Annotated in this window: 64 protein-coding genes and 1 pseudogene (1 of these 65 running past the window's edge); 28 read left to right on the top strand and 37 right to left on the bottom strand. The window is 32.9% G+C overall.

The annotated features are described in order from the left end of the window. Nucleotides 1-152 precede the first annotated feature (152 nt). Genes CIGNP85_RS03500 through hisD form a run of 9 tightly spaced genes read left to right on the top strand, consistent with a single transcriptional unit; the run spans nucleotide 153 to nucleotide 8,219 of the window. The gene (locus CIGNP85_RS03500) at nucleotides 153-1,106 is read left to right on the top strand and encodes an NAD(P)-binding domain-containing protein (RefSeq protein WP_086224218.1); all 954 of its coding nucleotides are present in this window, start codon (nucleotides 153-155) and stop codon (nucleotides 1,104-1,106) included. Between the two features lie 2 nt (nucleotides 1,107-1,108). Beyond that, a complete protein-coding gene (locus CIGNP85_RS03495) occupies nucleotides 1,109-2,641 on the top strand; it encodes a hypothetical protein (protein WP_086244717.1) in 1,533 nt (510 codons plus the stop codon). Then, nucleotides 2,628-3,323 (top strand): tRNA1(Val) (adenine(37)-N6)-methyltransferase, encoded by a 696-nt coding sequence (locus CIGNP85_RS03490; protein ID WP_086287008.1) that lies wholly within the window; start codon nucleotides 2,628-2,630, stop codon nucleotides 3,321-3,323. The genes CIGNP85_RS03495 and CIGNP85_RS03490 overlap by 14 nt, the downstream gene beginning before the upstream one ends. Then, entirely contained in the window at nucleotides 3,323-3,691 is a 369-nt protein-coding gene (locus tag CIGNP85_RS03485; RefSeq protein WP_086287027.1) for a YkgJ family cysteine cluster protein, read from the top strand. The genes CIGNP85_RS03490 and CIGNP85_RS03485 overlap by 1 nt, the downstream gene beginning before the upstream one ends. Next, on the top strand, nucleotides 3,667-4,908 hold the full coding sequence (locus CIGNP85_RS03480) for a tetratricopeptide repeat protein (protein ID WP_086287006.1): 1,242 nt from the start codon (nucleotides 3,667-3,669) through the stop codon (nucleotides 4,906-4,908). Before CIGNP85_RS03485 ends, CIGNP85_RS03480 begins: the two co-directional genes overlap by 25 nt. Next, a complete protein-coding gene (gene trpC / locus CIGNP85_RS03475) occupies nucleotides 4,905-5,678 on the top strand; it encodes an indole-3-glycerol phosphate synthase TrpC (protein ID WP_086287004.1) in 774 nt (257 codons plus the stop codon). Before CIGNP85_RS03480 ends, trpC begins: the two co-directional genes overlap by 4 nt. Beyond that, a complete protein-coding gene (locus CIGNP85_RS03470; protein WP_086227176.1) occupies nucleotides 5,675-6,184 on the top strand; it encodes an HIT family protein in 510 nt (169 codons plus the stop codon). The genes trpC and CIGNP85_RS03470 overlap by 4 nt, the downstream gene beginning before the upstream one ends. Further along, nucleotides 6,159-6,887 (top strand): YaaA family protein, encoded by a 729-nt coding sequence (locus tag CIGNP85_RS03465; protein WP_086287001.1) that lies wholly within the window; start codon nucleotides 6,159-6,161, stop codon nucleotides 6,885-6,887. Before CIGNP85_RS03470 ends, CIGNP85_RS03465 begins: the two co-directional genes overlap by 26 nt. A gap of 51 nt (nucleotides 6,888-6,938) precedes the next feature. Beyond that, on the top strand, nucleotides 6,939-8,219 hold the full coding sequence (gene hisD / locus CIGNP85_RS03460) for a histidinol dehydrogenase (protein ID WP_086286998.1): 1,281 nt from the start codon (nucleotides 6,939-6,941) through the stop codon (nucleotides 8,217-8,219). Nucleotides 8,220-8,223: 4 nt separating this feature from the next. Here hisD and CIGNP85_RS03455 read toward each other — a convergent pair whose 3' ends face one another. From CIGNP85_RS03455 to CIGNP85_RS03445, 3 genes are read right to left on the bottom strand one after another with little or no spacing between them, the layout of a single operon-like run. Beyond that, on the bottom strand, nucleotides 8,224-8,910 hold the full coding sequence (locus CIGNP85_RS03455; RefSeq protein WP_086268461.1) for a class I SAM-dependent methyltransferase: 687 nt from the start codon (nucleotides 8,908-8,910) through the stop codon (nucleotides 8,224-8,226). A gap of 22 nt (nucleotides 8,911-8,932) precedes the next feature. Next, nucleotides 8,933-9,610, bottom strand: coding sequence for a class I SAM-dependent methyltransferase (locus CIGNP85_RS03450; protein WP_086268460.1), 678 nt, complete (start codon nucleotides 9,608-9,610; stop codon nucleotides 8,933-8,935). Beyond that, nucleotides 9,603-10,772 (bottom strand): ATP-grasp domain-containing protein, encoded by a 1,170-nt coding sequence (locus CIGNP85_RS03445; protein ID WP_179187361.1) that lies wholly within the window; start codon nucleotides 10,770-10,772, stop codon nucleotides 9,603-9,605. Before CIGNP85_RS03445 ends, CIGNP85_RS03450 begins: the two co-directional genes overlap by 8 nt. A 121-nt stretch (nucleotides 10,773-10,893) precedes the next feature. On the opposite strand from CIGNP85_RS03445, the gene CIGNP85_RS03440 reads away from it, so the two are divergent. Beyond that, a complete protein-coding gene (locus tag CIGNP85_RS03440) occupies nucleotides 10,894-11,646 on the top strand; it encodes a flagellin (protein WP_086286995.1) in 753 nt (250 codons plus the stop codon). Nucleotides 11,647-11,671: 25 nt separating this feature from the next. On the opposite strand, the gene CIGNP85_RS03435 is transcribed toward CIGNP85_RS03440, so the two are convergent. From CIGNP85_RS03435 to CIGNP85_RS03415, 5 genes are read right to left on the bottom strand one after another with little or no spacing between them, the layout of a single operon-like run. Next, complete coding sequence (locus CIGNP85_RS03435) at nucleotides 11,672-12,415, bottom strand: ABC transporter ATP-binding protein (protein WP_086224663.1); 744 nt, start codon at nucleotides 12,413-12,415, stop codon at nucleotides 11,672-11,674. Beyond that, nucleotides 12,402-13,136 carry an ABC transporter permease gene (locus CIGNP85_RS03430; protein WP_086234375.1) on the bottom strand — a complete coding sequence of 245 codons (735 nt, stop codon included), beginning with the start codon at nucleotides 13,134-13,136 and terminating at the stop codon, nucleotides 12,402-12,404. Before CIGNP85_RS03430 ends, CIGNP85_RS03435 begins: the two co-directional genes overlap by 14 nt. After that, a complete protein-coding gene (locus CIGNP85_RS03425; RefSeq protein ID WP_086286993.1) occupies nucleotides 13,133-14,050 on the bottom strand; it encodes an ABC transporter substrate-binding protein in 918 nt (305 codons plus the stop codon). Before CIGNP85_RS03425 ends, CIGNP85_RS03430 begins: the two co-directional genes overlap by 4 nt. A gap of 12 nt (nucleotides 14,051-14,062) precedes the next feature. Then, nucleotides 14,063-15,118 carry an acyl-CoA dehydrogenase family protein gene (locus tag CIGNP85_RS03420; protein WP_086286990.1) on the bottom strand — a complete coding sequence of 352 codons (1,056 nt, stop codon included), beginning with the start codon at nucleotides 15,116-15,118 and terminating at the stop codon, nucleotides 14,063-14,065. A 9-nt stretch (nucleotides 15,119-15,127) separates the two neighbouring features. Then, complete coding sequence (locus tag CIGNP85_RS03415; RefSeq protein WP_086286988.1) at nucleotides 15,128-15,658, bottom strand: OsmC family protein; 531 nt, start codon at nucleotides 15,656-15,658, stop codon at nucleotides 15,128-15,130. Nucleotides 15,659-15,887: 229 nt separating this feature from the next. Between CIGNP85_RS03415 and CIGNP85_RS03410 the strand changes: the two genes are divergently transcribed. The 8 genes from CIGNP85_RS03410 to CIGNP85_RS03375 all read left to right on the top strand — a co-directional run bounded on the left by CIGNP85_RS03410 (nucleotide 15,888) and on the right by CIGNP85_RS03375 (nucleotide 24,158). After that, nucleotides 15,888-18,089, top strand: a complete 2,202-nt coding sequence (locus CIGNP85_RS03410; RefSeq protein WP_086286987.1) for an endonuclease MutS2 — start codon at nucleotides 15,888-15,890, stop codon at nucleotides 18,087-18,089. Between the two features lie 112 nt (nucleotides 18,090-18,201). Beyond that, entirely contained in the window at nucleotides 18,202-18,387 is a 186-nt protein-coding gene (locus CIGNP85_RS03405; protein ID WP_086286985.1) for a hypothetical protein, read from the top strand. 1 nt (nucleotide 18,388) lies between these two features. Continuing rightward, complete coding sequence (gene dapE / locus CIGNP85_RS03400) at nucleotides 18,389-19,486, top strand: succinyl-diaminopimelate desuccinylase (protein WP_086286983.1); 1,098 nt, start codon at nucleotides 18,389-18,391, stop codon at nucleotides 19,484-19,486. A 65-nt stretch (nucleotides 19,487-19,551) separates the two neighbouring features. After that, nucleotides 19,552-20,112, top strand: a complete 561-nt coding sequence (locus CIGNP85_RS03395; protein WP_086229128.1) for a molybdopterin-guanine dinucleotide biosynthesis protein B — start codon at nucleotides 19,552-19,554, stop codon at nucleotides 20,110-20,112. A 1-nt stretch (nucleotide 20,113) separates the two neighbouring features. Then, nucleotides 20,114-20,947 carry a class 1 fructose-bisphosphatase gene (locus CIGNP85_RS03390; protein ID WP_086286981.1) on the top strand — a complete coding sequence of 278 codons (834 nt, stop codon included), beginning with the start codon at nucleotides 20,114-20,116 and terminating at the stop codon, nucleotides 20,945-20,947. Further along, nucleotides 20,940-21,257: a hypothetical protein gene (locus CIGNP85_RS03385; protein ID WP_086286979.1), complete on the top strand. Its 318-nt coding sequence runs from the start codon at nucleotides 20,940-20,942 to the stop codon at nucleotides 21,255-21,257. Before CIGNP85_RS03390 ends, CIGNP85_RS03385 begins: the two co-directional genes overlap by 8 nt. Before the next feature lie 18 nt (nucleotides 21,258-21,275). Beyond that, nucleotides 21,276-23,168: a methionine--tRNA ligase gene (metG, locus tag CIGNP85_RS03380; RefSeq protein WP_086286977.1), complete on the top strand. Its 1,893-nt coding sequence runs from the start codon at nucleotides 21,276-21,278 to the stop codon at nucleotides 23,166-23,168. Beyond that, a complete protein-coding gene (locus CIGNP85_RS03375) occupies nucleotides 23,169-24,158 on the top strand; it encodes a hypothetical protein (RefSeq protein WP_086286975.1) in 990 nt (329 codons plus the stop codon). Nucleotides 24,159-24,163: 5 nt separating this feature from the next. On the opposite strand, the gene CIGNP85_RS08510 is transcribed toward CIGNP85_RS03375, so the two are convergent. Beyond that, a complete protein-coding gene (locus CIGNP85_RS08510) occupies nucleotides 24,164-24,610 on the bottom strand; it encodes a CZB domain-containing protein (RefSeq protein ID WP_236845588.1) in 447 nt (148 codons plus the stop codon). Nucleotides 24,611-24,640: 30 nt separating this feature from the next. Continuing rightward, a pseudogene (locus CIGNP85_RS08505) lies at nucleotides 24,641-24,946 on the bottom strand (methyl-accepting chemotaxis protein); the annotation flags it as partial. Nucleotides 24,947-25,413: 467 nt separating this feature from the next. On the opposite strand from CIGNP85_RS08505, the gene CIGNP85_RS03365 reads away from it, so the two are divergent. Then, a complete protein-coding gene (locus tag CIGNP85_RS03365) occupies nucleotides 25,414-26,403 on the top strand; it encodes an isopenicillin N synthase family dioxygenase (RefSeq protein WP_086286970.1) in 990 nt (329 codons plus the stop codon). Nucleotides 26,404-26,459: 56 nt separating this feature from the next. On the opposite strand, the gene CIGNP85_RS03360 is transcribed toward CIGNP85_RS03365, so the two are convergent. The 5 genes from CIGNP85_RS03360 to CIGNP85_RS03340 all read right to left on the bottom strand — a co-directional run bounded on the left by CIGNP85_RS03360 (nucleotide 26,460) and on the right by CIGNP85_RS03340 (nucleotide 28,661). Further along, complete coding sequence (locus CIGNP85_RS03360; protein ID WP_179187360.1) at nucleotides 26,460-26,945, bottom strand: hypothetical protein; 486 nt, start codon at nucleotides 26,943-26,945, stop codon at nucleotides 26,460-26,462. Between the two features lie 61 nt (nucleotides 26,946-27,006). Continuing rightward, the gene (locus tag CIGNP85_RS03355; protein WP_086224259.1) at nucleotides 27,007-27,402 is read right to left on the bottom strand and encodes an acyl-CoA thioesterase; all 396 of its coding nucleotides are present in this window, start codon (nucleotides 27,400-27,402) and stop codon (nucleotides 27,007-27,009) included. Nucleotides 27,403-27,486: 84 nt separating this feature from the next. After that, nucleotides 27,487-28,125, bottom strand: a complete 639-nt coding sequence (locus CIGNP85_RS03350; RefSeq protein ID WP_086286968.1) for a lysophospholipid acyltransferase family protein — start codon at nucleotides 28,123-28,125, stop codon at nucleotides 27,487-27,489. Continuing rightward, entirely contained in the window at nucleotides 28,112-28,399 is a 288-nt protein-coding gene (locus tag CIGNP85_RS03345) for a hypothetical protein (RefSeq protein ID WP_086241211.1), read from the bottom strand. Before CIGNP85_RS03345 ends, CIGNP85_RS03350 begins: the two co-directional genes overlap by 14 nt. Then, entirely contained in the window at nucleotides 28,374-28,661 is a 288-nt protein-coding gene (locus CIGNP85_RS03340; RefSeq protein ID WP_086286966.1) for a hypothetical protein, read from the bottom strand. Before CIGNP85_RS03340 ends, CIGNP85_RS03345 begins: the two co-directional genes overlap by 26 nt. Before the next feature lie 259 nt (nucleotides 28,662-28,920). Here CIGNP85_RS03340 and CIGNP85_RS03335 point away from each other — a divergent pair, with 259 nt between their 5' ends. Both CIGNP85_RS03335 and CIGNP85_RS03330 read left to right on the top strand, forming a co-directional pair. Beyond that, a complete protein-coding gene (locus tag CIGNP85_RS03335; RefSeq protein WP_086241213.1) occupies nucleotides 28,921-29,130 on the top strand; it encodes a hypothetical protein in 210 nt (69 codons plus the stop codon). 80 nt (nucleotides 29,131-29,210) lie between these two features. Next, nucleotides 29,211-29,501 carry a 4'-phosphopantetheinyl transferase superfamily protein gene (locus tag CIGNP85_RS03330; RefSeq protein ID WP_179187359.1) on the top strand — a complete coding sequence of 97 codons (291 nt, stop codon included), beginning with the start codon at nucleotides 29,211-29,213 and terminating at the stop codon, nucleotides 29,499-29,501. 38 nt (nucleotides 29,502-29,539) lie between these two features. Here the strand turns inward: CIGNP85_RS03330 and CIGNP85_RS03325 are convergent, their stop codons facing one another. Further along, nucleotides 29,540-30,586 carry a dehypoxanthine futalosine cyclase gene (locus tag CIGNP85_RS03325; protein WP_086286958.1) on the bottom strand — a complete coding sequence of 349 codons (1,047 nt, stop codon included), beginning with the start codon at nucleotides 30,584-30,586 and terminating at the stop codon, nucleotides 29,540-29,542. Nucleotides 30,587-30,799: 213 nt separating this feature from the next. Here CIGNP85_RS03325 and CIGNP85_RS03320 point away from each other — a divergent pair, with 213 nt between their 5' ends. Continuing rightward, nucleotides 30,800-31,996: an MFS transporter gene (locus CIGNP85_RS03320; protein ID WP_086269695.1), complete on the top strand. Its 1,197-nt coding sequence runs from the start codon at nucleotides 30,800-30,802 to the stop codon at nucleotides 31,994-31,996. Here the strand turns inward: CIGNP85_RS03320 and CIGNP85_RS03315 are convergent. Both CIGNP85_RS03315 and CIGNP85_RS03310 read right to left on the bottom strand, forming a co-directional pair. Next, on the bottom strand, nucleotides 31,981-32,778 hold the full coding sequence (locus CIGNP85_RS03315; protein ID WP_086286956.1) for a CheR family methyltransferase: 798 nt from the start codon (nucleotides 32,776-32,778) through the stop codon (nucleotides 31,981-31,983). The genes CIGNP85_RS03320 and CIGNP85_RS03315 overlap by 16 nt on opposite strands. Further along, nucleotides 32,775-33,338: a CheB methylesterase domain-containing protein gene (locus tag CIGNP85_RS03310; protein WP_086224290.1), complete on the bottom strand. Its 564-nt coding sequence runs from the start codon at nucleotides 33,336-33,338 to the stop codon at nucleotides 32,775-32,777. The genes CIGNP85_RS03315 and CIGNP85_RS03310 overlap by 4 nt, the downstream gene beginning before the upstream one ends. A 114-nt stretch (nucleotides 33,339-33,452) precedes the next feature. Between CIGNP85_RS03310 and CIGNP85_RS03305 the strand changes: the two genes are divergently transcribed. From CIGNP85_RS03305 to CIGNP85_RS03280, 6 genes are all read left to right on the top strand, one after another. Further along, the gene (locus CIGNP85_RS03305) at nucleotides 33,453-35,291 is read left to right on the top strand and encodes a flagellar assembly protein A (RefSeq protein WP_086286953.1); all 1,839 of its coding nucleotides are present in this window, start codon (nucleotides 33,453-33,455) and stop codon (nucleotides 35,289-35,291) included. After that, complete coding sequence (ruvA, locus tag CIGNP85_RS03300; protein WP_086238846.1) at nucleotides 35,288-35,839, top strand: Holliday junction branch migration protein RuvA; 552 nt, start codon at nucleotides 35,288-35,290, stop codon at nucleotides 35,837-35,839. Before CIGNP85_RS03305 ends, ruvA begins: the two co-directional genes overlap by 4 nt. A gap of 9 nt (nucleotides 35,840-35,848) precedes the next feature. Further along, nucleotides 35,849-36,886, top strand: a complete 1,038-nt coding sequence (locus CIGNP85_RS03295) for a D-alanine--D-alanine ligase (protein WP_086224294.1) — start codon at nucleotides 35,849-35,851, stop codon at nucleotides 36,884-36,886. A 99-nt stretch (nucleotides 36,887-36,985) separates the two neighbouring features. Beyond that, nucleotides 36,986-37,204, top strand: coding sequence for a prevent-host-death protein (locus CIGNP85_RS03290; RefSeq protein WP_086224296.1), 219 nt, complete (start codon nucleotides 36,986-36,988; stop codon nucleotides 37,202-37,204). A 1-nt stretch (nucleotide 37,205) separates the two neighbouring features. Beyond that, on the top strand, nucleotides 37,206-37,937 hold the full coding sequence (locus CIGNP85_RS03285) for an alpha/beta fold hydrolase (RefSeq protein WP_086224297.1): 732 nt from the start codon (nucleotides 37,206-37,208) through the stop codon (nucleotides 37,935-37,937). Then, nucleotides 37,937-39,358 carry a Mur ligase family protein gene (locus CIGNP85_RS03280; RefSeq protein WP_086286951.1) on the top strand — a complete coding sequence of 474 codons (1,422 nt, stop codon included), beginning with the start codon at nucleotides 37,937-37,939 and terminating at the stop codon, nucleotides 39,356-39,358. The genes CIGNP85_RS03285 and CIGNP85_RS03280 overlap by 1 nt, the downstream gene beginning before the upstream one ends. A gap of 7 nt (nucleotides 39,359-39,365) precedes the next feature. On the opposite strand, the gene CIGNP85_RS03275 is transcribed toward CIGNP85_RS03280, so the two are convergent. The 19 genes from CIGNP85_RS03275 to hisS form a co-directional block, all read right to left on the bottom strand. After that, entirely contained in the window at nucleotides 39,366-40,028 is a 663-nt protein-coding gene (locus tag CIGNP85_RS03275) for a pilus assembly FimT family protein (RefSeq protein ID WP_086286949.1), read from the bottom strand. After that, entirely contained in the window at nucleotides 40,016-41,200 is a 1,185-nt protein-coding gene (locus CIGNP85_RS03270; RefSeq protein ID WP_179187358.1) for a hypothetical protein, read from the bottom strand. Before CIGNP85_RS03270 ends, CIGNP85_RS03275 begins: the two co-directional genes overlap by 13 nt. After that, nucleotides 41,184-42,323 carry an MFS transporter gene (locus tag CIGNP85_RS03265; RefSeq protein WP_236845565.1) on the bottom strand — a complete coding sequence of 380 codons (1,140 nt, stop codon included), beginning with the start codon at nucleotides 42,321-42,323 and terminating at the stop codon, nucleotides 41,184-41,186. Before CIGNP85_RS03265 ends, CIGNP85_RS03270 begins: the two co-directional genes overlap by 17 nt. Nucleotides 42,324-42,329: 6 nt before the next feature. Beyond that, a complete protein-coding gene (locus tag CIGNP85_RS03260) occupies nucleotides 42,330-42,773 on the bottom strand; it encodes a phosphoribosyltransferase (protein ID WP_086286947.1) in 444 nt (147 codons plus the stop codon). A gap of 4 nt (nucleotides 42,774-42,777) precedes the next feature. Then, the gene (locus CIGNP85_RS03255) at nucleotides 42,778-44,100 is read right to left on the bottom strand and encodes an NCS2 family permease (RefSeq protein WP_086286945.1); all 1,323 of its coding nucleotides are present in this window, start codon (nucleotides 44,098-44,100) and stop codon (nucleotides 42,778-42,780) included. Nucleotides 44,101-44,108: 8 nt separating this feature from the next. Next, on the bottom strand, nucleotides 44,109-45,197 hold the full coding sequence (mqnE, locus tag CIGNP85_RS03250; RefSeq protein WP_236845587.1) for an aminofutalosine synthase MqnE: 1,089 nt from the start codon (nucleotides 45,195-45,197) through the stop codon (nucleotides 44,109-44,111). Between the two features lie 67 nt (nucleotides 45,198-45,264). After that, a complete protein-coding gene (locus CIGNP85_RS03245; RefSeq protein WP_086286941.1) occupies nucleotides 45,265-47,100 on the bottom strand; it encodes a peptidoglycan D,D-transpeptidase FtsI family protein in 1,836 nt (611 codons plus the stop codon). Beyond that, nucleotides 47,100-47,390: a flagellar hook-basal body complex protein FliE gene (fliE, locus tag CIGNP85_RS03240; RefSeq protein ID WP_086224311.1), complete on the bottom strand. Its 291-nt coding sequence runs from the start codon at nucleotides 47,388-47,390 to the stop codon at nucleotides 47,100-47,102. The genes CIGNP85_RS03245 and fliE overlap by 1 nt, the downstream gene beginning before the upstream one ends. Before the next feature lie 4 nt (nucleotides 47,391-47,394). Further along, nucleotides 47,395-47,889, bottom strand: a complete 495-nt coding sequence (flgC, locus tag CIGNP85_RS03235) for a flagellar basal body rod protein FlgC (RefSeq protein WP_086227907.1) — start codon at nucleotides 47,887-47,889, stop codon at nucleotides 47,395-47,397. Between the two features lie 10 nt (nucleotides 47,890-47,899). Next, nucleotides 47,900-48,340, bottom strand: coding sequence for a flagellar basal body rod protein FlgB (gene flgB / locus CIGNP85_RS03230; protein WP_086224315.1), 441 nt, complete (start codon nucleotides 48,338-48,340; stop codon nucleotides 47,900-47,902). A 41-nt stretch (nucleotides 48,341-48,381) separates the two neighbouring features. Then, nucleotides 48,382-49,044 (bottom strand): leucyl/phenylalanyl-tRNA--protein transferase, encoded by a 663-nt coding sequence (gene aat / locus CIGNP85_RS03225; RefSeq protein WP_086241223.1) that lies wholly within the window; start codon nucleotides 49,042-49,044, stop codon nucleotides 48,382-48,384. A gap of 12 nt (nucleotides 49,045-49,056) precedes the next feature. Next, nucleotides 49,057-51,135: an AAA family ATPase gene (locus tag CIGNP85_RS03220; protein WP_086286938.1), complete on the bottom strand. Its 2,079-nt coding sequence runs from the start codon at nucleotides 51,133-51,135 to the stop codon at nucleotides 49,057-49,059. After that, nucleotides 51,135-51,434: an ATP-dependent Clp protease adaptor ClpS gene (locus CIGNP85_RS03215; RefSeq protein WP_086229099.1), complete on the bottom strand. Its 300-nt coding sequence runs from the start codon at nucleotides 51,432-51,434 to the stop codon at nucleotides 51,135-51,137. Before CIGNP85_RS03215 ends, CIGNP85_RS03220 begins: the two co-directional genes overlap by 1 nt. Continuing rightward, entirely contained in the window at nucleotides 51,424-52,035 is a 612-nt protein-coding gene (locus CIGNP85_RS03210) for a thioredoxin (RefSeq protein WP_086286936.1), read from the bottom strand. The genes CIGNP85_RS03215 and CIGNP85_RS03210 overlap by 11 nt, the downstream gene beginning before the upstream one ends. A gap of 10 nt (nucleotides 52,036-52,045) precedes the next feature. Then, on the bottom strand, nucleotides 52,046-52,501 hold the full coding sequence (gene smpB / locus CIGNP85_RS03205; RefSeq protein ID WP_086235265.1) for an SsrA-binding protein SmpB: 456 nt from the start codon (nucleotides 52,499-52,501) through the stop codon (nucleotides 52,046-52,048). A gap of 91 nt (nucleotides 52,502-52,592) precedes the next feature. Then, nucleotides 52,593-53,765, bottom strand: a complete 1,173-nt coding sequence (locus tag CIGNP85_RS03200; RefSeq protein WP_086286933.1) for a pyridoxal phosphate-dependent aminotransferase — start codon at nucleotides 53,763-53,765, stop codon at nucleotides 52,593-52,595. A gap of 2 nt (nucleotides 53,766-53,767) precedes the next feature. Beyond that, complete coding sequence (gene cysE / locus CIGNP85_RS03195; protein WP_086227134.1) at nucleotides 53,768-54,439, bottom strand: serine O-acetyltransferase; 672 nt, start codon at nucleotides 54,437-54,439, stop codon at nucleotides 53,768-53,770. Nucleotides 54,440-54,441: 2 nt separating this feature from the next. Beyond that, nucleotides 54,442-56,283: a biosynthetic arginine decarboxylase gene (gene speA, locus CIGNP85_RS03190; RefSeq protein WP_086229096.1), complete on the bottom strand. Its 1,842-nt coding sequence runs from the start codon at nucleotides 56,281-56,283 to the stop codon at nucleotides 54,442-54,444. Further along, a protein-coding gene (gene hisS, locus CIGNP85_RS03185) for a histidine--tRNA ligase (RefSeq protein WP_086286932.1) crosses the window boundary here: on the bottom strand, nucleotides 56,280-56,950 show its 3' portion. The gene runs 559 nt beyond the window's last position; only the last 671 of its 1,230 coding nucleotides appear in the window; its start codon lies off the right edge, out of view; the stop codon is at nucleotides 56,280-56,282. The genes speA and hisS overlap by 4 nt, the downstream gene beginning before the upstream one ends.

Below are 56,950 nucleotides of genomic sequence, written 5' to 3'. Positions count from 1 at the left end.
ATGTTTAATCTTTAAATTGTATTGTATTTATTTAATTAAAATATATTTTGAATTTATCTAATAATTTACTTTTAAAAATCAATAGTAATTTAAGTTGAATTTAGATATATTTAATATTTTATGTTTTAAAAATATAATAAATGGAGAAAAATATGGAAAATTTATATGATGTGGTAGTTATTGGTGGCGGTCCTTTTGGTATCGCTTCAGTAGTTGAGGCTAAAAAAGCAGGATTTAAAAATGTTCTTCTTTTAGAAAAAGGCGATAATCACTCTCAAACAATTCGCAAATTCTACAAAGATGGTAAGCGTGTAGATAAGGTTTATAAAGGTTTAGAGAGCGAGACAAGAGGCTGCGTAGAGTTCTTTGATGGAACAAAAGAAAGCACATTAAATTATTTTGATAAGCTACTTGATGATGGCGATATTGAAGCAGTTTTTAATGCTGAGGTTGAAAGTGTAAAAAAAGATGGCGATCTGCTAATTGTAACTACAGCAAAAGGCGTATTTAAAGCTAAAAATGTAATGGTAGGAATCGGTAGAATGGGTAAACCAAATAAGCCAGAATATAAAATTCCACCTTCATTAATCCAAGTTGTAAATTATAATTTAAATAATTGTAATTGCGGTGAAAAAATCATTGTAGTAGGTGGCGGAAACTCAGCAGCTGAATATGCTGTAGATTTAAGCGGTTGCAATGATGTAACGCTAAATTATAGAAGATCTACATTTACTAGATTAAATGATATAAATCTAGCTGCTGTAGAAGATAGCGCAAGAGATGGCAAGCTAACTTTAAAATTAGGTGTAGATATTACAGGTATAGAAAATGATAATGGTAAAGTATCAGTAAGCTATAGCGATGGAAGTGTAGTTATATATGATAGAATTATATATGCAATTGGCGGTTCAACTCCGGTTGATTTTTTACAAAAATGTGGCATAGAGCTTGATAGCGATACTAAGCCAATCGTAGATGAAAACTTACAAACTAATGTAAAAGGCCTATATGTAGGTGGTGATATCGCTAGTAAAAATGGAGCCAGCATTGTATCAGCACTAAATGATGCACATAAAATTATTAATTATATAATAAATAAGGCGTAATAGTGAGTAAAATTTGGTATTTTCTAGTTGGCGCATTGCTAGTTGGCTGCGGAGATGATAAGCAAGTTAGCTTTGATGATTTAAGCCCTAGCGAACAAAATAGATATGTCTTAAAATCTGAATATGAGGCACTTGGGGATTATTTTTCGTGGCTTGAGGTGCGTGGTAATAATATCCAAAGTGATGTCCTAGAGATACCAAATGAGCCAAATTTGCTCAAACATAACCTAGAGATTGCAATTCGTGATAATAGGGTTTTATTAAGTGATAATGCTCAGTTGATGCGGCAAAATTTAGAGCTAGCAAAAGAGGTTGAAAGCCAAAAAATAGCTCTAATAAATGCTGATAAAAATGCTCAAAATAACTATAATGAAGCCTTGCAATCTGCGCAAGCTCAGCACCAAGAAAATATCAACGAATTAACAAAAAGAATAAATGAATTACAGGCTCAAAGTATAGAGAGTATCAAAAAATATGAAGAGAAAATTGTAAATTTAGAAAGTAATGTTGATGAGTTAAACTCTAAACTTCAAAAGTCTAAAATCGTAGCTGATGAGATGGTAAAAAATAGCGCTATGAAAGAGAAGCTAGAAAATCAAAATCTTCAAAATAGTAATCAAAAATTAAGTGATGAAATAGCAGCACTTAAGGCACAAAATTTAAAAGCCAATAGTGAGGCTAATAGTAATTTAAGTGCAAAAGAAAAGGAGATAAATACGCTAAAAAAAGAGATAACTAGCAAAAATGAGGAGATAAATCAACTTATGCATTCTCAAACTCTAGCGCTTATTGATCTTCAAAACCAAAATGCTAAAAATGTAAGCGAACTCCAAGCGCAAATCGATAGGCAAAGGAGTGAATATTTTAATGAATTAAATAGTAAAAACTCAGAGATAAAAAAACTAAATTTAACTATAAAAAATATAAATGATAATAAAGAAAAAGAGCTAAAAGAGCTCAAAAAAGATCTACAAAATAGCTATAAAACGACTCAAACTGCAAGCGATAAAAAGATAAAAGAGCAGTATGAAAAGAGTCTAAAAGATCAAAATATGACAATTGCTAGCTTAAATGCAAAACTAGTAAATCAAGAGATTAATTATAAAAAAGAGTTAAAAAATAAAGAAAAAGAGTATAAAGATTCAATAATTGATTTAAGAAAAAAGATTGAATTTAACATAAGAGACGCCAATAAAAGCGCACAAAAAATAGATGAACTAGAGAAAAAAACAGCCAGTAAGGATAAAGAGATAGAACGCTTAAAATCGCAAATTTTAAGCCTAAAAAGCGATATGAATAACACTAAAAAGCTGGCAAATTATGAGCTATTAAACTCAAAAATTACAGACTTAGAGATTAAAAATAGTGAGTTAAACTCACAAATTGCAACTATTATAAAAAAAGCTAAAGATACTATTGAAATGAATAAAAAAGAGCATAGTAAAGAGATAGAAAATCAAAAAAAATATTATGAAGAGCTAATAAAAAATATCAAAACCCAAGAGATAAATAGAGATAATAATGAGTCAGCTTGAGCTTTATCAGCTTGAAAATGGGTATAGATATAATAGCGATACTCTCTTTTTGTATGATTTTATCACAGATAGGATTAGGGGTGAGATTTTAGATGTTGGATGCGGATGTGGGATTTTAGGGCTTTTGGTTGCTCGTGATAGCAGTGTAATCTTAAAAGGTATAGATATAAACCCTATAAATGTACAAATTAGCCAGTATAATGCTAGTGTAAATGGTATTACTGCAGAGTTTATCACAGGAGATTTTAGCGAGTTTAAAAGTGAGATTAAATTTGATTTTATCATATCTAATCCGCCATTTTATCACTTTGGAGTAACAAAAAGCCAAAATAAACATATAGCAAACTCAAGATATAATGACTCTTTAAGTCTTGAGCAATTTTTAGCTGGGGCTAATAGAAATCTAAAACCAAAAGGTGTGCTATATTTTTGCTATGATGCAAAGCAAATTGGATGGATTTTAGTATTATTGGTTAAATTTAAACTAAATTTAACAAAGCTTAGATTTGTCCATTCTAAAAGAGGTCAAAACGCTAAACTAGCACTATTTGAGGCTAAAAAGAGTAGTAAATCTTTATGTGAGATTTTGCCACCTTTGGTGGTTTTTGATGGGGATGAATTTAGCATAGAGACAAAAGAGATTTTTAAAAAAGCAAATACTATAAGTAAGGTTTATAAGTGATAAGGCAAGATGGGTTTAATTATGAGTTTGACTCTAGCAAATGCGATGAGTGCGGTGGTAAATGCTGCACTGGCGAGAGTGGGTATATATGGATTAGTGAAGATGAGATTAGAAGTTTGGGTGAGTGTTTAGGCTATAAGCCAGAGCTTATTAAAGAGATATTTTTAGAAAAATTTGATAATAAGTATAGTATTAAAGAAAAACCATATCAAAATGGCTGGGCGTGTATATTTTTTGATGAGAAAAATAAAAATTGCTCTATATATGAGTATAGACCTAAGCAGTGTAGAACCTTCCCATTTTGGGAGCATTTTAAAAAAAATTATAAAGAGTTGGAGATGGAATGTATTGGCGTAAGGCAGTTATAGCTTTAGCTTTTTTCTTGTGTGGTTGTGGAGTAGGTCAGCCACATTTTAGCACTATTTATGATGTAGAAGATAATAGCGATTTAGAGATTATCAACGCCTATTTGATGGTAGAAGATGGCGAGGTCGCTAAGGCTAGTGATTTATTCTATCAATTATATCAAAAGAGTCAAAATGAGGTCTTTTTAAAAGAGTCTGCTAAACTAGCTTTAAGTGCAAAATCAAATTCGTTATATAAATTAATGGATGAGCTAAAGGGCGATGATGCTCAAACGCTAAGGCTAAAAATCGGTTATGCTTTGTCAATTTATGAACTCAAAGAGGCTAAGCAGCTTGCTAAAAAGTTAATCAAAAAAGATAAAAGTAGCCAAAATTATATTTTATTAGCTAATATCTATGCTTTTGAAGATGATAAAAAGCGTGCTATGGAGCTATATAAAAAAGCCTATGAGATAGACCAAAGCGAAGATAATATGATACGTATAGTTAGCATTTTTAACGATTTCTTAGGCGATAGTGTTGGGGCTACTAAGATTGCAAATGAGTGGATAAATCAAAATGGTTGTGGTCAAAGAACTTGCTATGTCTTGCTAGATTTATACTCAAATTTAGCCGATTTTGATAATATGGTAAAAATTTATGAAAAGTTATATTTAGAAAATGAAGCTAGTCAGTATCTTGTTAATGCGCTTGAGATTTTGCTATATAAAGAGGATTTTAAAGAGGCCAAAAGAGTGCTTAAAAAGTATGAATTTAACGATGATTTGCTTTCGCAAATTTATGCTCAGCTAGGAGAATATAAAGAGGCCTATGCCTTAGCAGAGCAACTCTATGAGTTAACTGATAACAAAGATTATAAAGCCAAAATGGCGATATATAAGTATGAATTTAGCAAAACTAAAAATATAGAACAGATTATAAAGCTTTTTGAAGAGTCTGTTTATGAACTAGATAATTCAGTATATTATAATTATTATGGATATATATTAATCGATCATGATATTAACATCTCTAAAGGTCTTGAACTAGCATTAAAGGCTTATGAGCTAAATCCTAAGTCGCCATATATAATAGACTCAATAGCTTGGGGATATTATAAGCTTAAAAAGTGCGATATGGCTATTGATTGGATCGAAAAAATCGGCGCAGAGTATTTGAAGCAAGATGAATTCAAATCTCATTATAATAAGATTACAAAGTGTATAAAAGGTAAAAAATGATATTAAATCAGATTATTGATAGAACCAAATTTGATCTTGAGAAGCAAAAACAGAAGCTACCATTTAATATATTACAAAAAGCCCTAAGCCACTCACATAGCCCACTTGATCCGCTTAAAAGCCTTAAAGATGGGATAAATATCATAGCTGAAGTTAAAAAGGCAAGTCCTAGCAAGGGAGTTATAAGGGATAATTTTGATCCACTGCAAATAGCTTTGGAGTATGAAAGAGCCGGAGCGTGGGCGATAAGTATTTTATGTGAGCCACACTATTTTTTAGGTAGTATTGAGTATTTGGGATTGGTGCGTAGATTTGTGAATTTGCCTTTGCTTAGAAAGGATTTTATCATAGATAGATATCAGATTGCTCAAGCTAGAATTTATGGTGCGGATATGATTTTGTTGATTGCGAAGGCTTTAGATACAAAGAGCTTAATAGAGTTATCAAATTACGCTAATGAGCTAAATTTAACCGTATTAATGGAAATTCACGATGAAGAAGATTTAGAAAAAGCTTTACAAACTAATGCTAAACTTATAGGGATAAATCATAGAAATTTAAAAACCTTTGATATGGATATGGAGCTTAGCTTAAAGCTAAAAGAGCTTATACCATCAGATAGAGTGGTGGTAGCTGAGAGTGGATTATACTCATATAATCAGATTTTGAGCTTAAATCAAAATGGCATTAGGGGGTTTTTAATAGGTGAGCATTTTATGCGTCAAGATGATATATACCAAGCGGTAATGGATATAAGGGGTGTTAAATGATAGATGAGTTTGCGCCGTGGAGAGCGGAGTATTTTTCTAGACCAAAGGATTGCGAATGTGTCTTTTGTAAGATTGCTAATGAGAATAGAGATAGTGAGAATTTTATGCTATTTAGGGCTAAAAATTGCTTTGGTTTGATGAATAGATATCCATATACCTTGGGCGAATTTATGGTAATTCCATATGAGCATATAGATAATATTGAGAGCTTAGATACTCAAATTTGGTTAGAGATGAGTCAAATAGTCCAAATCGGTGTAGATGTGTTAAAGAGAGTTTTAAATGCTAATGGAGTCAATATCGGTATGAATTTAGGTGCAGCAGCTGGCGCTGGGATAGCTGAGCATATACACTATCATCTTGTCCCAAGATGGCAAAGAGATACAAATTTCATTACAACTATAGGATATACTAGAGTTCATGGAGTTCCGTTTATGGAGCAATTTAAGAGCTTAAAAGATGAATTTCAAAGGCTAAGTTGTGAAAATACTATTTTCGCCAAGTGAGAGCAAAAAGCCAACGCCAAATCCGCTTAAATCGGCTTTGATGGCTATAAATTGTGATAGAGATGAAATTTTAAATAGATATTATGAAATTTTAAATAGCAAAGATGAGAGAGCTTTAAGCGAGATTTTTGGGATTAAAGAGTCTAAAGAGATTGATAAAATAGCGAGTTTATCAGTCCAAAATCTCTATCACAAGGCTGTGCTTTTGTATGATGGTGTGGCGTATGATGCTTTGGATTATCCAAGTTTAGATGAAAAATCAGCTAGATATATTGATGAGAATTTATTGATATTTTCTAATCTTTATGGGGTGTTAAGGGCTGGGGATTATGTTAGATTTTATAAGCTTAAGCAAGGTCAAATGATAGGCGATATAGATAGTGTAAAGTATTATAAAACTAGGCTTAATACCGCTTTAGATGAGTTATTGGGTGGCGATGAGGTATTGGATCTTAGGGCTGGATATTATGATAAATTCTACTCTATTAAATCCCCATATACAACTATGAAATTCCTAAAAAATGGTAGAGCTATCAGCCACTTTGCTAAGCATTATCGGGGGATTATTTTGCGTTATTTGGCGTTAAATGGGGCTAAGAGTTTTGATGAGTTGATGGAGATTAAATTTCCAAATTTAAGTCTATTAAATATTATAAAGACAAAATTAAAATTCGAGTTAATTTTTGAAATTAATGGTGATTAAGATTAAGTTGTTTAAAATAGAGTATAATTTTGTAAATTCAAGGAGATATTTATGAAAATTTTATATAGCAATCAAGCAAATTTTAAAGATGAGTTTAACTCATTAGTCAATCGCTCAAATATGGATATACAAAGTGTAATGCCAATTGTAAATGGTATTATAAATGAGATTAAAGCCCATGGCGATGAGGCATTAAAAACCCAAATAGCTAAATTTGATAAATGGGAAGTAAAAGATAATCTAGCTATAAGCACTGATGAGATGAAAAGTGCTTATGAAGCTTTAGATAGTGAGCTTAAAAACGCCTTAGAAGTAGCATATAAAAGGATAAAATCTTACCACGAAAAACAGGTAGAAAAGTCATGGATAGACTTTGAGCCTAGCGGTGCGCTCTTAGGTCAAAAGGTAACGCCAGTAGATAGAGCAGGGCTATATATCCCAGGTGGCAAAGCCGCATATCCTAGCTCATTGATTATGAATGCAGTCCCAGCTATAGTAGCAGGGGTGAAGGATATAGTGGTTTGTACTCCTGCTGTTGGTGGTGTGGTTAATTCTTTATTGCTTGGTGCTATGCATCTTTTAGGTATTAAAAACGCCTATAAAGTAGGTGGCGCTAGTGCTATAGCGGCTATGGCGTATGGGACTAAGAGTATTAAAAAAGTTGATGTAATTACTGGCCCTGGTAATATCTTTGTCGCAACGGCTAAAAAGATGGTTTATGGCGATGTAAATATAGATATGATAGCAGGTCCAAGTGAAATAGGTGTGATAGCTGATGAGAGTGCTAATCCTACTCACATAGCTATCGATCTATTAAGCCAAGCTGAGCACGATGAGATAGCTAGTAGCTTTTTAATTACTTTTAGTGATGAGTTTGCTACTAAGGTTAATAGTGAAATTCAAAGATTATTGCCAAATTTAAAAAGATATGAGATAGCCAAAGCAAGTATAGATAATAAAGCCGCTATAATCGTCGCTCGTGATATGGATGAGTGTGTGGAATTGATGAATGAGTTGGCTGTGGAGCATTTAGAGATAGCGTGTGATAATGCATATGAGTATCTACCACGCATCAAGCACGCTGGGGCGATATTTTTAGGCCACTATACCCCTGAAGCGATAGGAGACTATCTAGCTGGGCCAAATCACACGCTACCAACAGGCGGTAGCGCTAGATTTTTCTCACCTTTAAGTGTGAGTAATTTCATCAAAAAAAGCTCTATAATCTCTATGAATAAAAGAGCAATTGATGAGCTTAGCAAGGCTTGTATGGCTCTAGCTGATGCTGAAGGGCTAGAGGCTCATAAGCTTTCTGTGGAGTTTAGGGTTTAAATTTTTAGCTATCATGCGTGGCTTGAATATTGATATAGTCATGCTTGATAGCTCCACCATCTAGCCAATAGTGGTTTTTTTCTATAGATATTATTTTTAAACCAGCCTTTCTCATAAGCTCTGTAATCATATCTAAATCATAAAATGTAAAAATCAACCCCCTATGAGTTGGCTCTGTAATCTCATAAATATTCTCACTTAAAGGCTTTGCGTCGATTTTTAGGCTATCATCTTTGCTGATGAAATTTATAAGCATTTTGCCATTTGGATTTAGATGAGATTTGAGTGAGTTTAAAAGATTTAAAACTATATTTGGTGTATATAAATATACTATCTCCCAAAGAAGTATCGCATCAACTCTAATATCTTTTAAAATTTCATTAATATCTCTATTTTTGTTACTATATAGCTCTAGTGTGGCGCCACGGCTATTTATGATCGGCTCTAATCTACTTTTGGCTAGATCAAGTGGCTTTTGATTTAGGTCAATGCCTATTAATCTAGTAGCACCAGCCTTGCTAAAACACTCTAAGTGCCTACCATTAGCACAGCCAAAATCAAGCACACTTTTAAATTTATTCTTAAAAGCAAATCTCACAACAAACTCACTAGGATAAATTCTATCTCCGCTTAATACTAAATCCTCCCAAAAATCAAAATGCTCTTTATAATCATTTACGCTATTTTTCATTAAATTCCTTTTAAATTTCCTTTTAAATTTTTTTGGCTTCTATGATATGCCATGAGTTTATAATCTTGCCATTATCAGTAGTAAATCTCTCGCTATCTATGCTTATAATCTCTAAATTCGCACCCCTATAAATCTCTTTTATATCATCTAAATTTGGGATATAATATAGCATTCCTTTGTGGCTATCACGCTCAATTATAAATGTATCTTTAGCTATCTCTTTGCCATCGCCATATAGTGAGTCATCTTGCGCTCTCCAATTAGCTATCACCTTGCCATTTGGCTTTAATACTTTAGCAAATTGCTTAAAAATATCGCTTATGGCGTAATAGGCATTAGTAAGGGTTATCCCCCAGCAAACCACGCAATCTAACTCATCTTTTATTAGCTCGTTTAATTTTTTGTTTTGATTATTTTGATATAACTCGCATTTGATATTATATTTTTGACATCTTTGCTGAGCTATATCTAGCACTGAACGGTTATAATCTACGCCAATTATATGCTCTAGTCCAGCCCTAGCTATCATCTCTAAGTGCCTTCCATCACCGCAGCCAAAATCCAATATACTATTAAAATCCCTTCTATTAGCATAGATATAGCGAGTCAAATACTCATTTGGATATAGTAGCATTGAGTTAGATATATGTTGCTCCCATAATTTATATGAGCGCTCTTGAGCTTTTATTATCTCATCCATCTATTTTCCTTTTAAAATTTGATATTAATTTTTGCGTGTTTATAAGTGATTGCTCCTTTGAGTTGGTTTGTATTATCGCATAGCCTCTATCCATTATGGTAGAGCCATCTATAACTTTTGGTAGTGTCGAATTAATTTCGCACCTATAATCTATAATCCCTAAGCTATCTTTAAGCAAGTCAAAATCAGCCGCTATCCAGTCGCCTTCAAAATCAAAATAGCGTATTATTGTATTTTTTCTAAATTTTGGCTTGAAGTTATATGGTAGATTTAGGCTCTTATTTATCCACTCTTTTGTAGGATTTATCCCAGTTGTAATCTCTATAAATTTACTTAGATAATGCCCGCTTGGGCGAGTAGATAGCTCTATGATAAATGCTCTATTATCTTTGGTTATTATATCAGCGTGTAATAAACAATTATCTATATTTAATTTGGTTATTATATTTTGGATATAGCTACTTATAGATGGAATTTCATCTATGCTAATATACCCTATAGCCTGTCTATATGGGAGTGGGGTTAATAGCTTTTGTCTTAATAAAATATGATGAAATGCGCCATTGATAATAACAGCGTCAATCCCATACTCTAAGCCATCTATAAACTCTTCGATTAAAAAATCCATTTTAGTAAATTTAATATTTTTAGCGATATTTTTAAGCTCATCAAGATTAGAAATAACTATCGTATCTTTGCTACCACTGCCAAATCTTGGCTTGATTATTAGTGGAAATTTAATCTTATTGCGGTTTAAATTTGGATCAAATATATCAAATTTTATATCTCTTAAAGAGCCTAATCCCTCATTATCTGCTAAAGCAGTAGCAAATTTGAGCTTATCAGTACAAATATCTGCCATTTTATAACTAAAACCATTTAGATTATAATAGTCATTTAAAGCACCAATAGTATTAAGACATCTGCCAATTGGTACAGGTAAAATTACTACTGGTATTAATCCATCACGCTCTAAAATTGCTATTATTTTATTTGGATTTGAGATATCCTCGTTATATGATATATCAGCTTCTTTAAGTCCTGGAGCTGTAGGATTAATATCAAAGGCAACAACTCTTAGTCCAAGTTTTTTAGCATAAGCTATAGCAATTAAGCTTTCACTACTAGCACCAATAAGCAAAGCCACAGGGATTTTATCCACGAATTTCCTTTAAATTTTTGTGGCGAAATTATATCTTAAACTTATTAAATTTACCCCTAAATTAGGTGAAAATTAAGCTAAATTTAGTTAAAATTTAAAATAATAAAGTAAGGAGTATCAAATGAAGATAAATGACTATTCAAATAGTATGCAAAATTACTATTTAAACAATGCTCAAAATAGTGCTAATAAAGCCTTGGATAATATCTCAGCAAATCGTGCTATTAGCGGTAGTGATAGTGCTAATATGGTTATCGCTAATACACTTTTAAGCAATGCGAATGCCATCTCTCAAGGCGTTAACAATGCAAATGACGCAATTGGTGTTTTACAAATTGCTGATGGAGCATTACAAAATTTAACAAATAGTGCTGATAGATTAAATGAACTATCAATTCGTTCAAATAGTCTAGCTATGGATAGTAACTCAAGAGCTGCTATTACAAAAGAGGCTCAAGCGCTTAAGACATCTATGCAAGATATGCTAAATTCAACTAGCTTTAATGGTCAAAATATATTTGGTTCGACTATGAACTTTCAAACTGGTAGTTCTGCAACTACAATATCGCTAAATAGTCCAAATATTAGCTCAATTGATATTAGCTCTCAAGATAGCATAGCTGCTTTTAAGGATAGCGTTAATGCTATGAGAGCTGATATCGGTAGCACTCAGCAAGGGCTTTTAAGCAATATCAACTCTTCTATCACAGCATCAAATTCAGCCAAAGCTAGTGAATCACAGCTACAAAATAACGATGTAGTAAAAAATTTAAGCGATCTAAATAGATCAAATTTACAGCTCAATAGCACAACATTAGCTGCTGCTCACAATATGACTTTACTAGCTCAACAAGTATCAACACTTCTAAGATAGATAAAGATAGCCAAATTTGGCTATCTTATATCATATATTCTATATTTTCTATTTCGCCATTAATTAGCTTATATATTACAGATTTTAGCTCAAAATATTTTGGAGTATTTGGAGTAAATTTAGGATTTTGTAGCTCTTTAATTATCTTTCCAGCATGCAAAATCACAATTTTATCACCTAAAAGTATAGCCTCATCAATATCGTGAGTTACAAATATCACTTGCTTATTTTTAGTTAATTCTTTAAGCTCGGTTTGTAAATTTGCTCTAACAACTGGGTCTAAAGCACTAAAAGGCTCATCTAAAAATAGCACCTTTGGATCAAGAGCTAAAGCTCTAGCAATCGCAACTCTTTGGCATTGGCCGCCACTTAGGCTATTTGGATATAAATTCATCTTATCTTTTAACCCTACTAGGCTTAGATATTTTTTGGCTATGTCATCTATTAGTTTTTTATTCTTTAAGCCAGAACACTTTAGAGCAAATTTGATATTATCAAGCGCAGTAAGCCATGGCATTAAGCAGTAGTGTTGCATTATTATCTGACGCTCTTTGGAGTTTGGAATTTGAGATTTAAAGCTCTCGTTATCAAATTTAATCTCACCACTATCAAAGCTTTCAAGAGAGCTTAAAATTTTCAATATTGTGCTTTTGCCGCTTCCGCTAGAGCCTAAAAGTACGCAAAACTCACCATTATTAATCTTTAAATTTATATCATCTAAAACGCAAATATCGCCAAATGATTTTCTAAGATTTTTAATTTCTATCATAGCCATATCTCCTTGATACTACTTTTTCTATATATCCAAATATAGTATTAATTATCATACCAATGATACCTATAGTAATAATTGTAGCTATTAATATATCTATTCTTAATTGATTTCTACTATCGATAATCATATATCCAAGTCCAGTTTGAGCCCCTAACATTTCTCCTACGACTAGATTTATCCAAGCAAGAGCTGCGGCTAATTTAAGGCTAGATATAAGAGATAAAAAACTAGATGGTATGATAACTCCAGTGAAAATTTGCAATTTAGAAGCACCAAAATTTTTAGCTACTACTATTAGTTGGCTAGGTAGATCTTTTATGGCTTTTGTAGATAATAATACCATAGGGAAAAATACTGAATATGCTATAATAAATATAGTTGGTAAATCTCCAATTCCAAATATTATTAAGATAATTGGCACCCATGCAATTGGCGAGATAGGACGCAAAATATTAAATAGCGGATCAAAGGCGCTAGCAAATTTTGGATTAAACCCAAATATAAAACCAATTATAACCCCAAAAATAACGCCCAAAATAAGCCCAATACCATATCTATATAGCGAATCTATAATTCCAATTTGTAAGCTATTATTATCTATTATTAGCCTAAATGCGTCTAAAACTTGCATAGGCGATGGAATTAGCTCAGAGCTAAATATATGCCATATTAATATAGCAAAAGCTAAAACTATACTTTGATAAATATATTTCATACTTGCTCCACTAAATAACTATCTATATCTAAATTTTTTAGCCCATCATTTGCTAAATTTTGAGATATCAAAAACTCTTTTAGGTTTATTAGATCTTCTTTATTTATCTTTAAATCGCTATATGATACGATTTTTTCACCGATTATTTTATTTATGATATCTGCATCTTGAGCTAAAATTTTTGATCCTATAGTAGCAGCTTCACTATGGTTTTTTTCTATAAAATTTGCTGCTAATTTAAATGCTTTAGTTAGCTGATTTGCTATTTTGGAATTTGCTAACTCGCTAGAATAATTAAGCAAACAGCATATATGATTTGGCACTACATCTTTGCTTAAAATTAGATTAACAGCACCTCTTTTTACGGCTAATTGTCCAAAAGGCTCAGCAACGATATATCCATCAATTCTATTTGTTAACAAGGCAAAAGGCATCTCAGTAGGTGCCATATCTACTAAATTTACTTTTATATTATTCTTGCTTAAAAGCTTGTGTAAGATATAGTAGTGGCTAGAAAATCTAGATGGAATTGCTATATTTTTGCCTTCTAATTCATTGATTGTCTTAATGCTGTTATTTACCACCAAAGATGAGCCGTTTTTGTGTGCGGCCATAATGGCTTTGATATCTACGCCACTACCTTTTAGCATAAGCCCAAGCGGAGCTAATAGAAACGCCCCATCAACTGCTTTAGCCCTTAGAGCCTCGCTCAAATCCGCCCAATTAGCAAATTTAATAGGAACAATATCAAACTCATCACTACTAAAGATATCTTTAGCGATTATAATCAAATGATCGCAAATCGGCAGATATCCTATCTTAATACCTTTTTTAAATTTAGAATTTGCCACACTCTTAGTCGCACTAAGAGCCAAAAAACCAGCTAAAAATCCAAGTGCATATCTTCTATTCATATCTTATCCTTTTTATAATTTTTCTCGCCATGATTTTATGCAGCCACGCCCAGCATCTACTTGAGCTATCTCTTTTAAAAGGTGCTTTATGCTAGGAGTTACTATAAGGACGAAATTACCCTCTCTTTGGAGTCTTGCTACATGAGACTTCTCAAAATACCCCTTAGCACCACAAAACAACACCGCAGCGCTCGTGACCTTTTGAGTTAGTAGTGAGCCATTTAACCTAGCTTTTAAAACCCTAATTGGCTCTATATTTTTGATATTTTCTGATATAAGCTTAATCTCATTTAAAAGACTGTTAAATTCGCCCCTTAACTCATCTAAATTTATATTTAGATATGAGTTTATATCAGCGTGAGTTTTGTTTGATTTTTCTATCTCATCTAAGGCTGCTTTTATGATTCCAGCTGCTATACCTGTTTGTAAGAGTATAAATCCAGGAGTTATTTTGATTAGATACTCATAGATATTAGTGTCTAAAATATCGCTACTAGCTAAAAAATAATCTTTTATAGCCACGCTTTTTGTAGCTGAGCCCTCAAGTGCGGCGTATTTGATATTTGATTTTAAAGTAGCATTTTTGCCAACTCTTATTACGCCCATTACAGGCTTATCATCTTCATCTAAGGCTATAGCGCCAAATACGCTATCTTCAGTGATATTTGATACCCATGGTAGATTGCCATTTATGATATATCCGCCTTCTACTTTTGTAGCTTTGAGATGATTTTTCTCAATCCCAGCAAAGGCCTTCATAGGATTTGATAGTGCCGTTCCACCTAGAATTTCACCGCTATATAGTTTTGGTAATAGCTCGTTTTTTAGCTCTTGATTATCGCTATTTATTAAGTAGTAGATAATCGCAAATTGGCACCACATGCAAAATCCACTAGTTCCACAAATATTTGAAATTTTCGCTATATTTTCTATAGCTTTGTATATATCGCTTCTAGTTTTTAAAACAGCGAAATCACCATTTTGAGCTATCTGTTTTAATAACTCTTTTGGGTAAATTCCATCTTTATCTATAGAGTGTGCTAATTCTGCTAATTTTTGTAGTGCCATTTTTTATCCTTATTTAACTTCTAAATTTACATTTCTAAGCAAAGTATTTGCTACTGGTGAGTATTTTAAAGCGTGGGCTATTAGGGCGTCTTGTTTAGCCTTATCAGCGTTGCTTTCTAATACCACATTTACCCTTACATCTGTAAAACCAAGTGGCTTTTGGCTTAAATCGCCAGTTCCCCAAACTGCAGTTATATTAAGGTCTCCCTCAAGCTCAACTTCAAGTTTGGTAATAACTATATTTTGAGCGATTGCGTTTGCGTGGATTCCTACTGCTATACAACTTCCAAGAGCAGCCAAAACAGCTTCGCTAGGATTTGGTGCGGTATCTTCTCCAAGTAGTGTTGGTGGCTCATCTACTATGTATGCAGGTAGATTTCTTATGTAGTTTGCGTGGCGAAACTTACCCTCTGCGACTGTGCGACATTTAAGTGTCTTGATAACATCTGGATTCTCTTTTCCAGCTTTGATTAGAGCCTCTAGACCAGCTTTGTCAATTGGATCTAGTCTAGTACATGAATTTATAGCACAATTTGCCATTTTTATCTCCTTATTAAAATATAGTAAAAAGATATATTAATCTTTTAATATGAGAATTATATCAATAAGATAGCTATTTGTCAATATAAAGTAATTTAATATATTTTTAAATTTATTAAATTTAGATTTAAATTTGATAAGTTAAATTTAATTCAAACTCCCATAAAATGGATAGATTTAAGCCAAAATTAGTATAATTGAGGTTTAAATTATTTTTTTGCGAGATTTTATGGAAGAGCTGTTTGAGAAGTTGGATTTAAGCGAGTATTTGAGTGCGTATAATGAATTTTTAGCTAGGCCTAAACCGCTTTTTATAAGTGGAGATAGCAGGGCAAATTATGAAAAAATAGAAGAAATTTCATCTCTAAATTTAAAAAGCCCAAAAGAGATATCAAATTTAGATGATGCCTTGATGAGAGTATCTAAACAAGCTGTTTTACATATCAGCGAGATATATGAATTTAGCAAGATTATAGAGTATTTTAACTACCTAAAATCGCAAAATTTCGGTGATAAAATGCGTGGATATCTAGATAAGATTGAAATTCCATCTAGTATTGATAAAATTTGTGAGTATTTTGATGAAAATGGAGAGTTTAAAGAGAGCATTGATGAGCGTTTAATATCTATAAACGAAGCTTATAAAAACAAAAAAAAGCAGATAGATGAGAGCTTAAAAAAGCTCATTTATACCAAGCATTTAAGCCCATATCTAGTCGATACTCAAATTCACTATATCAACTCAAATGAAGCTCTTTTGGTGCGTGGCGGATTTAATCACGCTTTAAAAGGCACAGTGATAGCTAGAAGTAGCGGTGGATACTTCTATGTTTTGCCTGATATTGTCAGTAAATTAAAGAGTGAACAGAGCGATCTAATTGATAAAAAAGAGGAGATTTTGTTTGAGCATGCTAAGATAATTAGCGCTATTTTTCATAAAAATTTACTATTTTTGAAATTTATAAATTCAGCTTTTGATTATATAGATAGTTTGATTGCTAGGGTGAGTTTTGCTAAGAGCAGGGATTATAACTTTGTTTTAGCTAATTCTAGCAAAGATATAATTTTGAGCGAATTTGCCCATCCAGCACTTAAAAATCCAAAGCGTATTAGCGTTGATTTTCGTGGTAAAATTCTCTTAATCACTGGGGTAAATGCCGGTGGTAAAAGTATGCTATTAAAGAGTATATTGAGTGCGGCATTACTAGCTAAATATCTACTTCCTATGAGCATAAATAGTGCTAAATCTAGCATTGGTAGCTTTAAGGAGTTTGAGGCTATAATAGAAGATCCGCAAAATTCCAAAAATGATATATCCACTTTTGCTGGTAGAATGCTAGGATTTTCTAAAATTTTAGGCAAAAAGCAGATTTTAATCGGTGTAGATGAGATAGAGCTAGGAACGGACTTTGAAGAGGCAGCTAGTCTATATAGCGTATTGCTAACTTCAATGATGAGTAGCGATATCAAAATGGTTATAACCACTCACCATAAACGACTTGCTATGCTACTAGCTAAAAATAGCGAAGTTGAGCTGATAGCCGCACTATATGATGAGCAAAACTCACGCCCTAAATATGAGTTTTTAAAAGGCATTATAGGTAAATCTTACGCCTTTGAGACTGCTAGTAGATATGGAATTCCAGCTAATCTTGTAGCAAGTGCTAAGAGCGCTTATGGCGATGATAAAGAGAATTTAAATGAGATGATATCTAAGGCTTTGAATTTAGAATTAGAGCTAAAATTAAAGCTTAAAAGCGTAGAGGAAAAAGAGCTAAAATTAGACGAGCTATTAAAGGATTTAAAAGAGGCTAAAATCAGAGCCGATGAGACGCTAAGAGCGAGATTAAGCTCATTAGAAGCTGAATTTTACAAAGCTATAAATGAGGCTAAAAGAGGGATAAATCTCAAAGATACAAAAGAGAAACAAAGAAGCCTAAATAACGCAAATTTCATAGCAAAATCTATCCAAAAGCCTACGATTTTAAGTGAGCCAATAGAGCTAAAAGTAGGCGATAGAGTTAAATATGATAAGATTAAAGGCGTGATCTTAAGCCTTAGTAAAAATGATGCTATTATAGATAGCAATGGAGTTAATTTAAGAGTGCCAATATCGCTTTTAAAGGCTACTAATCAAAGCCCATTAAATAACCAAAAAAGCGTAAATATAAGCCTATCTCGCCCAAACTCTGCTAGCGTGATGATAGATCTTCATGGGCTTAGGAGCGATGAGGCGATTGAAAAATTAGATAAATTTATCTCTGATGCCTTGATAGCGGGATTTGATGAGGTTTTAATAAAGCATGGTATCGGCACAGGCAAGCTAGCGTATGCCGTAAAAGAGTTTTTAAAATCCCATCCAAGCGTCAAAGCCTTCAAAGATGGGGCGCCAAGCGAGGGTGGATTTGGTAGTAAAGTGGTGAAATTATGATAGATAGAATTGGAGGATTTTGGAGCTGTTTTATTAAGGGGGCTTTAATGAATATTTTAAATCCATATATAATTGGCTTTTGGCTCTCTGTTAGCGGTGTGGTGATGATAGTGTGATTATTGGATTTACTGGATTAGTTATTAGTATAGTGAGTTGGGTGGTGTTTTTGTCTTTTATAGTTAGTCGCTCACGCAAATTTATAGGGGCAAAAACTCAAATGGCATTTGCATATATCTCGGCGATTTTAATGGCGGGATTTGCTATTATGCTGATATTTAATACATTTTTAAAGGGTTAAAATGGAAGTTATAGAGCTTTTAAAAGAGCTATTGAAATTTAGAAGTATCACACCAGATGATGATGGTGCTATGAATTACATCACGCTACTTATGAGCGAGTTTGATACTAAGCTTTTGGATATTAATGGGGTTAAGAATTTAATCCTTAGTAAAAAATTTGGCGATGGGGTGAATTTATGCTTTGCTGGGCATATCGATGTAGTCCCGCCGGGAGATGGATGGAGCAGTGATCCATTTGAGCCAGAGCAAAAAGATGGATATATCTATGCTAGAGGCACTCAAGATATGAAAAGTGGAGTAGCAGCGATACTACAAGCGTGTAAGGATGCTAGGGAATTTGATGGGAGTTTAACTATTATTTTGACAAGCGATGAAGAGGGTGATGGGATTTATGGAACTAAAGAGGCGTTAAAGTATCTACAAGATAATAACTCTTTACCTGATTTTGCTATTGTGGCCGAGCCTACATCTACTAATAAAATTGGTGATATGATAAAGATAGGTCGCCGTGGCTCTATCAATGGTGTTATCAAAGTTAAGGGCGTCCAAGGTCATGCGGCTTATCCATCTAAATGTATCAATCCAATCCATCAAGCAAGTGCCGTGTTGGCTAATTTTGCTGGATATGATATGGATGCTGGAAGTAGATATTTTGACCCTTCAAAGATAGTAATCACTGATATTAGAGGCGGTATGGAAGTTTGTAATGTAACGCCAAGTGAGCTTAAAATAATGTTTAATATCAGAAATTCAGACCTAACAAGCTATGAAGATGTTAAGCAATATTGCGAGCATATATTTAATGGGCTTGATTATGAGCTAACTCTTAAGGAGGGTTCAAAGCCATTTTTAACAGATGCAAATTCTAAAATTGTTACGAATTTGATAGATAGCATTAATAGAATTTGCGGGGTTAGGCCTGAGCTTAGCACGACTGGTGGGACAAGTGATGCTAGGTATTTTGCGGCTTTTGGGGTGCCTGTGGTGGAATTTGGTGTGGTAAATGATAGAATTCACGCTGTTGATGAGAGAGTAAGCATAGATGAAGTAGAGAAGCTTTATGAGGTTTTTAGCGATTTGATACGCTATTTTAAATAAATTTATAATTTCATTTTTTAAGATTTTTTTGGCTAAAATTATGAGAAATTCAAAAAGGATATATCATTAAAAGATTGGCTGTAGCTTTTAGCGGAGCTAGTGGAAGTGGCAAGACAACGCTCATATCTAAGGTGGCAAAAGAGCTTATATCTCGTGGATTTAAGGTTGTGATAACAAAGCACGATCCAGGTGATAAGGCAAAATTTGATTATCCTGGCAAGGATAGCTATATATATAGTAGTATCGGCGTAGATGTCGCAGTATTAAGCCCAAATAGAACATCAATTTTTTTACAAAGTGGGCTATTTGGTGGTAAAGATAGGATAAGCTCACAATCACACAGAGATAAAAATGAGAAATTTGAGCCAAATTTGGATAATTTTGATAGTGAGCTAGAGATTTTAGCGGCTCATTTTGGTGAGTTTGATTATTTGATAATTGAGGGCTTAAAGAGCTTAAAACTTCCTAGAATTACTATATTTAGAGATGAGGTTATAGATGATTTTATCCCATTTAGTGATGCTTTTGCTAGTAATGTTGAGTTTGATGCTTGTGGGGATAAATTTGGTCTTGAAGATATAGATGGAATTATAAAATGGATAGATAAAAACGCAAAAAAGGTGTAAAATGAAAGAGATTATAAAAGCAGTTGAAGAGATCGCTATAGAGATTAGCGAACTACTAAAATATGGTGATTTTAGCTATGCTCAAAGCTCAAATTCCACAGGTGATACTCAATTAAAGCTTGATATTTTAAGTGATGAGATAATAGAAAATAGATTGAAAAAACTTAGCAATATCAAGGCTATAATTAGTGAAGAAAAAGAGTCTATTTTAGAGATAAACTCAAATGCAGATTATATCATAGCTTATGATCCACTTGATGGTAGTAGCTTGGTGGATGTGAATTTCGCTGTTGGATCGATATTTGGGATTTATAAAGGCTCTTTGGATGCTAGGAGTTTAGTAGGGGCGATTTATGTAGTTTATGGCCCAAGGCTTGAGATGGTAGTGTGCGATGATAGCGTGAGATTATTTAGGTTAAATAGAGATAATGAGTTTAAATTCATTAAAAATTTAGAGCTAAAAGATAAAGGCAAGATAAATGCCACAGGTGGCACACAAAAAGGCTGGAGCGACTCTCATAGAGCTATGATAAAATCGCTATTTGATGATGGCTATAGGCTTAGATATAGTGGCGCTATGGTAAGCGATCTTCATCAAGTTTTACTAAAAGGCGGTGGGTTATTTAGCTATCCAGCCACGCTTGATGCACCAAATGGCAAGCTTAGGGTTGCTTTTGAGGTTTTACCATTTGCCTATATATATGAAAAGGCCGGTGGTGCCACAACTGATGGGGTAAATGATAGCTTATTAGATATCAAAATTGAAAAGACTCACCAAACTACGCCTTGTTATTTTGGGTCTAAATTTGAGATTGATAGAGTCAAAAATGGCTGAAATTACCGAATTTAGCGCTATTGATGAGCTAGAATCCAAAAAGATAGCGCTAAAAAATTGTATCGCTCAAAACTCATCTGGAGATAGCTGTTCAAAGTGCCAACGAGTCTTTGGCTGTGATAGGATTAAGGAGTTTGTAATTTTACAATTTGATATTGCCACAGCTATGCTCAAAGATTGCCAAAAGGCAAATAATCTAAGTAGTTGTATGAATTGTGATAGAATTTTTGAGTGCGATATAAGGGAAAATTATGTCAAATCCACATATGAAAAGATGAATGAAGGCCGTGGCGGTCAATTTGATTTTTAATAAATTTAAAGGAAAATGATGAAAAAATTTATAACCACACCAATATATTATGTCAATGATATTCCGCATATTGGACACGCTTATACTACAATAATCTGCGATACCTTGGCTAGATTTTATCGCTTAAGGGGCGATGATGTTTTTTTTCTTACAGGTACAGATGAGCATGGCCAAAAGATAGAAGAGGCAGCTAAGGCTAGAGGCAAAAGCCCAAAAGAGTACGCAGATGAGATAAGTGCGAAATTCAAAGCCTTATGGGATGAGTTTGGTATAAGCTATGATCACTTCATACGCACAACTGATGAGTATCATAAGGTAACTAGCCAAAATGTCTTTACTAAAATGCTTAAAAATGGAGATATCTATAAGGGCGAGTATGAGGGTAGCTATTGTGTGAGTTGTGAGAGCTTTTTTGCTGCTAATCAGCTAATAGATGATGAATGCTGTCCTGATTGTGGTAAAAAGACTAGGTTGGTAAAAGAGGAGAGTTACTTTTTTGCTCTATCAAAATACCAAGATAGATTGTTAAAATGGTATGAAAATGACAAATGCGTCCTACCAAAAGGCAAGAAAAATGAGGTTATAAGCTTTGTAAAAGGCGGTCTAAAAGATCTATCTATCACTAGAACCAGCTTTGAGTGGGGGATTAAACTACCAAAAGAGCTAAATGAGCCAAAACATGTGATGTATGTATGGCTAGATGCGCTAGTTAATTATCTCTCAGCCTTAGGATACACCAGAGATGAAGAGAGAATGGAGTATTGGAATAACACCTTACATATAGTTGGTAAGGATATTTTGCGTTTTCATGCGGTCTATTGGCCGGCATTTTTGATGAGTCTTGATTTGCCTTTACCTGTAAGCGTAGCAGCGCATGGATGGTGGACTAGAGATGGGGTTAAGATGAGCAAGAGCCTTGGCAATGTGGTAAATCCAAAAGAGGTGGCCGATGCTTATGGATTAGAGGCGTTTAGATATTTTCTATTAAGAGAGGTGCCATTTGGTCAAGATGGGGATTTTTCACAAAGAGCCTTGATAGATCGTATAAATAGTGAATTGAGCAATGATTTAGGAAATTTACTAAGTAGAATAGTGGGTATGAGTTCAAAATACTCAGCTAATATAATTAATTCAAATAATGTAAAAGAGTTTTATTCTAGTGAGCTTGAAGCTTCAAAAATACATATAGACCAAGCACTTGCTAGTTTAGAAGATATCGCTCCAAATAGATATTTAGAGGAGCTTTGGAAGGTTTTAAATATAGCAAATGCCACTATCGCTAAATATGAGCCTTGGAATTTGGTAAAGAATAATAAATTTGATGAAGCAAATGCCTTGGTGGCATTGGTGGCAAATCTTTTGGCTAGGGTTGCTATTTTATTAAGTCCAGCTATGCCACAAACTGCTCAAAAAATAGCCGATACTTTGGAATTTGAAGTTAATACAAATAGCTATAATGAGCTAATAATAAACTCAAATTTAATCAACTTCAAAGCCAACGCCACAACTCCTCTATTTGCCAAGATAGAACACGAGCTGATGGCACCAGCACCGGTGGCTAAGATTGATGAGATTAAATCAAAAGATGAAGAGATCAAAATTGATGATTTTAAAAAGTGTGTTATAAAGGTAGGAACTATCTTAGAATGCGATAATATCGAAGGTAGCGATAAATTACTTAAATTTAAAATTGATTTAGGCGAAGAGAAGCCAAGACAGATTATCAGTGGTATAGCTAAGTATTATGAGCCAAAAAGCCTAATAGGCAAACAAGTTTGCGTCTTAGCTAATTTAAAACCAGCTAAGATATTTAAGCATTTAAGCGAAGGCATGATTCTTAGCGCTGAAGATGGGAGCCTAACGCTTCTAGGCACTCACGCAAGTGTAAAAAATGGAGCAATTGTAGGATAGATGAGAATAGAAAACCTAACCACGCTATTAAATGGCGAATTAAAAAATAGCCCAAAAATCAGTATGATAAATGGATTTTGTCTAGATCCAAATTTGGTTAAAGTTGGTATGGCTTATTTTGCTCTAAATGCGACGATAGAAGACGCATTGCTTGCTATCAAAAGTGGAGCTTATGCTATTATCACTGATTTGAGCTTAAATAGCAAAGATGATGAAATAGCAATAATCAAAGTTGATAGTGTGGTTATGGCAATGATAAGATTGATGAGATTTCTCTCAGCACAAAAAGAGCTAAATTTCATCCATCTTACAAAGTTACAAAGCTCGATTTTGGAGTGTTTATATCTACCTAGATCGATGTGTCTATTTAGCTGTGATATTAGTAAAGCTTTTATGCAGATACTTGAGGCAGAAAACGATATGGTAGTTTTAAGCTATGATGAGGCGATGATTGATAGACTTAGCTTTTCTCATGCAAGTTTAAGCGATGATAGTCTAAGCGATTTACATTATGAGCTTATGGATAATGGATCGCTTTTTTACACTACGATTTTATTTAAAAATAATTACTATAGTGAGCTTAAATTTCCTAATATTTTTATAAAAGATTTAGTTTGTGTGATGAGGTTTTTTGATGAGTATGGTGTGGGATTTAAGGTTCATAGTTTTGATAAATTTAGCCATTTTAAGGCGATTTTTGTTGATAAATTTTTTGTGATTAAAGAATTTGGCCAAAGTCATAGAGCGATAATTTGCGAAAGCGATGAAGAGCTTTTTAAGCTAGAGGCTACGCTTTTAAGGCAGAAATTTAGTGATATTATTATCTGTGCTAGGGCTAGTAGTAGTGTAGCGTTTATGGCTGATTTTGTATATAATGATATAGAAGATATAAAAAAGCTTGATGAGTTTAGATATGCTTTAGTTTTTGAAAATTATGAAGATGTAGAGGCTGTGTTGGCTCAAAGCATAGATGAGCCAACACTATTTTAATATAGTTATTTTTTATTAAATTTAACTTTTAACTCCATAATTCTCTCATTTAATAGAGTATTTAAAATATCTATAACAGATTTGCTTGCACTCTCAGCCGCATTTAGTTGTTTATAAATTTTATCTAAACACCCATTTGTCTTGCCGTGTTCTACCATTATTTTGTGTGCGTTGGCGATATTTTCATGAACATCTTTATGAACTGGTTCTAATTTAGCATAGTGTTGATATTTGCTAAATAGCTCTTTGCCGCGTCCTGTTTCATACCATTTGCCAAGACGACAACTATGGTAATCGGCAAATTTTTCATTTAAGTTTTCATCAAAAATCGCCTTATAACCTTTAACTTTAAATAATAGGTGATCTAATTTAACAAGGCTGATAAATATAGTAGAAAGTGCCTTTTGAGAGTTGAAATTAATTGTATTGGATAGTTCATGAACATCATTCATTGTCTCATTACGACTAGCTAAAGAGCGCATATGCTCGACTACATCATCAGTAGCAGATTGCATTTTAGCAAAATTTTGTTGAACTATTGCCATATTCATCTCAATCTCTTTTGTAGCCTTTTGAGTTCTCTCAGCTAAGTTTCTAACCTCATCAGCTACTACGGCAAAGCCTCTACCATGTTCTCCAGCACGTGCTGCTTCTATAGCAGCATTTAAGGCTAGTAAATTTGTCTGATCAGATATATCAATGATTAGCGAAATTACACCAGAGATAGATACAAAATCTTTTTGCACTTGCTCTACTGTCTCATGAAAATCTTGCAATCTATCCTCCATATGGCTTAACTCATCTAGAAGCATATCTTGAATTTTTATAGTATTTTTTTGATTTTTAGTTGATAGTTCTTGAGTATCATTTAGCAGTGTAATAGAGTCGCTAAATTCACTTTGGAGTAGATTTAAATTTGATACACAGCTATTTGCCATACTCATTGTAATATTATGAAATGCTTCATAGTAGTTAGATTTTGGGTTTTCTTGGAGTGCTTTTATCTGTTCTTTTAGTTCTTCATTGGTTTTTAGGAGTTCTTGGTTTTGTATTCGTAGTCGCTCAAGCTCATCGTTTAAAGATATGGGGGGGTAGTAGCGCTTTTTTAGTGAAGAATTTGAACATTTTTTATCCTTTTTATATTTTTTCTTAATAAATTATGAATTAATTTTACATAAATTTGGTTAATATATTCTATTTTATTATAAAAGATATGATAAAATGAGAATTTTAAATTTAAACTAAGGAGAAGAGTATGAATATTCCAGTACTTGACCTAAGTGAGTTAGATAGTAATCAAGAAAAATTTATAGCAGATTTAAAGGGAGCATTTACTACTTTTGGGACTTGTTATTTGATAAATCATGGTATCGATTTAGATCTTTGCAAAGAGCTTCAAAGGCTTAGCAAGGAGTTTTTTGCTCTAAGTTTAGAACAAAAAGAGCAAATTTCGATGCTTAAATCGCCACAATTTCGTGGTTATTCAAAAGAGGGTGGTGAATACACAGCTGGTAGCAAGGATTATAGAGAGCAAATCGACGCTGGAAGTGATAAAGAGGCTTTAAATTGGGATGAAAACTCGCCTATTTGGATGAGAATTCAAGGCCCAAATTTATTTCCTAAAGAGATTCCAGAGCTTAAAACTGTTTTTAATGAGTGGTTTGAACAAACAAGCACAGCGACTTTAAAACTTCTAAAAGGATTTGCTATAGCTCTTGAGTTGCCACAAGACTCTTTTGATAAACTTTATGGAAAAAACTCATACGCTCATGCTAAATTATTACGCTATTCGCCAGCATTTGATGGCAATACTCAAGGTGTTGGATCGCATAAAGATGGCGGTTTAATAACATTTGTTTTACAAGATAAAGAGTCGGGATTACAAGGGTTATTAAATGGCGAGTGGATTGATGTGCCGCCAATGGAAGGCTCTGTGGTGGTAAATATCGGTGAGTTTTTAGAGCTTGCTACAAATGGCTATTTAAAGGCTACTATCCATAGAGTAAATTTAACTCCTAATGAGAGATTTTCTATAGCGTATTTTTTGGGTGTTCAGCTTGATAAGGATATACCGATTTTAGAACTGCCAGAGCACCTTAAAAAAGAGAGTACCGGAGTAGATACAGACCCTAAAAATCCACTACTTAGAAATGTTGCAGAAAATTATTTTAAAAGAATGATTAGATCTCATCCAGATGTAGCTAAAAAGTATCATAGCGATCTAATTGAGAGATTTAGTTTTTAAATTTGAATTTATATAAAAATTAAAGCATATCTGATTTAGATATGCTTTATTTAGATTTATTGAGCGATCGGTTTTAGATTTTGCTTTTGGTTATCTGTTAAATCGCTAATTAGTTTGATAGATACATTGTTGCTTTTATTTTCTATATTTGGATTTTTAGATATATCTAGTGTCCACATTGCACCTGTGAGCGGATCTACAACTAGCCAACCTATAAGACCACCAAATACTAAATTACCAGCTAAGTATATTCCATTTGCTCTACTATCAATAGTAAATTCAATATCTTTATACCCCTCTTTGCTTACTAAAACTTTATAAGATTTACCAGAAAAATAGCCATTATATTTTTTTAGGTCTATCTCTAATGGGGTTTTGGTATCTATCACTACTTTATTTGTAGTTAAATCAGTAATGATTATTTTAGCTTCATTTGGGTCTGAAGTGATATCAAAATGATCATAACCACCTTGACCAAAAATCGTAGCACATCCACTTAGCATTGCTGCTAAACCCAATCCTAAAAGAAAATTCTTAAACATCAAAACTCCTTAAAAATTATAATAAAACTGCAATTATATATATATTAATTTTTTAATAAATTTATTGATTTAATGCAAATTTTAAATCATCTGGAATAGAATATAGTGTCTCTTTATTTAGCGTTACTGCTACTTGAGTTGTGTTTGCTTTAGCTATTGTGAGTTCATCTTTAGATAATAGTGTATATTTAAATTTTAAAGTTATATCGCACTCTATTACTGAGATTTCAACTATAAAGTATTCATTAAAGTATATAGGATTTATATATTTTAAATCCATTTTTACAATAGGTAGAGTAAAGCCATTATCTTGCATTTTAATATAGTTATAACCAATCTCATCAAGTAGCTTACATCTAGCCATCTCTAGATATTTTACATAGTTTCCATGCCACATTATCCCCATAGGATCAGTATCAAAAAATTCAGCTTTAAATTCATATCTTCGTTTTAACATCTTGATTCCAATAATTGTAAAAATTAAACCATAATTGCGGATTTTCTATAACTCTTTTTTGGAGTGAATTTATATATAATTGCATTAGCTTTGTTGTGTTTGATATTTTATCTTACTTTTTGGTGTTTTATACCATTTAACTCTTTTTTGGAGTGAACGTGGATTCATATCAATAAATATTGGTGTGAGTATTTTTGCTCCATGAATTGCTATATAAAATGGTGCTTTATGAAAACTTATACTATCTTTTGTGCGTGTACCTTCAGGAAATATAAGCAAGCTATCGCCTGATTTTAGTACGCTTAAGCTTTTGTTTAAAAGCTCTTCATCTTCGCTATTTACGATATAGTTAGCAGCTTTAATAGCAGGACTTAGAAATATATTTTTAGCTAGGTCGCTTTTTACTACGCAGTTTATACGACGCACCTTGGAGAGGATAAAGACAACATCTAAAAGAGATGGATGGTTGGCTATAATTATTTGGCTAGGTTTTCCAAGGCGACTATAGTCTTTAAATTCATAATCTAAATAGCCTAAAATTTTTGTACAAAATATAAAAAATTTCCATGCTAAATAGACTAAATCTCTAGCAATATTTTCAAAGAATTTAATCCTATTTAACCTAATGGCAATTAATGGTAAAAAAATAATATTTCCAATCAAACAGATAAATCCAAACCAAGAAAATAAAAATCCAACAAGCAAAATTCTAATTACTATCATTTAAAGTCCAGCTCCATCTAAGAGTAGAATCTATATTCCAATTAGAGCATAAATTATTATTTAACGCTTTTAATAGGCTAAATGCACTTGTGTAAATTTGCAAATTTTTTGGTTGATTTTGATTAAACTCAAGTGAGCAAATTCGTCCAGCATTTTTATCTAAAAGCAAGCCTAAGGCATAAGCAGTAGGATATATAAAATCGTCTTTTAATGTTTTAAGCAGATTTACGCACTGCTTGCTTTCACCACTAAAAGAGATAAATGTTAAAGGCAAATGAGATTAATAGGCAGTTTTTGATTTTTGAATTTGTATTTAGCCTAGTTAGATTAATTTTGGGCAACTCTTTATCATATATTCCATCATAATAGTGTGGTGGTAGCTGGCTTTGATTGTTTTGTAGGCTTTGATTTATAATATTAGCACAGATTAGAGCTTCTAATGCACCAGCAGCACCAAGCGTATGCCCCATTAGCCCCTTTGTGCTGCTACATGAAGTATTAGGAAATATATCATTGATTAAATTTGCCTCCATCATCTATTACTTTGCTTATGGGGTTTTAGGTGATAATTTTAGTAGTTCTAAGCTATTGTAGTTTTATAGAACTGCTAAAGAAAATGCTAAACAAAAATGATTGGAATTTTGTTGATTTTAGCATTTGGTAGTTATAGCATATTTAAGCTTATTATTGTCATTATTTTTAGCTTTTTATGTGGGCTTAGTGGTGGATTTTAATATTTGATGAGATAACACTTTTTTTGGATTTATTTTAGCTAGTACTATTGGGGTGGATTATGTGCTGTTTGCTAGTAATTTAAATTTGGCTTTGCGTGAGAGATATTTTGGTATTATTTTGGCTAGTTTAACTAGTATTATATCTTTTGGAATGCTTGGTTTTAGTAATACTTATGCAGTGTTTAGTTTTGGAGTTAGTACGGCTTTGTGTATGTTTTTGTTAGCATATTTTGCTCTTTTGTATGCTACTTATAATAGCAAGATTAAGTAATGAAAATTTGGTATCTTAAATTTGTTTTAGATAAATTTGAGTGATATACCTCATTAAGCCATAGCGATAATTGTGCTATTTTGGCTATTAGCACTACTAGGGTAGGGGTAGATTTAGAGTTGATAAAAGATAGAAATTTTAGCGCTCATATAGATTTTTGTTTTAGTAAAGAACAAAGATTAAGGGTTGCTAACTCTAAAAATCAACTGATTGAATTTTATAAAATTTGGACATTAAAAGAGGCTAGGGTAAAGCTTTTAAATTTAGGATTTTATGCGCTTGATATGGCTAGCGATGAGAGTTTGGGAGCTTTTGGAGAGATTGTAAAATGTAGCGATAAAAGCTTTATTTATAGTGTTGCAATATTTTAAAATTTTTAAATTTATTGGTAAATTTAAAAAAGAAGAGATTAAAATCTCTCCAAAATATCATAATTTGTATTTCGTTTAGCTGGAAATTCGCCAATATCTTTGATAAGCTCTATCATTTGGGCTTGACTCATTCTATAGCTAGCACCTGCTGCTTTTACAACATTTTCTTCCATCATTGTACTACCAAGATCATTTGCGCCAAATTTAAGGGCTAATTGTCCTATATATGAGCCTTGTGTAACCCAGCTACTTTGAATATTTTTAAAGTTATCTAAAAATAGTCGTGATACAGCTAGTAGGCGTAGATACCTATTTGGTGATTGCTTTTTAATGTGGGGATGCTCGGCAATGAGCTTAGTATTAGCTGATTGAAAACTCCATAAAATAAACGCTCTAAAGCCACCAGTCTCATCTTGAAGAGTACGGATTTTATCTAAATGTTCTACAATCTCTTCATCGCTCTCAACTGTACCAAACATCATTGTTGCTGTACTTTTTAGACCAATTTTATGAGCCTTTTGATGCACCTCTAGCCAGGTGCTGCTAGAGCATTTTTTAGGTGAAATGATATCACGAACTCTATCGCTTAAAATTTCAGCTCCAGCTCCTGGAATACTGTATAATCCAGCATTTTTTAATCTTAAAAGAACCTCTGGAATCGAAATTTTAGAGACTCTTGCGATATAATCTATCTCTACAGCTGAGAAACCGTGAATATCAATATTTGGATATTTTGTAGCAATGTGAGAGACTAGCTCTTCATACCATTGTATTTTTAATTTTGGATGGACGCCACCTTGAAATAAAATTTGAGTCCCACCAATTGCAATTAATTCATCTATTTTGCGATCGATTTCATCAAAGCTTAGTAGATAAGCATTCTCTTCATTAACATGTTTATAAAAGGCACAAAATTTACAATCAACCCAGCAGGTATTGGTGTAGTTAATATTTCTATCGACAATGAATGTTGTAATTTTTTCAGGGTGTAGCTGTAATTTTTTAGCACTGGCTAACTCTCCAAGCTCTCTTAAATCTCCATTTTTGATAAGGTCTAGAGCCTCATCAACACTTAATCTACTCACTTAATTTCCTTAAAATTTTTGTAGCGTATTGTATCAAAAACTGGCAAAATTCAAGCTTATTAAAATTGTAAAGAGAGCGTAATTAAAGAAAATCAAAACTTCTCTTGTTGTCTCATTAATGCTATTTACTGTATTTTATTATTTTTTTATTTGTAAATATGTATTATTGCACTTTAAATTAAAGTGGTTAAATAATCAAAACAAGGTTGATAATTGAAAAAATATTATATTTTACTTCGATATAAGCCAAATTTAAGAATATTAAGCTCAGTGCAGTTTATATGTTATTTTGGTATGTGGTTTTCTCATACAGGGATTTTTGCTTTGCTTATTGAGCTTGATGCACCTGTGTGGGCTATTACTTTAGCTGCTGCAATGGCATTTATCCCAAATGTATTACTAGCACCAATAAATGGTGTTATTGTGGATAAATTTAGCCCTAAAAAACTAATGATGTTTATGCTTTTTATAGAGATTATTACTGTTTTTATGCTGATTTTTATAGATGATATTTCGTTGCTTTGGTTGCTTTTTATTATTATTTTTGTGCGGATGGGTGTTGGGGTTGTCTATTTTCAAACTGAGATGAGTCTACTACCAAATTTGATGACTAAAAAAAATTTAAAATTAGCTAATGAGATTCATTCTATTATTTGGGCAGTCTCATATACTGCTGGAATGGGGTTAGCTGGGATTTTTATCCACTATTTTGGGATAAAGGCGTCATTTTTGTTTGATTTTGGACTTTATATTGTGGGGTTAGGGCTTATTAGTAGGCTTAAAGCACCAGTAGTTATTAAAACAACTAGTCAAAATATTTTTAATATGATGAAAGATGGGCTAGGGTATATAAAGGCAAATCCAGTTTTAATGCATATAATATTTTTGCATTCATTTGTTGGGGTAACTGCGTATGATAATCTAGTAGCATTAATGGCAAAGTATCAGTATAAGGAGATTATGAGTATTTCTCTTATAATTGGTTTTATGAATATGACTAGGGCGATTTCTTTAGTAGTTGGGCCTATGATTTTGAGCAAATTTATAGATAATAAAACACTGATATGGTTATTTATTGGGGAATTTTTAGGTATTGGGTTGTGGGCTGTGTTGCAGTTTGATTATTATTTAGGGTTAATTGGACTGGTAGCGGCTGGATTTTGTACATCTACACTATGGTCATATACTTTTACAATGTTACAAAATAGCTGCGATAAGAGATTTTATGGTAGAGTAATAGCCTATAAGGATATGGTATATTATTTGGCATCTGCTACCATATCCTTTATGATTGGGATACTTTATGAAAGTGGTATAAGTTTAGCGATGATTACCTTTTTAATGGCAGTTATATTTTTATTTGGTGCTTTATATTATTTTATTATATATAGGCGTTATACCTTTTCATAGTATGTACCTGATAGATCTATTATTTTGTTATATAGATCGCAGTATGGTACCAAATCAGCACTACCAAAGTAAATTCGCCCATGTGGCTTTAAAATTTTGGCAAATCGCTCAATAGTTAAAAGTCGGTAATTCTCATCAAAATATATCATCATATTTCTAGATAAAATAATATCAAACTGCCCAAGTGCAAAGAGTGAATCATTAAATATATTTATAGTTTTAAATTCAATCATTGGCATTAGTTCTTGCTTAATTTTATAATCAGAATTGACTTTTTTAAAATATATCTCTTTTTGAGATTGCCTAATATTTTTGACTGATCGTTCGTTATAAATTCCCTCTTTGCATTTTTGAATCATATCAGAGTTTATATCAATTCCGGTGATTTTTAGGAGGTATTTATCAATTCCAATGGTTTTAGCTAAAATTCCAAGCGAATACACCTCTTCTCCGCTACTACATGGAGCACATAAAATTTTAACTGTATTACCACTTATGCTTAGAGTATTGGCATATTGCATAGCTGAGTTTAGCTGGTTTAGCTCACGCATAAAATATGTCTCATTTATGGTTATTAAATTTAAAAGTTCTTGTCTAAAGATCTTATCATGCTGAAATTTGCCACACAAGATATGCATACTATCTATCTTTTTATGTTTAGCAAAATGAGCTATTTTATTTTTTACAATCTCTTTTTTGCTTATTAAATCATTGCCGCTATATTTTTTAGTTAGCTCGATAAATTCTAAAAGATCATTAATACTGCATTCAAAGTCGCTCATATGATAAACCTTTGCAAATTTGTTCTAATCATATCTAAATTGGCAATCTCTAAATTTGGATTTATATCTTTAGCACGCCTAGGCATTCCATAAACTATAGCTGATTGCTCATTTTCTGCTATACATTTTGCACCAGCTTTATATAGTTCATTTAATCCACTAGCACCATCATCGCCAATGCCAGTTAGCAGTATTCCCATTACATCAACTACTTTGCAAATTGGTACAGCCGATTTAAATAACATATTTACATTTGGATTATATGTAGTAGTAATTCCGCTTTGATCAATATTTGCAGTTGGGATTTGAGAATTTAAAATAATGCTATTTTGCTCACAGATATAGATTTTGTTTTTTAGTGTTACTTTATTATTTAGCAACTCAACTTCTGAGTTTAGCTCTTGGCTAAGCCTATTAGCAAAAGAGCCAACAAAATTTTTACTCATATGTTGAGCGATAATAATGGAGGCATATGATGGCAAAGTAATACCAGTTAGAAGCTTTTTTAGATGACCTGGACCACCAGTGGATGCACCGATTAAAATTAGCTTTTGTTTCAAATTACACTCCAAAAATTAGATTTTAAAAGTATAATATATTTAGGCTTAAAAGCCGTTTTATCTTTTTTAGCTATAATTGCTAAATTTAAAAAAGTAATTCACAAGGTTTTATAGATGGTAGAAGATAGCAAGAACCCTTTTGATGATTTTAATGCCGTTTCTAGAAGTATGGGAGTACCGCCAGAATATTTAGATTTTGATATTTTAGAGATTTATACCAGCTATAAAAATAACCCACAAAGCGATATGGCTTTAGCTACTGATATGAGTATATTTGATGATGATGCATTTTTTGTCGATGAGAAGTTATTTATCATTCAATCTTATAAGGTTAAATTTTATGATATTAGAAAAGAGAGTAGGGCTCACCTACCTAAAATTAGTCTAGGAGCCAATCGAACTGGTACCAAGGTTGCTGTCACGATAAAAGAAGATACATTAGCAAAGTATACACCAACATTTGAAAAAGAACTAGTAAATGCAATATATAAAAAGATGCTAAAGGCTGGATTTTTAATCGGTATTAGAGATCATGGTTTTAGAAAAAAAATATCCAAATTAACCTCAATCTTAAGAATCAAAGAGATAATAGATAAATCTGAAACTATAGTAATTGCTACTGGAGTAGAACCAGAACCATCTACAGATGATAAGCTAATTAAATACTATAAAAATAATGGCAAAGAAGATACTGGTGATGATAAGACCAAAGGCAGAAGAGATATAGATAGGGGATTTTTACATAGTGTTTTAGAAGGTGATTTAATAATGGAATACCTAAAACCAATACGTGGTAAACATGGTAAAAATCTAAAAGGCCAAGTAATTCCAGTTGATGATCCAAAAACTACCCAAGAGGTTCAAATAACCGTTGGGCCAAATATTAAAGTAGATGAGGTTGTAGATTGTATCAAATATATCGCTTTAAAAAGCGGTTATGTAAGTGAAGAGAATAATAAATTTGATATTAAAGAAGAATTAGATGTAAATTCGATAAATTTAAAATCAACCGGTTCGATTACTACTGATTTAGCATCTGATGTAAAGATAAATGTCAAGGAGAGCAATTACTTAAAAGATGCTATTGGCGCTGGAATGAAAGTTGAGACTACCGAAGTAAGAGCTAGTGGAAATGTAGGCCCTGATGCAGTTATAAAGGCTAAAACCGTAGTAATTGAGGGCAATACTCACGCCCAATCAAAGATATATGCGCAAAATGCAAATATCTCGTTACATATGGGATTTTTAGAGTGTGACGAGGCTCGCATAGATAGATTAGAAGGTGGCAAAGTGCGAGCCAAAGTAGTTCATCTAAATCGTGTTTTAGGCGGAGATATAGAAGCCGATGAGATATATATACAGACTTTGCACTCAAACTCAACGCTAAAAGCTTCAGCATTGATTAGTCTTGAAGAGTTAAAAGGTGATAATAATAAATTTATTGTTGATGTTAAGAATGTACTAAATGCAAATGGGGATATAACCGCTCATAGCGCAAGAATGAAAGTTTTAGAAGATGAATTAAAAGCACTTCCAAAAGAGCTTGAATTTAAAAGAAATATAATCGATAGTAATAAACATTCTATCAATATGATAAAAGAGCGCCTTATGCAAATGAGACAAGAAGGCGCTACTCCACCAGCTGCATTTTTGAAAAAATTAAAAGATTTTCAAGGATTGGTAGCTGAGTATAATCAAATTTTAAAAAGCATAAATTCTAAGCAATCAGAATTAGCAACACTAAAAGATGAATTAGTAAGTATGGAGAGTATAATCTTTAATGCTAAAATTATAAATAGGGATCGTTGGACTGAGTTAAATGAGATTAAATTTAAACTTATTGAGCCGCCAATTGATATAAAATACAGCACTAAAGAGAATGAGATTATTAGAGTAATGACTCTCAAAGCTGGCGTGAATGGATATGAGATAAAAAGGTCAAATGAGATATGATAAAGGCAATCGAAGGGTTAATTACAAAAAAAGAACCAACTCAGCTTTGGATAAAGTGCGCTGGAATCACGTATGGAGTAAATATATCTTTATTTACTAGTGCAGCTTTGCAAAAGGGAGAAAATATAGAGTTATATATTACGCAGATTATTAGAGAAGATGCAAATTTATTATATGGATTTTTAAAAGAGAGTGAACAAAGAATATTTGAACTGCTTTTAAAAGTTAATGGTATTGGTGCTTCTACTGCGATGGCGGTTTGTTCATCTCTTAATCCTGATGAATTTAGTGCTGCTGTTATAAATGGGGATGATGCTGTACTAAAGCGAGTTCCAGGGATTGGACCAAAAACTGCTAGAACATTAATAGCCCAGTTGAGTGATGCAAAATTAGTCGAGATAAGTAGTGCTAGCAGTAGTAGTAGCGAGGCCTTTATGGCGCTAGAGAGTTTAGGCTTTAAGCGTGATAAAATAAGTGCTGCACTAGCTAAATGTACTAGCAATGATACGGCCTCTTTAATTAAAGAGGCGCTTAAAATATTGGCTTAAAGGATAGTGATGAATTATGGTATAGTTTTTGGTGGGGCAAGCTGGGAGCATGAGATTAGCATTGTTTCTGCTGTAGCAATCAAAAAAGCGCTAAAAGCAGATTTACAATTTATATTTGTTGATGCTAATAGAGAGTTTTATCTAATCAATCCAAGCGATATGAGAGCAAATTTTTTTAGCTCTCAAAAATATAAAAAATGTAAAAAACTCTATCTAAGGCATGGTGGATTTGTAACTCATGGAATATTTGGAGTTAAAGAAATTAGCGTAGATTGTTATATAAATTTAATTCATGGTTGTGATGGCGAAGATGGTAAAATAGCTGGAATGTTTGAGTTTTATTCACTTAAATTTATTGGCCCACGACTTGAGGCAAGTGTAATGAGCTACTCAAAGGTTTTGACTAAATTATTAGCACTAAAATGCGGAGTTAAAACGCTAGAATATGAGGTGATTAATAGGGATCAAAAGCCAAATTTACCATTACCATACATTCTAAAACCTTCCCATCTTGGCAGTAGTATTGGTGTAAGTGTTGTAAGCAATGAAAAAGAGCTTGATTATGCATTAGATGTTGGATTTGAATTTGATGGTGAGATTTTAGTTGAGCCGTTTATAGATGGAGTTAGGGAGTTTAATTTAGCTGGATTTAGAGTAGGGCAAAATCTTGAGCTATCTATTATCGAAGAGCCTAAAAAAGGCAAAATGCTAGATTTTGAGCAAAAATATATGAGCTTTGCAAGCTCAAGCTCAAATGAGGCTGATATTAGTAAAGAGCTAAAAGATAAGATTAAAGAAGCCTTTAGCAAGATTTATGTTGGCGGTGGATTTGATGGAGCGCTTATTAGATGTGATTTTTTTGTTATTGGCGATGAGGTTTATTTAAATGAGATTAACCCAAATCCGGGTAGTTTGGCTAACTATTTATTTAGCGACTTTAGTGCATCTTTAGCTAGACTTGCAAGTAATATAAAAGTAGAGAAAAAAATCCCAATTGATTATAAATATATTCACTCGATTACTAGTAATAAGGGCAAATTAGCCTAATTTTAGAGCCTTGATTTAAGGCTCTAACTGCTTAATTCATCACTACTAAAGTTAAATTTATGTATAATTTTATGTATAATTCTACATAAAGGGGCATCGATGGCAAAGTTTAGCAAAGATGAAATTTATACTGCCACACAGATGGTGCGAAATTTTAGTTCGATTTTAAACGATATCTCACAGGCTAAAAAAAAGCGTGCCTTCATCGTCAAAAATAACCGCTTTGAAGCGGTGATGATAAATATGGAAGAGTATGAGCGTCTAAGCGAGGCCGTAACGCTGCTAGAAGCAATTTATAATAGAAAAAAAGAGAGCTAAAATGGCGATAAAAGAGATAGAATATAATGGATTAAAATATTCTCTAAGCTATGAAATAATAGGGCAAAATGGAGTTAAAAATATACTGATTTTGCACGGCTGGGGAGCAAATAAAGAGCTGATGAAAAGAGCATTTAGTAAATATTTGAATCAATTTAACTGTGTATATTTAGATCTACCTGGATTTGGGCTTAGTAGTACTTTAGAAGCACCACTTTGTACTAATGATTATGCTAATATCGTGAGCAAATTTATTCGTAGTTTAGGAATTGAGTTTGAGATAGTTATGGGTCATAGCTTTGGTGGAAAGATAGCAGCGCTGTTAAATCCAAGATATTTGATTTTGCTTAGTAGTGCTGGAATAATTAAACAAAAACGCTTTAGCGTGAGAGCAAAAATTGCTATTTTTAAGATTTTAAAGAGTATTGGATTGGGAAGATTTTGGCGAATTTTTGCTACAAAAGATATAAGTGGAATGAGTAAAATAATGTACGAGACGCTTAAAAATGTCGTAGATGAAGATTTTAGCGATATTTTTGCTAGTCTAAACAGTAACGCACTTATTTTTTGGGGGATTAGCGATGATGCTACGCCGCTTAGTAGCGGAGAGAATATAGCTAAATTAATAAAAAATAGTCAATTTTATTCGCTTGATGGTGATCATTTCTTTTTCTTGCAGCATAGTAAATACATTGCTAAAATCATAACTGAAACTACTAAAAAGGATCGATAATGATTATAGAATTAGTAATCTCAACTATTGCTAAATTTGGTTTTACTATGGCACTTGGATACTATTTAATTAGCGCTTTGCAGTGGTTTAGTTATAAAATTAAGCGAGTGATTTTTCGCTATACTAAACCGATGTGGCATATATATTTTATCGTTTTACCGCTATTTATAATGGCGTTTTGCTGGCATTATGTCTATCAAATTTGCTTAACAGTAATTTATATATCTCTTTTAGCTTTGTGGGCGTATCGATTGGATAAGAGAGTTGTAATGACTGCTAGAGTGAAGCGGTATTTTGCTTTTTTGATTGCTGGTTTTGTATTATTTACTCTTTGCCCATATAGCCAAAATGCTATTTATCATACAATTTTTAGTATTATTTTTTCATTGATTTTAAGCGGTTTGAGTGAAAAAATTATAGCTATTAGATACAAAAAAATCGCTAAGACAAAGCTAAATTCAATGAGTGATTTAAAAATTATTTTAGTAACGGCAAGTTTTGGTAAAACAAGTATTAAAAATTTTATCTATGATATAGCTAGCAAGGAGTTAAAAACTCATAAAACTCCACGGAGTGTAAATACATTGCTTGGAATTATTCGTGATATTAATGAAAATTTACTAAGTGATTGCCAGATTTATATTGTTGAGGCTGGGGCTAGGTTGCGTGGTGATATTGATGAGATTGTTAAATTTATAAATCCTCATATTGTGGTGATTGGGCAGATTGGTGGGGCACATTTAGAGTATTTTGGCTCGCTTGATGAAGTAAGAACTGCTAAGCTTGAAGCATTAAATTCAAACCGTCTAGCTACTTGTATAGCTCATAGTTCTACAAATTTACAAGGCAAAGCAGTAATTTACGATGAACTAATTAGCGGGGTCAAAAGTAGTCTTGATGGGGTTGAGTTTGATATGAAATTAAATAATCAAAAGAGCCATTTTAGCGCTAAAGTACTTGGCGAATTTAATAGTTATAACCTTGGAGCTGCATTATTGGCCGCTAGTGCTGTTGGGGTTAAAAATTTAAGCTTAGACAACATAAAGAGTGTAGAACATAGGCTTCAAAGAATTGATGCTGGTGGCAAGATTATAATCGATGATAGTTTTAATGGAAATTTGCAAGGAATGATAGCAAGCTATAGATTGGTGAGTGAATTTAAGGGGCGTAAAATCTTGTTAACACCAGGAATTGTTGAGGGTGGAAGCGGAGTAAATCGCAAGCTTTCAAAGGTAATAAACGAAGTCTTTGATATTGTAGTAATAACAAGTGCGTTAAATGAGTCTGAGCTGGTTTTAGATTTAACTAGGCCTGAAGTGGTGCGTCTATTTGACAAATCTAAGATGAGTGAATTTTTAGCGCAACATACAATAAGTGGAGATTTGATTTTATTTAGTAATGATGCACCAAGTTTTATATAAATTTATTTTAATTACTTTTACACTGGATTTGTGGCTTATCAATGCTAATTAATCCAGTGATTGGCTCAAGATTTATATATATACAGTTGCCATTTTGGTGAGTGAGGCGAATTTGGCATGTAGAGGTAATTAGATTATGCGTGGAGTTATTAGCACTTTTTGGATTACCTTTAAATGGTCGTCCAAGATTATCAAAGCTAATTCTAGTTGAGCCACTTTGAGAACAACCACCTAAAAGCTCTACATCATTTAGGTTAAATTTTTCCATCAAATCTAGCTCATCAGTTGGATTAATGGTAGAGATTCCAGCGTGTGAGACTGATAAAACCTTAGCTGGATTTAGCGGATTTTTAGCAATTTCCTTTCCATCTGGACTTCCGCTATATCCTCCACTATCGCTAAAGATTGAATAATATAATACTTTTTTACCAGCAACTGTTTTAGTGAAGTAAATTTGCCATCTAGATTTAGTCCAGTTTTTATCTTCTGGGTTAAATTTATCATCTGTGAGTGCTAAAAACTGCGTATATCTTATATGGCTAGCAACTTGATTTGCTGCTCGTGCTAGGTCATCATTTTTGAAATTTATGGTTGTGATTGAGAGTAAAACACTAATCACAACCATTACAATTACTAATTCAAATAGGCTAAAAGCTTTTATTTTTTGCATAGATAAAATTTAGCTATGGATTTATTAAATTTATATATTTTTATTTGTTCGCATGATTTTTTATAAGTATTATCTAAATAATAGTTACCGCCCATTGGAATTCCATAAAATTTTAGCCTTAGAGCTAGATTTGGGTTGGTTGAAATAGCAGTAATTTGGCGATCTTTTAGAGCTTTTGCTAGCTCTTTTGCAATGTCATATTTATAGGCAAAGTGATGTTTAGGATTATCTAGAAAAATATATAAATATTGATGAAAAATAATAGCTAAACTATTTAGTGCTAATGTAACTAAAACAATAATACAAATCAACTTATAAAGCACTCTAAAACGTGGTAAGCGTGATCTATATGAACTAAAAAATGTTCTTACCATTGCTGGTACTAAAATCACACAAAATGGTAAAAATAATTCTAATTCTACACGTTGACGCATAGAAAGAAGCAAGCATACACCAAGGGCAGTTAGGCTAATAAACCATAAAAAACTCTTAATTTCTTTAATACAAATCCTATAAATCGTATATATAAAGTATATAAAAAGCAATGGTGAAAATACTGCAGCAAATACCGCTATTGAGTCTAGGAAATACCCACGTGGTTTTCCGCTAGATTCTAAACCATTTAAATAGTACCACGCTATGCAAAAAAATGCGCCAATTATGGCAAATTTTTTATCTCTGCTAAAAAGTCCAAATAGCATAATAGCCAGATAAAGTGCGATGAATGGTTTGCTAAAAAATAGACTCAAAGCCAGTATTAAGCTCATTAAGATATACATTTGTCGTTGCTGTAAAAATACTACAATAAGCGTAATAAATATCGCAATACTAGCTTGATTGATTATTAATGCACTAACTAGTACGCCAGGTAAAAACATATATAAAATTGCAGCTATCACGCAGTCGCTTTGGCGTTTTAGGATTCTTAGAGAAATGATGTAGATTAGTAGTGAGTTTGCAATATGAAGTGTTAAAAATAGACCACGGATTACTATCTCATTATCGCCAAAAATAGAGCTAATATAGCGTAATATAAAACCTAAATTTGAGTTGCTATAATAAATTTGTGCTTCATAATAGCTAATGCTTAATCCGCTCATGCTAAAGATTAAAAGAGCTGAGTTTAAAGCTAGGGCTATAAAAAGCCAAAATATATTAAGCCTTGATATCACGAATCACCAAAATAAAAATTAATGAAATAAAGCTAATAACGCTAAGAAGCCATAAAAAGGCATTCCAGCCAAAAGGCATATAAATAAGTCCAGGGATAAAGCTACCAAGCGCTCCGCCAAAATAGTAAAAGCTTACATAAAGACCATTTGAGATTCCTTTATGTGTTGTAGCCATCTTATTTATAAATCCACTAGCAATAGAGTGGGCTATAAAATTTCCAAGACAAAAGACTACCATTGCTACAAAAATAAGTCCAAAACTCTCGATCCTAAAAATTTGAATAGCAATGATAAGGGTTATGATTCCAGCTATTATAGCAGTTATTGGACTGCGAAATAGAGCTGTAATTTTTTTAGTATTAAACGCAACTAAAACACCAATTAAATAGCCAATATATAGCATTCCAGCCTTTGATGAATTATAGTTTTCATCAATTCTAGCTAGTTCAAATGGGATAAAGTTAAGCATCGCTTGAAATGTAAAAAATATCCCAAAAATCATTAAAAATATATAAAGATTATGACGAAGCTTTAGAGTATGTATTACATCTATTAAGTGTGGTTTTAGGTAGCTAGCTTTGATATTTTTGCTAAATTTAAGTAGTAAAATTGAAGCAAAAATAGCAACGCAGCCAATAATAAAGAAAAATGGTCTCCAGCCAAATATATCTGTAAAAAATCCACTTAATGCTCGCCCCATAAATCCACCAATAATAGTAACTCCAATATATATACCAATAGCACTTGCTACATTATCTTTTGATGAAATTTGGCTTATATAGCTCATTATTCCAGTTAGCACAGCAGGGATTAGCAACCCTTGAAATCCTCTAATATTTAATAATAAAAAGTATGAATTAGCAAAGCTAAAAATAATCTCGCTAATACCAAGAAGTAAAAACGCTACGACTAAGATATTTTTAATAGCAATTTTTTCAAGTAGATAGCCATAAAATATTCCAGCAAATGCTAGTGGAGTCATTATCGCAGTAGTAAATAGAGCAGCTTGAGTTTTAGATATACCAAGTTCACTTTCAAATATAGGACCAATTGGCTGGGTTGCATAAAGAATACATAGTGTAAGTCCTGTGCAAAAATAGTATATTAAAATCTCAGCTCGCATAATCATCTATTCTAAACTTAAATCCCAAAAAAACTCAATCCAATCATCAGCTTCTTTGATAGTAAAATTAGGTAACATCAAAGCTTTTGGCTTATAAAATATAGTAGCTACAGCAATTTCTAAATTTGGATATAATCTACTGATCTCTTTTTTGATAGCTACCATAGATTCGCCACTATCGATAATATCATCTGTAATTAATACTCTTTTGAATTTGCTTAGATCCGGGATATTGTAGATTTTGACAGTATCTAGCTTTGTAGTATTTTCATAATGTATAGAGTTTAGACTAAAACAATCTCTAATATTAAGCGCATTTGCTAAAAAGTGAGCTAGAGTTAATCCACCTCTAGCAATACCTAAAATAACCTCTGGATTAAATTCATCTCTAACTCTTTTAGCTAAAATTTTGGCATCATGTTCAAATGAGCTAAAATCATAATATGTCATATTTTTAGCCTCCAATTATTGATTTAAATAGATTAGGTGCTGAACTAGCAATAAAGGCAAATAGACTAATAATAGCTAGTGTACTTACGCCTAAATTTAGATCTTCCCATTTTCTTAGTGCTAATTTAATAATAAAATATGATATAAATCCTACGCTCAATCCTATTGTAATAGAGTATGTAAGCGGCATTAATATCACAGTTAAAAATGTTGAAACGCAAATAGCTGGATCTTTGTAGTTGATTTTGCCAAGTTCACTAAACATTAAAATACCTACCATTACAAGTACTGGATAGATAGCATTAGCTGGAATAGAGCCAAATAGTGGTAAGAAAAATAGGGTAAATATAAAAAACACTCCTATAAATACAGCCGTAAGTCCTGTTCTGCCACCAGCTTCTACACCGCTTGCGCTCTCTACACATGTTATAATTGTACTTGTACCTATAATGGCTCCACCCATGCCAGCTATTGCATCGCTTTCTAAATTTTTGGCTAATTTTTTTTCGCCATCAGCGTGTGTAAATAGATTGGCTCTATTTCCAACTCCAGTAAGGGTGCCAATACTATCAAATAGGTGAGTAACAAATAGTGTTAAAACTGCTGGAAGTAAAGAAATTTTAAGAGCTGAGAGGATATCTAACTCCCCAAAAATTGGAGCGATGCTAACAGGTATCGAGATTATCTCTTTTGGTGTTTCATAAATTCCAAATATCCACGCTCCAATTGATGTTACAGCAATTGCCAAAACAAATCCGCCACGCAGTTTTAAAGTCCAAAATAGTATCATAAATATAATCCCTATAACACCAATTAAAACTTTAGGATCGCTAATATTGCCAATAGCAACTTTAGTAGCTGGACTAGCAACTATTAAACCCATTTTAGATAGACCAATAAAACATATAAATGCACCAATACCAGCACTTATAGCACACCTAAGATCTAGTGGGATATTTTTGATAATCCAAAGGCGAAAGTTTGTAAAACTCAAAATGGTAAATATCGCCGAGCTGATAAATATAGCCCCAAGTGCAGTTCGCCATGGAATTTGCATACCAATTACCATGCTATATGTAAAGTAAACATTTAATCCCATTCCCGTGCTTAGTGCTACTGGTGTGTTAGCCCATAAGCCATTAAAAATAGTTGCTAGAATCGTGATAAGGGCTGTTGCTACCAATAAAGCTTCCTTTGGCATACCAGCATCGCTTAAGATAAGCGCATTAATTGGAACTATGTAAAGTATAGCCAAAAATGTAGTAAGAGCTGCATTTAGCTCGGTTTTTACAGTTGTATTGTTTTGTTTGAGCTTAAATATATCCATATTTCTTTCTAATTGTATATTATAAGTTCATTATATAGGCTATCTCTTTGAACTGGTATAAATCCACTTGTTTGAATTAGCTCTATAAAATCTTTTTGACTTTTACCATTTTTACTTGCTGCTCCAGCACTGCTTTGAATACTCTCTTTTTCTATCGTTCCATCTAGATCATCAGCACCAAATTCTTGTGCTACAAGAGCTAAATTTAAAGTAGAAGTAGCCCAGTATGCCTTAATATGATTTATATTATCAAGCAAGATTCTGCTAATTGCCATTGTCTTTAGTATCTCAACTGAGCCTAAAAATGGGATATTTTTAAGATAGTTATTATCTCTTTGATAGACTAATGGGATAAAAGCATTAAATCCGCCGCCGTTATTTAGAGCTAGGGAGCGATCTTGTAGCGAGCGAATTCTAAGAATATGATCGATTCTATGCTCTTTGTTCTCTATATGACCAAATAGCATTGTAGCGTTGCTTTGGCGACCTTTTTGGTGCCAAAGGGAGTGAATTTTAAGCCAGTTATCACTGCTTACTTTGCCTTTGCAAATCTCAGCTCTAACGCCCTCATCAAATATTTCAGCTCCTCCACCAGGCATACTATCTACACCATACTCAATCATCTTTTCTATCACCTCTTCATAGCTTAAGCCATGTTTTCTATGTAGGTAATCAACCTCTGCTGCAGTAAGTGCTTTTATGTGTAAATTTGGATATTTATTTTTTATCATTTTAAATATCTCTAGATACCATTGCCATGATACATTTGGATTGTGAGCAGAGACTATATGTATCTCTTTGGCTCCGTTTAATACGCTTTTATCTACTGCTTCAATAATCTGCTCATAGCTCATTGTATAACTCTTATCAGCACTTTGTCTATGAGATGAAAAGGCGCAAAATTTACATACATCAGCACATAAATTAGTCGGATTTATATGGCGATTTATATTAAAATATACCTTTTTACCATTTTTAGCTTCTCTGATTTTATTGGCATATTTGCCTAGAGTAAATAGATCTAAATCATAAAGCTTGATAGCATCATCAAATTCCAATCTTTGATTGTTTTTTAACTTGTCTATTAAATTCATAATCCTACCTAAAAAATAAAACTTAAATTATATGCAAAAGAGACTTAAAAAGATTTTATTTGCGTTAAATTTAGTCTAATATTACATTTATATTCTTACCCTCTTTAGTATTAATGGCTTTAATGGCTTTTGGGTCTAGTTTAGCTGGAGTTAGGTAGCCATTTTCTACCATTAGCTCGATAGTTGAGCGAAATATTGGCAATGCGCTCCATGAAGCATAGTAGTATGGATATGGCTTCATTGGTTCACGTACTAAAACGCCAATTGTATATTCCTTGCCTTTGGCATCACGGACAAAGCCAAAGAAATTTGCATTATAGCGCTTATCGCTATAACCACCACTTGTAGCGATATGTGCAGTACCAGTTTTGCCGCCAATTATTAGGCCTGGGATTTGTGTTCTTTTAGCGGTTCCATTAGGACTTTCTACAACTTTGATTAGGATATCTTTCATCTTTTGAGCTTGAGCTTTTGAGAGAATTTGGGTAAACTCTTGTTCTTTGTATTTATAGGTTTTAGAATCCTTTTCTAGATGACTAGCTATGCGTGGTGTAACCATAACACCATCATTTGTGATTGCATTATAAGCGCTTAGAAGCTGTATAAATGTAGCTTGGACGCCATAACCATAGCTTAGCGTGGATTTATATACCTTATTTTTTAGTTTAGAGATTGATGGTATATTGCCAACTTGTTCATAGCTTAGATCTATTCCGCTCTTTTGAGAAAATCCAAATTCTAAAAGACCATTATAAAGTTCAAATTCGCTTAATCTATCTACAATTTGAATCATACCAACATTTGAAGATTCTACGATTACATCTTGGGCGCTTAGGGTATCATTTTTATGACTGTCAGTGATTGTTCGTTTACCTAGTTTATATTTACCACCATAGACATTTATTATCTCAAGTGGATCGATTTTGCCAGCTTTTAAAAGTAGGGCAAAGATAAATGGTTTCATAACTGAACCCATCTCATAAGCGTATTCGCTTGCTGTTGAATTTAGTGATTGGTAATCTTTTTTAGTGATACTTGATGGATTGTATCTAGAGGTAGAAACTAATGAAATTATAGCTCCACTTTTAGCCTCCATAACGCCTATTATAACTTCTTTAGCAATTAGTTCATTCATCTTTGCTACAGCCATTTTTTCTAATATTTTTTGTAGTTTTAATGGAATATTTAGCACGACATTATAGCCATCAATACGGCGAGATAGCTCAGCGTCTTTACTTAAAATTATTGTATTTGCTAGATCTCTTGGTCCTTTTGTTAGCTCATCTTGAGTAGAGGATAACAAGTTATCATATACTTTTTCAATTCCTTTTACTCCTTCAACTTTTGTAATACCATCTATTTCAATCTTTTTAATGTAGCCAATAGCTGGCGTTAAAGCGTCACTTGCCATATATATTCGTCTTTCGCCGCTTTCTATAATGCTCATTCCTTGAGTAGAGACTATACCGGTTTTTGGATCTTGATATGCGATAAATACTTTATTTCTATATAGCTTTCTAGCTAACTCTTTTAGATATGCAGCACCCTTGGCATCAATCTCATATGATAGAGTTACTAAGCCTTTTTTTGCTAGGATTTTTCTAATTTTTTTAGGGTCATCACCACTATATAAAGTATATAGTTTGATAAATAACTCTTTTTTATTTGGATCAATATTTCTAGTATCTACCATCGCTTTAAAGAGTTTTTGACTGCTTGCTAGGCTAAAACCATCCTGGCTTAATATAGAGCCACGCATAGCACTGGTATAGTCGCTACTTTGGAGTTTTGGAAGGCGACGCTCGATACTAGATCGGTAAAATATAACTGTTAAGAATATAAAGATACCAAGAATAATTAGCAAAAATACTACATATACTTTGCTTTGGCTACTATTTTGACTCATTATAGCTGTGTTCTTGCTATCTCTTTATAAGCGCTTATAGCTTTATTTCTTACTTCTAGCATTAGTTTCATGCTAGTTTCTGCTTTGCCGATTGCAATCGCTGCTTGGTGTAGATCTTTTACTTCTCCAGTTGCTAGATCAGCTACTGCTTTATCAGCTTTTTGTTGGACGTCATTTAGTTCGCCTAGAGTTTTGGTTAAAATATCAGAGAAACTTTGATCTAGTAAATTATCATTTTTACTACTTTTTTGCTCTAATGGATTTAAATTTGATATATTATTAATGTTCATTCAATTATCCTTTCATCATATCAATAGCACTTGTCGCTATCGCTTTGGCACTTTGAAATGCTGATACATTTGCTTGGTATGCTCTTGTTGCTTCTATTAAATCCGCCATCTCAATGACTGGATTTATGTTTGGTAGCATTACATAACCTTTTTCATTTGCATCTGGGTGAGTTGGATCAAATTTCATTTTAAAATCTTTATCATCACGTACGATTTTATCGACTACCACAGTTGAGATCGCAGGTTTTGGAAATCTTGGCGCATCTGGATCGTCTAAAGGATTCTCATTTTCTAAAAAGTCATTTTTAGCATTTAGTTGTTTATTTAGCTCTTTATCAAATTCAATTGCCTTAAATACAACCTCTTTACGGCGGTATGGGCCGCCTTCGGCAGTTCTAGTAGTATTTGCATTAGCTATATTTGAGCTAATTACATTCATTCTAAAGCGTTGCGCACTAAGTCCATATCCACTAATATCAAAATCACTTAAGTATGCCATTATTTATCCTTTATATTTTTCCACTTGCATCTATTACGCTTTTAAAGATATCGCCATGTTTTTTGCTAGCTGAATCTAGTGCTTGAATCATTAAAACATTTTTACTCATTTCGCTAGTTTCGATATCTAGATCGACAGTATTAGCGTCATTTCTAGCCATATGACCATCTCTTAGATAGATAGTTGGAATCTTAACTGATGGAAAATCGATTGCGGCAAAATGTTTATCATTTGTTCTAGCGAGTTCTAATTTTGGCTCACTAGCACCTAGTTTATATACCTCTCTTTTTTTTTCTATTAAAGCGGTTTCAAAATCGATATCTTTAGCTTTATAAAAAGGAGTATCGATATTTGCAATATTGCTAGCTATTAATTGGTTTCTAGCAACCCTACTACCAAGAGCCGAATCTACTAATTGTTTTGATTTGCTAGTACTAAAACCTGCGTACATCATATATCCTTTTTAAATTTATTGCAATACATAAGCAATATTTATTCCAAATTTAACTCTAAATCTTTAAAATTTTCAAATCCGCTTGATTGATTTGATTTTATCTTAAGCAGAGTCAAAAATTCATCCCTAGCTAAATCCTGGGCTCCCATAAATTTAAGATGAGGATTCATTACTTGTGCATCTATGATAAAATCATATTTTGCTAATGCCTTAGCTAGTGTGATTAGAGCGACTTTGGAGGCATTTTTGCCTTTACTAATCATACTTTCACCGCAAAAAATCTTACCAAAAATCAGCCCATAAAGCCCGCCAATAAGCTCATCATTATAATAGACCTCCACACTGTGTGCATAGCCTAATTCGTGCATCTTAATATAGCTATCTACGACATTTTGATCTATCCAAGTTGGCTCTTTAAGCTCTCTCTGGGTTTTACAAAAATTGATAAAATTTCTAAAATTATAATCAAATTTAACTCTATAATCCCTTAAAAATGGTTTTAAACTCTTTTGAATTTTAATATTTTGTGGATAAAATATTGCCCTTGGGTCAGGGCTATGCCAAAATATCACCCCATCACACGGCCATGGAAAAATACCATGCATATACGCATCAAGTAAAATTTCACTACTTAGGTCACCACCATATGCTAGTGGAGCGTCTTTTGGAGCAGTTAATGGATTTGGAAAAATAGAGTTCATTATCTATTTTGCTTAGATAAATTTAAACTCAAACTCACTGCCATTAAAATCAATATTGGTAGTGCCACCATTTTTTAAAGCACCAAAAAGCAGCTCTTTGGATAGCTTAAGATTGATTTTATCTTTAATAGTTCGTTTAAGATTTCTAGCACCAAATTCACTACTATATCCAAGTTTAATAATCTCATTAATCGCATTTTTGCTAATAGATATAGAGATTTTTTTGGCTGATAGCTCTAGCTCTTTTATCTCTTTTTGGACTATTTTTTCTAAGACTTCGTGGCTTAGAGTGTTGAAATTTATAATCTTATCAATTCTATTTCTAAACTCCGCAGCAAAAAATCCCTTCACAGCTCTATCTGTTTTATCGCTATCATCTTTATTAAAGCCCATAATCGGTGCTTCTTTGGTGCCTAAATTTGAGCTCATTATGATAATTGTATTTTTAAAATCACTCTTATTTCCACTTGCGTCACTTAGAGTTGCGCTATCAAAAATCTGTAAAAATATATTTAATAGCTCTGGATGAGCCTTCTCAATCTCATCAAACAAAATTACGCTATAAGGGTGCTTTTTAACCATATTTGTAAGCATTCCGCCATTTTCAAACCCTATATATCCAGGAGGTGCGCCAATGAGCTTAGCTACGGCGTGTTTCTCCATATATTCGCTCATATCAAATCTCTCAAAATGGATATTTAAAGCATTTGCTAGCTCTTTTGCTAACTCAGTTTTACCCACACCGCTACTTCCAGTAAATAAAAATACACCAATTGGCCTATTTGGCTCATTTAATCCTGCGTATGATGTGATTAAAGCGTCATTTAAGCTCTTTATAGCTAGGTCTTGGCCAAATATTTTTTGGTTTAATATAGTGGATAGATTTTTTAAAATTTGAGTGTTATCAGAGCTTGTTTGGATATTTGAGATATTGGCTATTTTAGAGACAATTTCATTGATTTTGGCTTTTGTTACGCTTTTTTTATTCTCGATATTTGCCGATGCGCCAGCCTCATCAATGATATCTATAGCGCTATCAGGCAGGAATTTGTCAGTTAGATATCGCTTAGCCATCTCTATACTTTGGCTTAAAATTTCATCGCTATATTTGACATTATGAAATTTCTCATAAGTTGGCCTTAAGCCTTTTAATATCTCTAAGGTCTCTTCTTTGCTTGGTTCGGCGACATCTATTTTATTAAATCTACGAAGTAAAGCTCTATCTTTATTGAAATTTCTAAACTCATTATAAGTAGTTGCGCCAATACACCTTATATCACCATTTGCTAAGTGAGGTTTTAAGATATTTGCCGCATCTTGGCCATTATCATTGCTCCCTGTGTTTAGGATAGTGTGAATTTCATCTATGAAAATTATATGATTTTTATTATCTTTTAAGCGATTTATAATCTCTTTTAATCTCTCTTCAAACTCACCCCTATACTTCGCCCCAGCTAAAATAGCAAAGATATCTAAGCTAAAAATCACGCTATCTTTTAATCTATCAGGAACCTTTCCATCTACTATTCTTTGGGCTATTCCTTGGACTATTGCGGTTTTACCAACTCCAGCTTCACCTACAAAAATCGGATTATTTTTCTTATGGCGGCATAGAATTTGAAGAGCTTTGTCAATCTCTTTATCTCTATTTATCACAGGGTCTATTTGATGATTTTTGACTAATTCATTTAAATTTGTAGCTACAGATAGTAGCTCATTATCATCTAAATTTAATCCGTGAAATTCAAGTAGTTGATAGGCTTGTGAGTTTTTATCGCTCAAAATTTCATCCAAAAAATCTTCAATCCCAAAATTTTCCTCAGCAGTAATGCTAGAGAATAATTCACTAAGCTTATGAGTAAGAATTGGTGGCTTTTTTTCGCTAGATTTTGGAGACTCTTTGAGTATATTTATTAGATCATTTCTTAAAGCTATAACATCATTAATACCGATATTTTCTAGAATTTTTATAAATTCCTTATCAAATGTTAGAGTATATAAAATATGTTCAGTACTAATATACTCATGCGATTCGCTTAAAGCTAAGTCATTAGCTTGTTTTATTGACATTGCTAGATTTTGTTCTATCATTAATCCTCTTTTATAACGCATTTTAATGGAAATCCATTTGCCTTAGCTAGGCTTAGGGTTTGGTTTTGCTTGGTTTGGGCGATCTCTTTTGTGTAAATTCCACAAACAGCGCTACCATTTTTATGAATTTTCATCATCAATTCTATAGCTTGCTTTAGCTCTTTATTGAAAATTTCACAAAGCACCATCACTACAAAATCCATTGTAGTTACATCATCGTTTAATAAAATCACCTTAAAAAGAGTTGGTTTAAACTCTTTTAATTTGGTTTTGGTATTAAGGCTTCTTTTAGTTTGCATTTAAGATCTTATCTATATCTTGGCTAATTGTGTTGGTGCTTACTTCACCTAGGTAGAATTTATTTTGCGTTGTTGTACTGCCTAGATTATCGCTTAGATTTTGGTATTTACCATCTTTTAATACTACTTTAAATGGAATTGAAAGGGCTCTATTATAGCTTATATCATTTAGAGCTTGATCTATAATCTTGCTATTTTCTTTTGAATTTGCTATGAAGTAATAGGCGTTATATTTTTTACTAAAATTCTCTAAAACATACTCATCACTTACATCTTCAAAGTGAATTAACCCAATTATCATAAATTTATCTGCGTTTTTAAGCTGAAAATCCATCAAATGTGGAGCCTCTTTTTGGCATGGGGCGCAGTAAGTTCCAAATATATCAAGCATTAGAATTTTATCGCTATCTTTGAGTTTAAAGCCATTTTCAGTGCGAATTATCGTAGCTTTAGTGCCAATTATACTGGTTAATTCTATCTCATCGCCTGTTTTATAATAATTTGATTGTTCTATTTGAGTTTGAGTTGTCTTATCTTGATTACACCCATTAAGTGCGAAAAGTGCCATTAAAAATAGGGCTATAAATTTAATATTTTTCATATTTTATCCTTTATAAATATCTTTTTAGAGCGGCTCTAGCTTCTAAATTTGCTTGTTTTTCTTTGAGAGCTTCTCTTTTATCGTGTAAATTTTTGCCTTTGGCTAGGGCGATATTTGCTTTGACTATATTTTTGTGATTTAGATATAGACTCAAAACTACGATTGTTAACCCATCGGTGCTAACTTTGCCAAGGAGTTTATCTATCTGTTTGCGGTGCATAAGGAGCTTTCTAGGCGATCTCTCATCAGGGCGAAAGTGTGAGTGAGCGGTTTGTAGATGGCTTATGTGTGCGTTTAACAAAAAGAGCTCACCTTTAATGATTCTCACAAAGCTATCTTTTAAATTTGCTCTACCAGCACGAAGTGCCTTGACTTCGCTACCTTGTAAGACTATACCGGCTTCAAAGCTTTCTATAATTGTATAATCATGAAGTGCTTTTTTGTTTTTTGCTAGTTCTTTTCCCATTTTGATACTTTTTATAGTTTGTAAGCTTAAAATCATAGCTAAATATTATGAATTTAGTCTAAATAAGAGTGCCTTTATAGCACTCTTATTGTTATTTTTTATAATTTTTGACAAACTCAGCTATACGCTCAATACCACGCTTTAAACTATCTAAATCGCATGCAAAACTAACTCTAAAATATCCATCCATACCAAATCCTACGCCAGGCACAGTAGCTACTAGGGCTTTTTCTAATAGCTCTTGGCAAAATTTCATTGAGTCAGGCTCTACATTTTTACAGTTTATAAATAGATAAAATGCTCCATCTGGACATACTACACTTAAATTTTCTATATCATTTATAGCTTTTACAGCATAATCTCTACGCTCTATAAATTTGCTTTTCATATATGCTATATCGTTATCAGCTTTGCCTAGAAGTGCTGGGATAGCACCGGCTTGGACGATGCTAGAGATATTACTAGTGCTTTGGCTTTGAAGTTTTCTAACAGCTTTATTTAACTCATCAATATTACTAGCCATATAGCCAAATCTCCACCCTGGCATCGCTCCGCATTTGCTTAAACCATTTATTGTAATTGTTCTTTTAAACATATCATTGCTAATTGCTGCAGCTGCTATAAACTCACCACTATATGTAAGTTTTTCATAAATTTCATCGCTAACTACTAAGATATCGCTACCTTCTAATACTTTGCCAATCTCTTCAAGTTCAGCTTTGCTATATACGCCACCGCACGGGTTGCTTGGGCTATTTAGCACTATTGCTCTTGTTTTTGGAGTGATTGCTGATTTGATTTGGCTAGCTGTTAATTTAAATTTATTATCTTCACTTGTTTCAATTATAACTGGAGTACCACCACAATATTTTACTATTTCAGGATAGCTTACCCAGTATGGAGATGGAATTATAACTTCATCTCCATGATTGATAATGCATGAAAATAGATTAAATAAAGAGTGTTTGGCACCTACATTTGTAATAATTTGATTTGGTTTGTAGTTTAGATTATTATCTCTTTTTAGCTTTGTAGCAATAGCTTCTAAGACTTCAGGCGTACCAGGCACAGGCGTGTATTTACCACAACCATTGTCTAATGCTGATTTTACTGCATTTTTGATAACTTCTGGTGTATCAAAATCTGGCTCACCAGCACTAAAGCTAATAACATTAAGCCCAGCAGCTTTCATCTCTTTGGCTTTTGAGCTAATTGCGATTGTAAGACTCTCGCTTAGAACTGAAATTCTTTTAGATAATAACATTTTTACTCCTTTATTGATTTAATATACTCTTGATATTTTTTGTCTAATACTATTTTATCACTTCCTTGGCATCCAAGATTTTCTATGCGATCTATTAGATAGATTAGCAATTCTTTTGTGATATCTGGTAGCTTATTGTGTTCAAATGGACGATTATCACTGCTAATGCATTTAGCCGGAATTCCTACAGCCGTAGAGTGTGGTGGTACATCTTTTACTACAACTGAATTTGCACCAATTTTTGAGCCAGTTCCTATGGTGATATTGCCTAAAATTTTAGCTCCAGCACCGACAACTACGCCATTTTCTAATGTGGGATGGCGTTTGCCTTTATCTAAACTTACCCCACCTAAGGTAACTCCTTGATAAATCAAGCAATCATCGCCAACTATAGTTGTCTCACCAATTACTATTCCAGTAGCATGATCAATAAATACTCTTCTTCCAATAACTGCTGCTGGGTGTAGATCAACTCTGGTTAAAAAATTACTAATTCCAGCAAGTATTCTGGCTAATTTATGCCACTTTTTATTCCATAAAATATGGATAATTCTATGATTGGCTACTGCCCATACTCCAGGATAATTAAAGATAAGATCTATGCAGCTACGATATGCTGGATCTTGTACTTTAGGCTGAGATAAATCCTCTTTAATAATTTGAAAAATACCCATCATTAGCCTATGGTTTTTAGATATCCATTATCGTTTAAGAATAGATATAGTTCGCCTAGAATATGCTTTTTTTGTTTTTCATCTACTAGTGTTGAATTTTCTATTCGTTCATTTAAAGTATCTCTAATAGCATGTATATCATAGTCTAAATCCTCTAATATATCCATAACGGATTGAGATTCTAAAATATTTTTTATTTCATAATTGCCCTCTTCATTGATGATTATTGTAGCTTCAGTAGGGTGGGTAAATAGATTGTGTTTCATTCCAAGAACCTCTTGATATGCACCAACAAGGAAAAATCCTAAAAAATAATCCTCTTTTTCTAAATCAACATCATGCAAGAATAGCGGATTTTTGGTCGCATCAAAGCTAATTTCGCCATCGCTATCACAAGTAATATCCCAAATAGATGCTGATAGGGTAGGGCGTTCATCTAATCTATCAAGTGGCATTACAGGGAAGTTTTGTCCAAGTCCCCAAAAATCAGGCAAGCTTTGAAACATTGAAAAATTAACCAAATATCTCTCTTGCACCTCTTCTTGAATTTTTAAAAGCTCTGCATAATTTTGTTTATTTCCTAAAAGTGAGATCGCTTTTTTCATAATTAAATGGACTAAAATTTCACTATTTGATCTATCTTGTAAATCTACATACCCCAAATCAAATAGAGTAAGAACACTCTCCATATGATCGATTGCATCGTGGAGATACTCTATGGCATTGCTTGGCTTTATACTTCTATATAGATCATATAATTCACTAATTAGTGGAGGATTGTTCTCTTTTAATATTAGTTTTTCTTCTGTATATTCTTGACTAAATAGCTCAAGTACAGGAGCTACTAATACAGCATGAGATGCAGCTATATATCTACCGCTTTCTATAAATATATCAGGTTCAATCTCATTTTTTTGATTAGCAATGCTTTTTAGTAAAAACACAACATCATTTGCATACTCTTTAAGTGTGTAATTCCTGCTTGGATTATCTTTAAATTGTGAATACTCAATAGCCAAACCGCCGCCTAAATTTATAGCTTTTAGAGATTTTGCTCCCATTTTACGAAGCTCTGCGTAAATATTTCCTGCTTCTATAAGAGCTTTTTTGAGCGGATGAATTTCATTTATTTGACTTCCAATATGAAAATGAATCATAGTAAATTGCTCAATTAGGTTATTTTCTTTTAGTAAATTTACTGCTTCAATTAGCTCTGTAGATGTAAGTCCAAACTTAGAGTTTATCCCGCCACTTTTTGCCCATACGCCTGTACCACTACTATGAAGTCTGATTCTAAGGCCGATATTTGGCTTTGGTTTAAATCTCTCTTTGGCAGTTGAGATAATTGATTTTAATTCATTTAATCCCTCTATTGTAAGAGTGATATTGTGTCCCATCTCAGCAGCGATAAAGCCAATATCAATTAGCTCATTATCTTTAAATCCATTGACAGTAATTGGTGCTCCATAGTTATTATAAGCCATCGCTAGTAGCAACTCAGCCTTTGAGCCAGCCTCTAAGCCATACCCATAGCTTTCTCCAATTTTAACTAGATTTTCTACAAATCCTGGATATTGATTTACCTTTAATGGATATACAGCATTAAAGTTGCCACTATAGCCAAATTCTTTTTTAGCTCTTTCAAAGCTAGAGTATACCTGTACAATTTGTTTTTTAATAAGGTGTGGAAATCTTAGTAAAAGTGGTCCACGATAACCATCATTTCTAATATCTTTTACGATATCAATAAGTGCTGGTTTTAAGTCGCTATTTAAGCAGACTTTGCCACTATCAGTGATAAAATTTGAATCTCCCCACAGGCTTAGTCCATAGTCGTGTGTCATATTTCACCCTCCAAATTTGCTATAGATATTCGTTTTTCATCTTTTGTTTGTAGATTTTTGTACCAAATTTGACCTTGGCTAAACTCATCATCGCCAAGACATAAAAATATCTCAAATCCCTTTTTATCAGCTATATTTAGATGTTTATTTGGGCTTTTGGCTTCGTATGAAATTTCGGTTATATATCTTTTTCTTAGAGTTTGAGCGATTTTGTAAATTTCATCAATTAAATTTGGATTTAAAGCACAGATATAGATACCTTGACGGGTATTTTGCGACTCTTTTTGCTTTAAAATCTCCATAATTCTCTCAATACCCATAGCCCAGCCAACTGCTGGAGTAGGTTTGCCATCTAGATATTCACAGAGTTTATCATATCTACCGCCACCTGCGACTGCGCTTTGAGAGCCAATATCATCGCTAATAAACTCAAAGGCAGTTTTGCAGTAGTAATCAAGCCCGCGTACGAGTTTTGGATCGATTTGAAATTCAACTCCATTTGCTTTTAAAATCTCTTGAAGTTTATTAAAATCATCGTTACAAATTTGATTTAAATTTTGAGTAATAAGCGGAGCATCTTTTAAGATATTTTGACAACTCTGGCTTTTGCAATCAAGTATCCTAATAGGGTTAGTATCAAGTCTTCTTAAGCAATCATCACATAAAT

This window comes from Campylobacter sp. P0085 (assembly GCF_002139495.1).
Lineage (GTDB): Bacteria > Campylobacterota > Campylobacteria > Campylobacterales > Campylobacteraceae > Campylobacter > Campylobacter devanensis.
Note: the sequence above shows the minus strand (reverse complement) of the source record. Positions and strands in the feature narration are given on the sequence as shown.

Bases quoted from the DNA above. Each gene is read 5' to 3' on its own strand.
- CIGNP85_RS03500 (WP_086224218.1), top strand. From the start codon at position 153: ATGGAAAATTTATATGATGTGGTAGTTATTGGTGGCGGTCCTTTTGGT.
- CIGNP85_RS03490 (WP_086287008.1), top strand. From the start codon at position 2,628: ATGAGTCAGCTTGAGCTTTATCAGCTTGAAAATGGGTATAGATATAAT.
- CIGNP85_RS03480 (WP_086287006.1), top strand. From the start codon at position 3,667: ATGTATTGGCGTAAGGCAGTTATAGCTTTAGCTTTTTTCTTGTGTGGT.
- trpC (WP_086287004.1), top strand. From the start codon at position 4,905: ATGATATTAAATCAGATTATTGATAGAACCAAATTTGATCTTGAGAAG.
- CIGNP85_RS03470 (WP_086227176.1), top strand. From the start codon at position 5,675: ATGATAGATGAGTTTGCGCCGTGGAGAGCGGAGTATTTTTCTAGACCA.
- hisD (WP_086286998.1), top strand. From the start codon at position 6,939: ATGAAAATTTTATATAGCAATCAAGCAAATTTTAAAGATGAGTTTAAC.
- CIGNP85_RS03455 (WP_086268461.1), bottom strand. From the start codon at position 8,910: ATGAAAAATAGCGTAAATGATTATAAAGAGCATTTTGATTTTTGGGAG.
- CIGNP85_RS03450 (WP_086268460.1), bottom strand. From the start codon at position 9,610: ATGGATGAGATAATAAAAGCTCAAGAGCGCTCATATAAATTATGGGAG.
- CIGNP85_RS03440 (WP_086286995.1), top strand. From the start codon at position 10,894: ATGAAGATAAATGACTATTCAAATAGTATGCAAAATTACTATTTAAAC.
- CIGNP85_RS03435 (WP_086224663.1), bottom strand. From the start codon at position 12,415: ATGATAGAAATTAAAAATCTTAGAAAATCATTTGGCGATATTTGCGTT.
- CIGNP85_RS03430 (WP_086234375.1), bottom strand. From the start codon at position 13,136: ATGAAATATATTTATCAAAGTATAGTTTTAGCTTTTGCTATATTAATA.
- CIGNP85_RS03425 (WP_086286993.1), bottom strand. From the start codon at position 14,050: ATGAATAGAAGATATGCACTTGGATTTTTAGCTGGTTTTTTGGCTCTT.
- CIGNP85_RS03420 (WP_086286990.1), bottom strand. From the start codon at position 15,118: ATGGCACTACAAAAATTAGCAGAATTAGCACACTCTATAGATAAAGAT.
- CIGNP85_RS03415 (WP_086286988.1), bottom strand. From the start codon at position 15,658: ATGGCAAATTGTGCTATAAATTCATGTACTAGACTAGATCCAATTGAC.
- CIGNP85_RS03410 (WP_086286987.1), top strand. From the start codon at position 15,888: ATGGAAGAGCTGTTTGAGAAGTTGGATTTAAGCGAGTATTTGAGTGCG.
- dapE (WP_086286983.1), top strand. From the start codon at position 18,389: ATGGAAGTTATAGAGCTTTTAAAAGAGCTATTGAAATTTAGAAGTATC.
- CIGNP85_RS03390 (WP_086286981.1), top strand. From the start codon at position 20,114: ATGAAAGAGATTATAAAAGCAGTTGAAGAGATCGCTATAGAGATTAGC.
- CIGNP85_RS03385 (WP_086286979.1), top strand. From the start codon at position 20,940: ATGGCTGAAATTACCGAATTTAGCGCTATTGATGAGCTAGAATCCAAA.
- metG (WP_086286977.1), top strand. From the start codon at position 21,276: ATGAAAAAATTTATAACCACACCAATATATTATGTCAATGATATTCCG.
- CIGNP85_RS03375 (WP_086286975.1), top strand. From the start codon at position 23,169: ATGAGAATAGAAAACCTAACCACGCTATTAAATGGCGAATTAAAAAAT.
- CIGNP85_RS08510 (WP_236845588.1), bottom strand. From the start codon at position 24,610: ATGAATGATGTTCATGAACTATCCAATACAATTAATTTCAACTCTCAA.
- CIGNP85_RS03365 (WP_086286970.1), top strand. From the start codon at position 25,414: ATGAATATTCCAGTACTTGACCTAAGTGAGTTAGATAGTAATCAAGAA.
- CIGNP85_RS03360 (WP_179187360.1), bottom strand. From the start codon at position 26,945: ATGTTTAAGAATTTTCTTTTAGGATTGGGTTTAGCAGCAATGCTAAGT.
- CIGNP85_RS03355 (WP_086224259.1), bottom strand. From the start codon at position 27,402: ATGTTAAAACGAAGATATGAATTTAAAGCTGAATTTTTTGATACTGAT.
- CIGNP85_RS03350 (WP_086286968.1), bottom strand. From the start codon at position 28,125: ATGATAGTAATTAGAATTTTGCTTGTTGGATTTTTATTTTCTTGGTTT.
- CIGNP85_RS03340 (WP_086286966.1), bottom strand. From the start codon at position 28,661: ATGATGGAGGCAAATTTAATCAATGATATATTTCCTAATACTTCATGT.
- CIGNP85_RS03315 (WP_086286956.1), bottom strand. From the start codon at position 32,778: ATGAGCGACTTTGAATGCAGTATTAATGATCTTTTAGAATTTATCGAG.
- CIGNP85_RS03305 (WP_086286953.1), top strand. From the start codon at position 33,453: ATGGTAGAAGATAGCAAGAACCCTTTTGATGATTTTAATGCCGTTTCT.
- ruvA (WP_086238846.1), top strand. From the start codon at position 35,288: ATGATAAAGGCAATCGAAGGGTTAATTACAAAAAAAGAACCAACTCAG.
- CIGNP85_RS03295 (WP_086224294.1), top strand. From the start codon at position 35,849: ATGAATTATGGTATAGTTTTTGGTGGGGCAAGCTGGGAGCATGAGATT.
- CIGNP85_RS03290 (WP_086224296.1), top strand. From the start codon at position 36,986: ATGGCAAAGTTTAGCAAAGATGAAATTTATACTGCCACACAGATGGTG.
- CIGNP85_RS03285 (WP_086224297.1), top strand. From the start codon at position 37,206: ATGGCGATAAAAGAGATAGAATATAATGGATTAAAATATTCTCTAAGC.
- CIGNP85_RS03280 (WP_086286951.1), top strand. From the start codon at position 37,937: ATGATTATAGAATTAGTAATCTCAACTATTGCTAAATTTGGTTTTACT.
- CIGNP85_RS03275 (WP_086286949.1), bottom strand. From the start codon at position 40,028: ATGCAAAAAATAAAAGCTTTTAGCCTATTTGAATTAGTAATTGTAATG.
- CIGNP85_RS03265 (WP_236845565.1), bottom strand. From the start codon at position 42,323: ATGCGAGCTGAGATTTTAATATACTATTTTTGCACAGGACTTACACTA.
- CIGNP85_RS03260 (WP_086286947.1), bottom strand. From the start codon at position 42,773: ATGACATATTATGATTTTAGCTCATTTGAACATGATGCCAAAATTTTA.
- CIGNP85_RS03255 (WP_086286945.1), bottom strand. From the start codon at position 44,100: ATGGATATATTTAAGCTCAAACAAAACAATACAACTGTAAAAACCGAG.
- CIGNP85_RS03245 (WP_086286941.1), bottom strand. From the start codon at position 47,100: ATGAGTCAAAATAGTAGCCAAAGCAAAGTATATGTAGTATTTTTGCTA.
- fliE (WP_086224311.1), bottom strand. From the start codon at position 47,390: ATGAACATTAATAATATATCAAATTTAAATCCATTAGAGCAAAAAAGT.
- flgC (WP_086227907.1), bottom strand. From the start codon at position 47,889: ATGGCATACTTAAGTGATTTTGATATTAGTGGATATGGACTTAGTGCG.
- flgB (WP_086224315.1), bottom strand. From the start codon at position 48,340: ATGTACGCAGGTTTTAGTACTAGCAAATCAAAACAATTAGTAGATTCG.
- aat (WP_086241223.1), bottom strand. From the start codon at position 49,044: ATGAACTCTATTTTTCCAAATCCATTAACTGCTCCAAAAGACGCTCCA.
- CIGNP85_RS03220 (WP_086286938.1), bottom strand. From the start codon at position 51,135: ATGATAGAACAAAATCTAGCAATGTCAATAAAACAAGCTAATGACTTA.
- CIGNP85_RS03215 (WP_086229099.1), bottom strand. From the start codon at position 51,434: ATGCAAACTAAAAGAAGCCTTAATACCAAAACCAAATTAAAAGAGTTT.
- CIGNP85_RS03210 (WP_086286936.1), bottom strand. From the start codon at position 52,035: ATGAAAAATATTAAATTTATAGCCCTATTTTTAATGGCACTTTTCGCA.
- smpB (WP_086235265.1), bottom strand. From the start codon at position 52,501: ATGGGAAAAGAACTAGCAAAAAACAAAAAAGCACTTCATGATTATACA.
- CIGNP85_RS03200 (WP_086286933.1), bottom strand. From the start codon at position 53,765: ATGTTATTATCTAAAAGAATTTCAGTTCTAAGCGAGAGTCTTACAATC.
- cysE (WP_086227134.1), bottom strand. From the start codon at position 54,439: ATGGGTATTTTTCAAATTATTAAAGAGGATTTATCTCAGCCTAAAGTA.
- speA (WP_086229096.1), bottom strand. From the start codon at position 56,283: ATGACACACGACTATGGACTAAGCCTGTGGGGAGATTCAAATTTTATC.